This window comes from Streptomyces monashensis (assembly GCF_001866665.1).
In the GTDB taxonomy this organism is placed as follows: Bacteria; Actinomycetota; Actinomycetes; order Streptomycetales; family Streptomycetaceae; genus Streptomyces; species Streptomyces monashensis.
The window spans coordinates 113,134-155,148 of the sequence record NZ_MLYO01000034.1; the positions used below are offsets into that span (position 1 = coordinate 113,134).

Annotated in this window: 42 protein-coding genes and 2 pseudogenes (1 of these 44 only partly in view); 27 read left to right on the forward strand and 17 right to left on the reverse strand. The window is 72.7% G+C overall.

What is annotated here, in order from left to right:
- Nucleotides 1–65: the beginning of a nitroreductase gene (locus BIV23_RS20970; RefSeq protein ID WP_071382439.1), read on the reverse strand. The gene continues 601 nt to the left of window position 1, outside the view; 65 of the gene's 666 nt are visible here — the first part of the coding sequence; it begins with the start codon at nt 63–65; its stop codon lies off the left edge, out of view.
- Nucleotides 66–399: 334 nt separating this feature from the next.
- Between BIV23_RS20970 and BIV23_RS20975 the strand changes: the two genes are divergently transcribed.
- Nucleotides 400–1,824: an alkaline phosphatase family protein gene (locus BIV23_RS20975; protein WP_071382440.1), complete on the forward strand. Its 1,425-nt coding sequence runs from the start codon at nt 400–402 to the stop codon at nt 1,822–1,824.
- 154 nt (nt 1,825–1,978) lie between these two features.
- On the opposite strand, the gene BIV23_RS20980 is transcribed toward BIV23_RS20975, so the two are convergent.
- Complete coding sequence (locus tag BIV23_RS20980) at nt 1,979–2,692, reverse strand: SDR family NAD(P)-dependent oxidoreductase (RefSeq protein ID WP_071382441.1); 714 nt, start codon at nt 2,690–2,692, stop codon at nt 1,979–1,981.
- Between the two features lie 74 nt (nt 2,693–2,766).
- Here BIV23_RS20980 and BIV23_RS20985 point away from each other — a divergent pair, with 74 nt between their 5' ends.
- On the forward strand, nt 2,767–3,600 hold the full coding sequence (locus BIV23_RS20985; RefSeq protein WP_071382442.1) for a helix-turn-helix transcriptional regulator: 834 nt from the start codon (nt 2,767–2,769) through the stop codon (nt 3,598–3,600).
- A 92-nt stretch (nt 3,601–3,692) separates the two neighbouring features.
- Here BIV23_RS20985 and BIV23_RS20990 read toward each other — a convergent pair whose 3' ends face one another.
- Both BIV23_RS20990 and BIV23_RS20995 read right to left on the reverse strand, forming a co-directional pair.
- The gene (locus BIV23_RS20990; RefSeq protein ID WP_071382443.1) at nt 3,693–3,965 is read right to left on the reverse strand and encodes a hypothetical protein; all 273 of its coding nucleotides are present in this window, start codon (nt 3,963–3,965) and stop codon (nt 3,693–3,695) included.
- A 324-nt stretch (nt 3,966–4,289) separates the two neighbouring features.
- A complete protein-coding gene (locus BIV23_RS20995; protein ID WP_071382444.1) occupies nt 4,290–4,817 on the reverse strand; it encodes an NUDIX hydrolase in 528 nt (175 codons plus the stop codon).
- Between the two features lie 177 nt (nt 4,818–4,994).
- Here BIV23_RS20995 and BIV23_RS21000 point away from each other — a divergent pair, with 177 nt between their 5' ends.
- Entirely contained in the window at nt 4,995–6,092 is a 1,098-nt protein-coding gene (locus tag BIV23_RS21000; protein WP_071382445.1) for a barstar family protein, read from the forward strand.
- Between the two features lie 23 nt (nt 6,093–6,115).
- Here BIV23_RS21000 and BIV23_RS21005 read toward each other — a convergent pair whose 3' ends face one another.
- Nucleotides 6,116–7,174, reverse strand: coding sequence for an alpha/beta hydrolase (locus tag BIV23_RS21005; RefSeq protein WP_071382446.1), 1,059 nt, complete (start codon nt 7,172–7,174; stop codon nt 6,116–6,118).
- 328 nt (nt 7,175–7,502) lie between these two features.
- Here BIV23_RS21005 and BIV23_RS21010 point away from each other — a divergent pair, with 328 nt between their 5' ends.
- The 3 genes from BIV23_RS21010 to BIV23_RS21020 all read left to right on the forward strand — a co-directional run bounded on the left by BIV23_RS21010 (nt 7,503) and on the right by BIV23_RS21020 (nt 10,384).
- Nucleotides 7,503–8,495, forward strand: coding sequence for a PP2C family protein-serine/threonine phosphatase (locus tag BIV23_RS21010; RefSeq protein ID WP_079173274.1), 993 nt, complete (start codon nt 7,503–7,505; stop codon nt 8,493–8,495).
- A 688-nt stretch (nt 8,496–9,183) separates the two neighbouring features.
- A complete protein-coding gene (gene map / locus BIV23_RS21015) occupies nt 9,184–9,951 on the forward strand; it encodes a type I methionyl aminopeptidase (RefSeq protein WP_071382448.1) in 768 nt (255 codons plus the stop codon).
- Between the two features lie 190 nt (nt 9,952–10,141).
- A complete protein-coding gene (locus BIV23_RS21020; protein WP_245790591.1) occupies nt 10,142–10,384 on the forward strand; it encodes a hypothetical protein in 243 nt (80 codons plus the stop codon).
- 255 nt (nt 10,385–10,639) lie between these two features.
- On the opposite strand, the gene BIV23_RS21025 is transcribed toward BIV23_RS21020, so the two are convergent.
- The 3 genes and pseudogenes from BIV23_RS21025 to BIV23_RS21035 form a co-directional block, all read right to left on the reverse strand.
- Nucleotides 10,640–11,098 carry a DoxX family protein gene (locus BIV23_RS21025; RefSeq protein ID WP_071382450.1) on the reverse strand — a complete coding sequence of 153 codons (459 nt, stop codon included), beginning with the start codon at nt 11,096–11,098 and terminating at the stop codon, nt 10,640–10,642.
- A gap of 164 nt (nt 11,099–11,262) precedes the next feature.
- Nucleotides 11,263–12,345, reverse strand: coding sequence for a MerR family transcriptional regulator (locus BIV23_RS21030; protein ID WP_071382451.1), 1,083 nt, complete (start codon nt 12,343–12,345; stop codon nt 11,263–11,265).
- Nucleotides 12,346–12,465: 120 nt separating this feature from the next.
- Nucleotides 12,466–12,753 (reverse strand): annotated as a pseudogene (locus BIV23_RS21035) (LysR family transcriptional regulator); the annotation flags it as partial.
- A 150-nt stretch (nt 12,754–12,903) separates the two neighbouring features.
- Here BIV23_RS21035 and BIV23_RS21040 point away from each other — a divergent pair.
- Both BIV23_RS21040 and BIV23_RS21045 read left to right on the forward strand, forming a co-directional pair.
- The gene (locus BIV23_RS21040) at nt 12,904–13,239 is read left to right on the forward strand and encodes a hypothetical protein (RefSeq protein ID WP_071382452.1); all 336 of its coding nucleotides are present in this window, start codon (nt 12,904–12,906) and stop codon (nt 13,237–13,239) included.
- Between the two features lie 30 nt (nt 13,240–13,269).
- Complete coding sequence (locus BIV23_RS21045; protein ID WP_071382453.1) at nt 13,270–14,211, forward strand: hypothetical protein; 942 nt, start codon at nt 13,270–13,272, stop codon at nt 14,209–14,211.
- A gap of 13 nt (nt 14,212–14,224) precedes the next feature.
- On the opposite strand, the gene BIV23_RS21050 is transcribed toward BIV23_RS21045, so the two are convergent.
- Both BIV23_RS21050 and BIV23_RS21055 read right to left on the reverse strand, forming a co-directional pair.
- Complete coding sequence (locus tag BIV23_RS21050; RefSeq protein WP_071382454.1) at nt 14,225–16,570, reverse strand: ABC transporter permease; 2,346 nt, start codon at nt 16,568–16,570, stop codon at nt 14,225–14,227.
- The gene (locus tag BIV23_RS21055; RefSeq protein WP_071382455.1) at nt 16,567–17,310 is read right to left on the reverse strand and encodes an ABC transporter ATP-binding protein; all 744 of its coding nucleotides are present in this window, start codon (nt 17,308–17,310) and stop codon (nt 16,567–16,569) included. The genes BIV23_RS21050 and BIV23_RS21055 overlap by 4 nt, the downstream gene beginning before the upstream one ends.
- 181 nt (nt 17,311–17,491) lie before the next feature.
- Between BIV23_RS21055 and BIV23_RS21060 the strand changes: the two genes are divergently transcribed.
- The 3 genes from BIV23_RS21060 to BIV23_RS21070 all read left to right on the forward strand — a co-directional run bounded on the left by BIV23_RS21060 (nt 17,492) and on the right by BIV23_RS21070 (nt 19,980).
- Nucleotides 17,492–17,950, forward strand: a complete 459-nt coding sequence (locus tag BIV23_RS21060) for a PPOX class F420-dependent oxidoreductase (protein ID WP_071382456.1) — start codon at nt 17,492–17,494, stop codon at nt 17,948–17,950.
- A gap of 249 nt (nt 17,951–18,199) precedes the next feature.
- Nucleotides 18,200–18,547 (forward strand): hypothetical protein, encoded by a 348-nt coding sequence (locus BIV23_RS21065; protein ID WP_071382457.1) that lies wholly within the window; start codon nt 18,200–18,202, stop codon nt 18,545–18,547.
- A gap of 293 nt (nt 18,548–18,840) precedes the next feature.
- Nucleotides 18,841–19,980 (forward strand): FAD-dependent oxidoreductase, encoded by a 1,140-nt coding sequence (locus BIV23_RS21070; RefSeq protein ID WP_071382458.1) that lies wholly within the window; start codon nt 18,841–18,843, stop codon nt 19,978–19,980.
- 22 nt (nt 19,981–20,002) lie between these two features.
- On the opposite strand, the gene BIV23_RS21075 is transcribed toward BIV23_RS21070, so the two are convergent.
- Nucleotides 20,003–20,479: a MarR family winged helix-turn-helix transcriptional regulator gene (locus BIV23_RS21075; protein ID WP_071382459.1), complete on the reverse strand. Its 477-nt coding sequence runs from the start codon at nt 20,477–20,479 to the stop codon at nt 20,003–20,005.
- 62 nt (nt 20,480–20,541) lie between these two features.
- Between BIV23_RS21075 and BIV23_RS21080 the strand changes: the two genes are divergently transcribed.
- From BIV23_RS21080 to BIV23_RS21095, 4 genes are all read left to right on the forward strand, one after another.
- Nucleotides 20,542–21,468 carry an alpha/beta hydrolase gene (locus tag BIV23_RS21080; RefSeq protein WP_071382460.1) on the forward strand — a complete coding sequence of 309 codons (927 nt, stop codon included), beginning with the start codon at nt 20,542–20,544 and terminating at the stop codon, nt 21,466–21,468.
- 152 nt (nt 21,469–21,620) lie between these two features.
- Nucleotides 21,621–22,544: an alpha/beta fold hydrolase gene (locus BIV23_RS21085; protein ID WP_071382461.1), complete on the forward strand. Its 924-nt coding sequence runs from the start codon at nt 21,621–21,623 to the stop codon at nt 22,542–22,544.
- 742 nt (nt 22,545–23,286) lie between these two features.
- Nucleotides 23,287–25,053: an ABC transporter permease gene (locus tag BIV23_RS21090; RefSeq protein ID WP_071382462.1), complete on the forward strand. Its 1,767-nt coding sequence runs from the start codon at nt 23,287–23,289 to the stop codon at nt 25,051–25,053.
- Nucleotides 25,054–25,087: 34 nt separating this feature from the next.
- Nucleotides 25,088–26,518: an ABC transporter ATP-binding protein gene (locus BIV23_RS21095; RefSeq protein WP_071382463.1), complete on the forward strand. Its 1,431-nt coding sequence runs from the start codon at nt 25,088–25,090 to the stop codon at nt 26,516–26,518.
- 45 nt (nt 26,519–26,563) lie between these two features.
- On the opposite strand, the gene BIV23_RS21100 is transcribed toward BIV23_RS21095, so the two are convergent.
- Nucleotides 26,564–26,977 carry an ArsR/SmtB family transcription factor gene (locus tag BIV23_RS21100; RefSeq protein WP_071382464.1) on the reverse strand — a complete coding sequence of 138 codons (414 nt, stop codon included), beginning with the start codon at nt 26,975–26,977 and terminating at the stop codon, nt 26,564–26,566.
- A 272-nt stretch (nt 26,978–27,249) separates the two neighbouring features.
- On the opposite strand from BIV23_RS21100, the gene BIV23_RS21105 reads away from it, so the two are divergent.
- On the forward strand, nt 27,250–27,978 hold the full coding sequence (locus tag BIV23_RS21105; protein WP_071382465.1) for an MgtC/SapB family protein: 729 nt from the start codon (nt 27,250–27,252) through the stop codon (nt 27,976–27,978).
- A complete protein-coding gene (locus BIV23_RS21110) occupies nt 27,975–28,253 on the forward strand; it encodes a hypothetical protein (protein WP_071382466.1) in 279 nt (92 codons plus the stop codon). The genes BIV23_RS21105 and BIV23_RS21110 overlap by 4 nt, the downstream gene beginning before the upstream one ends.
- 274 nt (nt 28,254–28,527) lie before the next feature.
- Here the strand turns inward: BIV23_RS21110 and BIV23_RS21115 are convergent, their stop codons facing one another.
- Both BIV23_RS21115 and BIV23_RS50425 read right to left on the reverse strand, forming a co-directional pair.
- On the reverse strand, nt 28,528–30,642 hold the full coding sequence (locus BIV23_RS21115; protein ID WP_071382467.1) for a glycosyltransferase: 2,115 nt from the start codon (nt 30,640–30,642) through the stop codon (nt 28,528–28,530).
- A gap of 19 nt (nt 30,643–30,661) precedes the next feature.
- Nucleotides 30,662–30,805, reverse strand: coding sequence for a hypothetical protein (locus tag BIV23_RS50425; RefSeq protein ID WP_177239978.1), 144 nt, complete (start codon nt 30,803–30,805; stop codon nt 30,662–30,664).
- 234 nt (nt 30,806–31,039) lie between these two features.
- Between BIV23_RS50425 and BIV23_RS21120 the strand changes: the two genes are divergently transcribed.
- Together BIV23_RS21120 and BIV23_RS21125 are read left to right on the forward strand one after the other, a co-directional pair.
- A complete protein-coding gene (locus BIV23_RS21120; RefSeq protein ID WP_071382489.1) occupies nt 31,040–31,720 on the forward strand; it encodes a response regulator in 681 nt (226 codons plus the stop codon).
- On the forward strand, nt 31,717–32,835 hold the full coding sequence (locus BIV23_RS21125; RefSeq protein ID WP_071382468.1) for a sensor histidine kinase: 1,119 nt from the start codon (nt 31,717–31,719) through the stop codon (nt 32,833–32,835). The genes BIV23_RS21120 and BIV23_RS21125 overlap by 4 nt, the downstream gene beginning before the upstream one ends.
- A gap of 31 nt (nt 32,836–32,866) precedes the next feature.
- Here the strand turns inward: BIV23_RS21125 and BIV23_RS21130 are convergent, their stop codons facing one another.
- The gene (locus BIV23_RS21130) at nt 32,867–33,388 is read right to left on the reverse strand and encodes a GNAT family N-acetyltransferase (RefSeq protein ID WP_071382469.1); all 522 of its coding nucleotides are present in this window, start codon (nt 33,386–33,388) and stop codon (nt 32,867–32,869) included.
- Between BIV23_RS21130 and BIV23_RS21135 the strand changes: the two genes are divergently transcribed.
- Both BIV23_RS21135 and BIV23_RS21140 read left to right on the forward strand, forming a co-directional pair.
- Nucleotides 33,387–33,992 (forward strand): helix-turn-helix domain-containing protein, encoded by a 606-nt coding sequence (locus BIV23_RS21135; protein WP_071382470.1) that lies wholly within the window; start codon nt 33,387–33,389, stop codon nt 33,990–33,992. The genes BIV23_RS21130 and BIV23_RS21135 overlap by 2 nt on opposite strands.
- A complete protein-coding gene (locus tag BIV23_RS21140) occupies nt 33,989–35,227 on the forward strand; it encodes an MFS transporter (RefSeq protein ID WP_071382471.1) in 1,239 nt (412 codons plus the stop codon). The genes BIV23_RS21135 and BIV23_RS21140 overlap by 4 nt, the downstream gene beginning before the upstream one ends.
- Here BIV23_RS21140 and BIV23_RS21145 read toward each other — a convergent pair.
- Complete coding sequence (locus BIV23_RS21145; RefSeq protein WP_071382472.1) at nt 35,139–35,588, reverse strand: Lrp/AsnC family transcriptional regulator; 450 nt, start codon at nt 35,586–35,588, stop codon at nt 35,139–35,141. The genes BIV23_RS21140 and BIV23_RS21145 overlap by 89 nt on opposite strands.
- 120 nt (nt 35,589–35,708) lie before the next feature.
- Between BIV23_RS21145 and BIV23_RS21150 the strand changes: the two genes are divergently transcribed.
- The 4 genes and pseudogenes from BIV23_RS21150 (at nt 35,709) to BIV23_RS21165 (ending at nt 38,470) form a co-directional block, all read left to right on the forward strand.
- Nucleotides 35,709–36,401: a hypothetical protein gene (locus BIV23_RS21150; protein WP_071382473.1), complete on the forward strand. Its 693-nt coding sequence runs from the start codon at nt 35,709–35,711 to the stop codon at nt 36,399–36,401.
- A gap of 76 nt (nt 36,402–36,477) precedes the next feature.
- Nucleotides 36,478–36,849, forward strand: a pseudogene (locus tag BIV23_RS21155) (LysR family transcriptional regulator); the annotation flags it as partial.
- 107 nt (nt 36,850–36,956) lie between these two features.
- The gene (locus BIV23_RS21160) at nt 36,957–37,166 is read left to right on the forward strand and encodes a hypothetical protein (RefSeq protein ID WP_071382474.1); all 210 of its coding nucleotides are present in this window, start codon (nt 36,957–36,959) and stop codon (nt 37,164–37,166) included.
- Nucleotides 37,167–37,240: 74 nt separating this feature from the next.
- Complete coding sequence (locus BIV23_RS21165; RefSeq protein WP_071382475.1) at nt 37,241–38,470, forward strand: PucR family transcriptional regulator; 1,230 nt, start codon at nt 37,241–37,243, stop codon at nt 38,468–38,470.
- Here the strand turns inward: BIV23_RS21165 and BIV23_RS21170 are convergent.
- Entirely contained in the window at nt 38,460–40,331 is a 1,872-nt protein-coding gene (locus tag BIV23_RS21170; protein WP_071382476.1) for an alkyl/aryl-sulfatase, read from the reverse strand. The genes BIV23_RS21165 and BIV23_RS21170 overlap by 11 nt on opposite strands.
- A 197-nt stretch (nt 40,332–40,528) precedes the next feature.
- Here BIV23_RS21170 and BIV23_RS21175 point away from each other — a divergent pair, with 197 nt between their 5' ends.
- Entirely contained in the window at nt 40,529–41,665 is a 1,137-nt protein-coding gene (locus BIV23_RS21175; RefSeq protein WP_071382477.1) for an MFS transporter, read from the forward strand.
- A 111-nt stretch (nt 41,666–41,776) separates the two neighbouring features.
- The gene (locus BIV23_RS21180) at nt 41,777–41,992 is read left to right on the forward strand and encodes a hypothetical protein (protein ID WP_071382478.1); all 216 of its coding nucleotides are present in this window, start codon (nt 41,777–41,779) and stop codon (nt 41,990–41,992) included.
- Nucleotides 41,993–42,015 lie beyond the last annotated feature (23 nt).

Below are 42,015 nucleotides of genomic sequence, written 5' to 3' on the forward strand. Positions count from 1 at the left end.
GGCACCGGCTCGTCGCTGAACGCCCGCACGGCCCGTCGGCTGTCCACCGCCTCATACACGTCCACGTCTTCACGTCCTCCCACTCAACCGCAAACCGTCCCTACCGTATTCAGCGGTCACCGCCGGGCGTGCGCGCCGTCTTCGGCGCGAGCCGACCGGTCAGCCGCTCACTGATCCATGCAGCGGCCATCCTTTTCCCAACGGACGCCGACAACGGGGCAACGTGCGGGTGTGGGCGGTCACAGCTTGGTCAACCCCTTTCCGCCCGTTGGCCGCAAGTTCACCAATCACCCCTGATGTGCTCCTCTGTCCTGGGCAGAGAGTAATGGGCGGCCCTGCCCTTCGCCGGGGGCCGGGGCTGTCCCCACGGAATCCACTCTCGCTCAAGAAGGGGCATTCATGCCCGAGTTGACACGCCGTAGACTGCTCGGGGCAGCGGGCGCGCTGGGTGGCGCCGCGGCCCTCTCCCTCCTCCCGCCGAGCGTCCAGAAGGCCGTCGCCTCCGGACCCCCCGCGCACGGCTCGCTGCACGACATCGAACACGTCGTCATGTTGATGCAGGAGAACCGCTCCTTCGACCACTACTTCGGCACGCTCTCGGGTGTCCGCGGCTTCAGCGACCCGCACGCTCTCCGGCTCGGCACCGGCCGCAGCGTCTTCTACCAGCCCGACGCCAAGAACCCGAAGGGCTATCTGCTGCCCTTCCACCTCGACACCCACACGTCGAGTGCTCAGGCCATCCCGTCCACCAGCCACGCCTGGTCCGTCCAGCACGAGGCGTGGAACAACGGCAAGATGGACCGGTGGCTGCCCGCGCACCGCAAGGCCGACGGCGTCAACGGCCCCTACGTGATGGGCTACTACACGCGCGAGGACATCCCCTTCCAGTTCGCGCTCGCCGAGACCTTCACCATCTGCGACAACTACTACAGCTCGGTGTTCGGCCCCACCTGGCCCAACCGCCTGATGTGGATGACCGGCTCGATCGACCCCGACGGCACCCACGGCGGTCCGGTCATCAGCAACGACGCGCCGACGCCGTACCGCTGGAAGACGTACGCCGAACGGCTCCAGGCCGCCGGTGTCAGCTGGAAGGTGTACCAGCAGGACGACAACTACGGCTGCAACATGCTCGAGCAGTTCGCGGCCTTCCAGAACGCGCGACCCGGCTCGGAGCTGTACGAGCGCGGCGTACGCAAGCGGCCCGCGGGCACCTTCGAGGACGACGCCCGTCACGACCGGCTGCCTGCCGTGTCATGGATCATGCCCACCAGCTACCAGTCGGAGCACCCCGACTACCTCCCCGCGGCCGGCGCGGACTTCGTCGCCTCGAAGATCGAGGCGATCGCGTCGAACCCGAAGGTGTGGCGCAAGACCGCGTTCATCCTCAACTACGACGAGAACGACGGCCTGTTCGACCACGTGGCCCCGCCGACCCCGCCTCGCGGGACCTCGGACGAGTACATCCACGGCCTGCCGATCGGTGGCGGGTTCCGCGTCCCGGCCATCATCATCTCGCCCTGGACCGTGGGCGGCTGGGTCGCCTCCGAGGCCTTCGACCACACCTCCGCCTTGCGGTTCCTGGAGCGGTTCACCGGGGTGAGCGAGCCGAACATCAGCACCTGGCGACGGGCCACCTTCGGCGACCTCACCACCGCCTTCCGCTTCCGCGACGCCCGCTCCAGCCCGCCCCGACTCCCCCATGACACCGCCGAGCAGCTGCACAGGGCGAAGCAAGAGGTGGCCACGCTGCCGAAACCGAAGCTTCCCGGAGCCGCCCAGTCCTTCCCCCGCCAGGAGAAGGGCCACCGTCCGCACCTCTGAGAACGGCCCGACCACTCAGCCCCCGCCGCCGACAACGGCTGGGGCTGACCGGCGTTCCACGCCGGTGTCGACGTGCCGGTTCGGCGCGTCGGACGCGCCGACCGGGGCGCGAAAGGCGGTCGCGACCGTTGCGACAAGGGGCGCGTGCCGCCGTTCACCAGGGCACCTGCGTGCCGTCCCAGGAGAAGAAGCCGCCGGTCGGCCCGTCCTCCGGCAGCAGCGCCAGCCGTACGGCGCCGCGTGCGCCCTCCTCCGGATCGCCGCCCCGGGCCCTGGCCCGCGGATTGAGGTCGGTGGCCCGGGCTCCGGGGGCGAGCGCGTTGACCTTGAAGGGCTCGCCGAGAGTCTGGGCGTAGAAGACGGTGAGCGCGTTCAGTGCGGCCTTGGCGGAGCGGTAGGCGGCGCCGTATCCGTTGCCCGGGGTGAACTGGGGGTTGGGGCCGGTGCTCCAGGACAGCGATGCGGTACCGCTGGAGATGTTCACGATGCGCGGCCGGGCCGAGCGGCGCAGGGCGGGAAGGAAGGAGTTGGTGACGGCGACGACGCCGAAGACGTTCGTCTCGTAGGTCTGCCGGAGGTCCGTGAGGCCGGTCTCGGCGGGCGGGTCGAGTGTGACGGCGACACCGGCGTTGTTGACCAGCACGTCCAGCCGGTCGACGCGGGCCGTGGCCCGTGCGATGCCCTCCGCGTCCGTGACGTCCAGGACGAGCGGCCGGGCACCGGAGCCGATCTCCGCGGCCGCGGCCTCTCCGCGTCCCGCGTCGCGGGAGCCGACGTACACGGTGAAGCCCTCGGCGGCGAGCAGGCGGGCGATGTGGTGGCCGATGCCCTTGTTGGCACCGGTGACGAGTGCTGTGCGATCGTTCATGACAGCCACGGTTCCCCGGCCGGCACCGCCCTGCCAGGGATCACCTGTACCTGGCAGGACGAGGAGGCAGCGTCATGGCGAGGCAGGAACTGGCCCGCTACCTGCGGGAACGCCGGGCGGCGCTCAGCGCGCGGGAGATCGGTCTGCCGGAGGGCGCCCCGCGCCGTACGCCCGGACTGCGCCGGGAGGAGGTCGCGGAACTGGCGCACATGTCGGTCGACTACTACGTCCGGCTCGAACAGGCTCGCGGCCCCCGCCCCTCACCTCGCGTCCTGGACGCGCTCGCCGGCGCACTGCGGCTCGAACCGGCCGAGCGCAGTCATCTCTTCCAGCTCGCCGGTGCGGCCGCACCGCCTGCCGCACGACCCGTGCGTCATGCGCGGCCGCAGGTGGCGCGGCTGCTCGAACGGCTGCCCGGGACGGCGGCGATCGTGACCGACGCCGCCTACGGTGTGGTCGCCTGGAATCCGGCGGCCCGGGCTCTGCTCGGCGACGACCTGGCCCGGCACACGACCAATCTGGCCCGGCGGCGCTTCCTCGGCGCGGGGCGGACGTACGAGACCTCCAGCACACGGGAGTTCGGGTCCATCGCGGTGGCTCGGCTGCGCCGGGCGGCCGAGCGCTACCCGCAGGATCCACAACTCGCTCTGCTGTTGGAGGAGTTGCACGCCGGGAGCGCGGAGTTCCGCAGGATCTGGCAGACCCACCCGGTCCATGCGCCCGGTCACCGGGCCAAGACCCTGGACCATCCCGAACTGGGCAGGCTGCGGCTGAACTGCGATGTGCTGCTGGTACCGGAGGACGACCAGGAGGTGGTCCTGATCACCGGCGCCCCCGGCTCACGCTCGGCCCGCGTCCTGGAGTCCCTGGCCGTCGCCGCCACCCCGGTCGCCCGGGAGACCACGTAACACCGGCTGGTGTGACGAGAGCAGGCGCCCCTTGTGTGCCGGGGTGCCGCTCAGGAGGGTTCTTCGTCTGCGCGGCGGGCCCGGAGGGCGCGTCACGGGGCGTCCCCGGCCCAGTCGAAGCGGCGTCGGTCGCCGGGGCGCGGAGCGTATATCGCCCGGCCGCCCGCGCCGAACCGCCCCAGCTCGGTGGCGAGGGCGACGCCGGCACCCATGTCGTCCGGCGTCCGGCCGGTGATGTCCAGCAGCAGCCCGTCCAGCGGGCCGCCGACCAGTTCGACGTAACGCTGTCCCGGCCGCGGGCCCGGGTCCTCGTGGTCCCGGCCGTAGACCCGGCCGCGCAGCAGCTGTTCATCCTCGCTGTCCATACGACCAGCCTCGCAGCCACTACTGACAATGCGGGTGGCCGACGCCGTCGCCCCGCCTGTCGCCGTTGACCGCAGTGGCCTGCCCGGGCCGGCGGTCCTCCGGGAACATCCGCAGGGTGTCCGGGAGTTCGGCCGCACGGTCGTACCGTGCCCGGTGCGCCGGTCCGGCCGCCACCGCGGCCCGAGAACTCGCGGAGCACGGTGGACACGAGCTTCTCGCCGCGGCTCGGGGCACCGCCCGGGCCGGCACGGACGAACAGTTCGAGATCAGCCCGACCGTTCCGCTCGGCGGCATCACGGCACGTCGGTGGGTGGCGCGGCGGCTCACGCCGGGGCGAGGCCCTCACGGAGGCAGACGACCGTCTCCCGGGCGGCCGCGGTATGCAGGGCTCTGAGGGTTGCTGCGTGAGCGGCGGGCAGCAGCCGGTCCAGGCCGTCGAGGCCGGCGAAGGTGTGGGCGTCGTGCTCGGGGCTCAGCCGGATCGAGGTCTGCTCGTCGAGGACCCCGCCGTGGAAGTAGCAGTCGAGGACCGGTCCCGTGCCGCCGACGTCGACCCGGTGGTCGATACCGATGAGTCTCGGCACGACACCCAGTTCCACGCCCGTCTCCTCGTACATCTCCCGGTGGGCCGCCGTACGGGGATCTTCACCGTGATCGAGCATCCCGCCCGGCAGCCACCACGTACCGGCACCCGGTCCGTCCGGTCCGTAGCGGAGCAGCAGGACCCGGCCGCCGCTGTCGTGCACGAGGACGCACGAGCCGATGAGCGCCCGGGGCTGTGTCCTGACCCATTCCTCGCGCGGCAACCACGCCCCGGCGGTCGCGTCCACGGATACGTCACGTGCTGTCATCGGCACCCTCCGAGATCACCCTGCCCCGTCGCACCCACCCGCACGCCCCGACTTCCGGGTGACAAGCAGAACGCCTGTCGCACCGCCTCCGAGAACCGGTGGAAAGCAGACTCCTGCAGCGGCGTGCGCTCGGTGTCCTGGACGAAAACGGCTTCGCCGCCGAGCTTCGTCTCCGGGATGATTCGTCGCGTGAACGAGGTCGGACGCCGTCGCCAGCACGGACGGTACACGCTGAGGGACATGGAGAGTGACCACGTCTGGGGCGTGTGCGCCACGGTGGACGGGCTCTTCGGGGAACCCCTGCGCGGAACCTACGAACTGTTCGGCTGGACTCCGGAACGCGCCGAGTCGCGCGGCTGGATCGGCAGCCGGGTGTGGCTGGTGCCGGAGAACGCGGACCTCGGCCCGTGGCTGCTGGAGGACGTACTGAGCCGGGGCCGGCCCGCGAGGACGGACAGCGTCGTCCTCACCGGATCGGACGACTACGAAGGCCCGCCCGAGGGGTACACGGGCCCCGTCCGCGTGCATGACGAGCGCCGATGGCTGGGCGCCTGCCGGGAATTCGTCCGCATCCTGCCGCCCGACCGGGCGCCCCGCTCCCTGGTCCTGCGAGGGCTCGCGCAGAGCGAGCGGCTGCGGGCGGCGCTGGCGAAGGGCACCCGGCGGGCGCTCGACCTGGAACAGGCCGCGCTGGAGATCCACGACGACCTGGGCGAGCCGCTGACCGAGCTACTGCTGTGGACCTCGGTCCGGGCCTGGCACCCGTCCGCCCACGGGCCCGATCTGATCGACCTGGAACTCGACGGGGCGTTGTTCACACCCGTTCCCGAGCACGCCCGGTCCGTCTGGGAGTGCCGCCTCGCCGGACCGCCCGACGCCCCGGGCGCCTGGGCCGGTCTCGACACCCGCCGCCGTGACATCTGGCTCGATCTCGTCCGGGACCGGGCGGGCCGACGCGCTTCCGGTGACCGGCCGGCCGGTCACGCCTACACACTCGACGGCCGTCACATCACCGACGAACCGGGCCTGTACCTGGCACTCGGCGAGGCGGTGAACGGGCCGGGCGGCTACTTCGGCGGCTGCCTGGCCGCGCTGGACGACTGCCTGCGCGGCCGGTTCGGTTACACCGCACCGGCGACCCTGCTCTGGCAGGACGCCGCGACGGCCCGCGCCCACCTGTCCCGGACGCTGACACCGGACGGCGCGCACCGCGACGGCTTCGCCGACGTGCTCGATGTCCTGGCCGAGGGCGGCATGCACGTCACCCTGGCCTGAACGACAGCCCCCAGGGGGCCTGTTCAGGCCTTCGGTGCGGTGGTGTGGCGGCTCAGGAAGGTGAAGGCCGCCGGGTACAGGCGCGTCCAGGTGTTGTAGTTGTGGCCGCCGCTCGGCAGCACCATGGTCTGTGTCCGGACCATCGTCGCGGCGGCTTCCTTCACGAACTGCTGGATGTAGTGAGGCGGGCTGAGCCGGTCCTCGGCCGATGTGGCCAGGAACAGGTTCACCACGGCCTTGCTGCGCTTGACCATGTACGTGGGGCTGGTGCGTTCGCGGGAGACCGGGTCCGTGACCACGCTCGTGTCACCGGTGAGCGGGTCGGGATCCAGTGCGGCACCCGAGCCGAAGACCTTCGGGTACGCCAGCGGGAGCCGCGCGGCGCAGAAGCCTCCTGTGGAGAAGCCCATGAGGCCCCACCCCTTGGGTCCGGCGATGGTACGGAACTTCTGGCTGATCAGCTCCGGCACGTCACGCGCCATCCACGTGGCGACCTTCCGGTTGGGCTGGTCGGTGCAGTCGGTGTCGACACCGCCCGGGTCGACCACCGGCATGGCCAGGATGAAGGGATGCGCGGCGCCCGATTTGACCACGTTCTCGAAGTCCCCCGGCATACCGCCGTGCTCCAGCCAGGAGGCCGGGCTGCCCGGCACGCCGTGCAGCAGCATCACGACCGGGAAGCGCGTGTGACGGTACTGCGGCTGGTTGTACTGCGGCGGCGTCCAGACGATCACCTGCCCGGACAGCTGCGAGTGCTTGCCGCGGAAGTAGGTGTCCAGCACTCCTGTGTCCGTGTGGGTGAACTTCGCGCGGTCGGCCGGCGGGCCGGGCATGGCGACGGCGGCTCCGTTGTCGTTGCCGAGCAGATCGTCCCACGAGGCGTACAGACCGTAGTCGTTGTTGATCCAGGTGGCCATCACCGAGATCGCGGTGAGCTGACACAGACCGATCATCACCAGCCGTAGCACCCACCGCACCGTCTGGGGTCCTCTGAGCCGTGACCAGAGCGCCATGGTGCCGGCCACGCACACGGCGGTGGCCACGATCAGCAGGACGAAGAACGACGTCCCGGTCAGGCTCATGGGCAATCCCCCCAGCAGGTGAATCTCAAACGGTTGCGGCCTCGCCACGGAACCACAGGTGAGCGCCGTTGATGAAACCGTTACCAGGGCGCGGTCGGACACCGTGGACCAGCAAGAAAACCGCTTCGCGATCAACTGGTCAGACGACTGTCGGCGCCCGCGCGTTCCACCGTTGAGCCGGGTCGTGGTGCTGTCGCGTGCTTATGAGGGGCAATGGGTACGTCTGCGATGATGTGCCGTGCCGGTCGGACGTGAGGGGGAGGGGGCGGGGGACGTGTCCGTGCAGCGTCGTCGATCGAGGGTGCTGTCCGTGTTGCCCTTCGCGGTCATGGGCGCCGTGGCGCTGGCCGACATGGCGACCGGGCCGTCGCTGGGTTTCCTGCCGCTGGTGGCCGTGGGGCCCGCGTTCGCCCCGCTGGTGGGCGGCTGGCGGCGTACCGCCTGTGTCGGCGTGATCGCGCTGCTGCTGTGCTTCGCGCTGGGCTGGTACGACGGCATGACCGCGCCGCGCCGCGGGCTGATGATCGTCGGCTCTGTCATCGGCGTCACCCTCGCCGGCCTGGTGGCCGTGTTCCTGCGCCGCGAGCGGGAGGCCGAACTGGACAGTGTCCGGTCGATCGCCGAGGCCGCGCAGCGGGTGCTGCTCAAGCCCGTGCCGAAACTCGCCGGCCGGCTACGGGCGGCCGTCTCCTACACGTCGGCCGTGGCCGAGGCCCGGATCGGCGGAGACCTGTACGAGGTCGTCGCCGCACCGCAGGGTGTGCGGGTGATCGTCGGGGACGTGCAGGGCAAGGGGCTGGAGGCGGTGGAGACGGCTGCGCTGGTCCTCGGCGCGTTCCGCGAGGCGGCCCTCGACGAGGCGGACCTGGTGGAGGTCGGCGGCAGACTGGCCCGCTCCGTCGACCGGCAGCTCGACGGCGAGCGGTTCGTCACGGCCATCCTCGCGGAGGTGAGCGCCCACCAGGTCACGTTTCTGAACTTCGGCCATCCCGCCCCGATGCTGGTCCGCGACGACGGCACCCTGGACATGCCCGAACCGGACTCCTACGCGCTGCCGCTCGGCCTGGGCGCGCACGGCACCGCCGACCCGCAGCCGTACCGCACAGCCTTCCTGCCCGGCGACCAACTGCTGCTGTACACCGACGGCATCATCGAGGCCCGCGACCGCGGCGGCCATTTCTACCCGCTCGCCGAACGCGCCCATCTGCTCAAGGACCACGATCCCGAGACCGCCCTGGAGACCCTGCGCCAGGATCTGCTCCAGCACGTCAGCGGACCTCTCCAGGACGACGCCGCGATGTTGTTGCTGCGCTACCGGTGAGGGCCGGCCGTCCGGACGTACTGAACGGTCACCACGCGCGGCGGCTACGACCCGTGAGGCCCGGCGGGCACGGCAGTCGCGGTACGCCCCCGCAAGGGTCCGGCCGGCATGGCGTCCGCCGCTGAGGAGAACCGGTGGCCAGGCCCGCGTCACCCTGACGCAGGCCCGTGCGGGGCGAGGGGCGTCAGGCGCGGGCCCCGGGGATCACGTCGTATGTATCGATGGCGGCGCGGCGGCCAGGGCCGCGACGGTGAACTGCACGTGTCGCCGGACGAGTCGGCGGACGCGTGCGCGCACGACCCGGACTGGCAGGAATCGGCACTCTCGGCCCGCGACGCGGGCGCCACCACGCCCTGTGTCGCGACCGCGGCCGGCACCTCGCCTCGTTTCCCGGGTCCTGCACCATGCGGCCCACGCGGAATTCGTGCCGCCGCTCACCTGGTGGAAGGCATCCACGTCGGCGGGACCGACATGGTCGGCCGGACCATGCTGGACGCGGCTGCTTCGCCCAGGCCTGTCCCGCGCTCCGCCGCCTCCGCCAGGCTGCGGCTGCCACGCGCTCGGCGCAGCGGTGCGCCGAACCGCTCGCCACGTTCCCGTTCCCGCGGCGCCAGAGGAGTTCTCACCATGACCGTGATACTAATACCGGTATAAGTATTGGAACAACGTGCTGCGGGGAGTCACGCACATGGTGGAGATCAAGACCGATGCCGCATTGGACGCGATGCGCGAAGCCGGGCGTGTGGTGGCCCGCGCCCTGGCCGCAGCCCGATCGGCAGCCGGCGTGGGGGTGTCCCTGCAAGCACTGGACGAAGCGGCCCGGTCGGTCCTGGCCGAGGCCGGAGCCGGCTCCCCGTTCCTCGGCTACCGGCCGTCCTTCGCCCCCGTGCCCTTCCCGGCCGTGATCTGCACGTCCGTCAACGACGCCGTGTCACACGGCATCCCCACCGGCTACCGGTTGCGCGACGGCGACCTGCTGAGCATCGACTGCGGCGCCGAGCTCGACGGCTGGACGGGCGACGCGGCCATCACCTTCACCGTCGGAACGCCACGCCCCGGCGATCTCGATCTGATCGACGCCACCCGGCAAGCCCTCGACGCCGGCATCGCCGCCGCCCAGGTGGGCGCTCGCATCGGCGACATCTCCCACGCCATCGACACCGTGGCCCGCAAGGCGGGCTGCGGCATGCCGGCCGACTTCGGCGGGCACGGCATCGGCCGCCGCATGCACGAGGACCCTCATGTCCCCAACCGTGGCCGCCCCGGGCGTGGCTTCCCCCTGCGCCACGGCCTGGTCCTCGCCATCGAGCCCATGCTCATGGCCGGCGGGCAGAACACCTACCGCACCGACATCGACGGCTGGACCCTGCGCACCACCGACGGCAGCAGGGCCGCCCACATCGAGCACACGGTCGCCATCACCGACCAGGGCCCCCGCATCCTGACCCTGCCCTGACACCTCCCGGACGCTGCCGGTTCGAGGGCGCCCACGCTTCTTCGTCGGCGCCCCGGACCGGCAGGAGCCGACCCGCATCCGCTGGTCAGCCTTCGCCGCGCCGTCGGCATCGCCACCCATCGCCGACCACCCGATCGGCCGGTGCGTCCGGCGCTTCTCGCCGTGCTCGCGGCGTTTACGATCCGTGCCCGTGGCAGAGGTACCCGATGAGTTGATCAAGCTGGAACAGTGCGCCGAGGAAGAGCGTGCGAAGCTCGCCGGGCTGGGCGGTGAGGAGTACGAGGCGCAGTTGCGTCGCTGGCGCGAGGCGGCCGAGGCGGTGCATGCAGCTGTCACCGCGTTCGCCGCGGCCACCGGAACCAGCCGGTTCGAGGTGGAGAAGTCCGTGAAGGAGGCCTTGCGGCACGCCCATGAGGATCCGGCCGTCGAATAGCGGGCACGACGCCGGTCCCGGTCGGGACAGGTGGCCGACGACAGCCCGCTCGTGCCCCTGCGCCTGCCCTCAGGTTCCGAGGGGCTCCACGTCCCCGGGGCCGGGAAGGCGGTCAGGGCGGAGACCCCGAGCGTGGCGGCCGCGGTCCACCGACAGCCGGCGCGCGCATACTCAGCCGCGCCTGAGTATGCGCGCCGGTCGGCGTGCGCGTGCCGTGTCTGGGGTGGATGGCACGGCACGTTCCGGCGGGGCTGGCTACGCGGTGGGTACCGGTGCCGCGCCCTCGTCCGCTGTGGTGATCGCCTCCCTCTTCACGAGCGCGTCGAGCGCGTAGGCGCCGGGGCCGAGGCAGGCGATCAGCAGGAACGTCCAGCAGAACATGACGGCCGGCTCACCTCCGTTGGCCATCGGGAACAGCGCGTGCGGCTGATGGACGCTGAAGTAGGCGTAGGCCATGGAGCCGGAGCAGATGACGGCCGCCGCCCGGGTGAACAGGCCCAAGGACACCAGGACACCACCCACCAGCTCGATGACCGCCGCCCACCATCCGGGCCACTGGAGGGTGGGCACCGTGCCGCCGCCGTGGGAGCCGCCCAGGACCCCGAACAGGGACGCCGCGCCGTGGCAGGCGAAGAGGAACCCGGTCACCAGCCGAAACACGGCCTGCACGAGTGGGCGCGCGGTGCGTAACGTCGATGCGAGCGAGAAGTTCATGGGGGTCACTCCTCAGTTCGGGGAAACCTGACGCCGTACTCAGGATCTCTACATGGACATGACACTCCACATCTAGCGCGGCGCGCAGGTACGCACCAGCCGCGGAAAGCTCTGGATTTCCTCTGAGCGGGGCGCGACATCCCGGAAGGTGCGCGCCCGTGCCGCTACCGCCTGCGCTCCATGACGTCCGCCACCACACAGCTGACGTTGTCGGGGCCGCCGGAACCGTTGGCGAGGGCGATGAGGTCGCGAACGGCCTGGTCGGGCTCCGCCGACTCGGCGAGCACCTGGCGGATCTCGTCGGCCCGTACGACGCTGGACAGACCGTCGGAGCAGAGCAGGTAGCGGTCGTCCGGGCGGGCGTCGTGCAGGCGCATGTCCGGGGTGCCGTCGGCGCCTGGGCCCAGCGCGCGGACCAGCAGCGCCCGCTGGGGGTGACAGGCGGCCTCCTCCGGTGTGAGACGCCCTTCGTCGACCATCGACTGCACCAGGGTGTGATCCTGGGTGATCTGGAACAGCTGCCCGTCACGCAGGAGGTAGACCCGCGAGTCGCCGATGTGCACGAGCGCCATCTGCCCGCCGGTCCAGAGCATCGCGGTGAGGGTCGTCCCGCCCGCCTGTTCGACGGAAGAGGCGGTGCCGACCACGCCTTCCACGGCCTGCCGGGCCCGGTCGACGGCGTCTTCGAGGAGGTTCAGGAGGTTGCCGGCCGGGATGCCTTCGGTCTCCAAGCCCTTGAGCGCGTCGACGGCGGCCCTGCTCGCGGGCGCGCCCGTACGGCCGCAGCCGTCGGCGACGGCGAGCAGGTGTGCGTCGGCGTAGGCGGTGTCCTGGTTGCCGTCCCGGACGAGGCCGGCGTCGGAGTGTGCGGCGTACCGGATCTCCAGGGGGTTGGCGGACACGGTCATGGTGGGGTCCTTCCAGCTCAGATGGTCGATGAGGAAGGTGGCGAGGTCTCGTCGTGCGGCCGTGTCGGCCTCCACCCGGGCCCAGAACGCCCGGATCTCCCGTGCCGCCTGGTCCGCCTCCAGCGTGCAGACGTGCCGGATGCGGGCCAGGGGCATACCCAGCCGCCGCAGCCAGGCGACCAGCCGGGCGCGGTCCAACTGCTCCGGTGCGTACAGGCGGTAGCCGGTCACCGGGTCGACGCGAGCGGGTGCCAGCAGGCCGAGTTCGTCGTAGAGACGCAGTGCCTTCGGGGAGAGCCGGGACGCCTTCGCGAACGCCCCGATGGTCAGCAACTCCATGCCTCGCCCCTCCTCGTACCGGGCGCCTCGCCCGGCCCCACCGATGCTGTGGCCTCCCCCAGGGTGAAGGTCAACCGGCCCGCTCCGACCGGACCATGGCGCACGAACGCAGGGCATCGCTCAGGTCCGGTAGGCGGCCTTCGCGAGCACGACGAAGGAGTCGGCCAGCGGGTTCGAGTCGCCCTCGTTCGTCGCCACCACCACGCGGCTCGGCGGCATGCCGGCCAGCGGGACCACGGTCAGCTCCGCGGGGAGTTGGTGGCCGAGCGGGGCCATGCCGACCGTGCCGTTCCAGAGCACGGCGTGCAGGCACTCCTGGACGGCGCGCACCACCGGCCCCTGACGGGACCGGCCGCCGTTCCAGTACGTGCGCCACGCCTCGTCGGTGTCCTCCGGGAACCGGAACCAGTGGGGGGTGTCGGGGATCCGGGGCCCCCTCCTTCACCTCGTGGCGTCGGATGCCCAGGTACCTCCTCGCCGTGCTCCTCGGGGCGGAGCACGTCGTGGCGGCGCGACGCGGCGGCGCGACGCGGCGTCCGGGCTGCCGCGACCGGCAGCATGTCCAAGCCGTTCTCGCCGGCCGGGATGCGCCTCTCCCACCGGGTCACCCGTGCCCATCTCGCCATCCTGGGCACCTGGGTGTCCGGCCGCGACGGCATCCGCTACGTCCGCCCCGCCTCGGGCACCACCGCCCTGCTGCGCTACGACTCCCCCATCGGCTCCTACGAGTTCTGCACCCGCCTGCGCTGGAGCGGACCGGCGTTCTGTTCACCCCCGGCGCGGCGTTCGGCATCGAGCACACCGTGCGCATCGGCTTCGCCGACGACACCGGGACCCTGCGCACCGGGCCTGCGCCTGGTCGCCGCGTTCCTGGACCATCTCGCCCGGCCGTGAGCCGCCACGCGCACCGGCTATCGTCTCGGCATGCGACGTACGGACATCACCCGGGACGACGGCACATGGAAGGGTCTGTCCCTGGAGGTGACGGGACGCCGCCGGCCCGGCCTGTGTCTGTTCAGCGCCGGGCGGCGCCTGCTGCTCGTCCAGCAGTCGCGTCCCGTACTGCTCGCCGCCGTCGACGAACAGTACTGCGGCGTGGATTTCTGGCGCACCGACGGCTACCGCTCGCTCCTGCCGCCGTTGCGTGCCGAGACGGGGCGGGCGCTGGCCGGTGGCCCGGATCGCTGGGCGTACCGCTTCGCCGACCACTTGCTCGACGCGCCCGACAGCCCGCTCCACGACGGCCGTTGGCTCCTCTCGCCCGACAGCCCGCTCCTGCGCTGGAACCACGGCCGGCGGCCGCAGGCCGAATACTGGGCGTCCATGCTCGTCGAGGGCCATCCGGACGGGTACATCGACTGGTTCGTGCACAACGGCTCCTGGGAGATCCTGCCGCTGCGCCCGCTGCCCGAGACCGACGACAGCCGGGTCCGGGCCTACCGCAAGCAGGCGCGTGACGGCACGCTCCCGCCTGTGCTGCTGTGGTGGGTCAGCGGCCTGGACTGCCATCTGGTCCTGGACGGTCACGCCCGGCTCGCCGCCGCGATCGCCGAGTCGACCGCGCCCTCGGTGCTGCACCTGCACCGCACCGCCCCGAGCGACGAAGTGGCCGCCGGCACCGAGCGGGCGGTGCACCGCTACGAGGCCGAACTGGCCCGGTTCGCCGAGTTGCGCGCCGCCCACGGCTCCGCCGTACCCGACGGTGCCGCCCTCGCGGGACCGGAGCTGGCCCGCCGCCTCGGCGAACTGCACACGGAGCAACGGCCGAGCTGGGCCTGGCCGCTTGACGGCGGAGAGGCCCGATGGCGGTGCCTGGCGGACGAGACGGCCGGCCGCCGGTGGCCCGAGGGTTCGTCACCGGCGTGACCGCGACGCGCGCTCACTCGGTGCGCAGTACCCGGGCGATGGTCTGCCGGGCCGCCGCACGCGCCGGTATCACCGCACCCAGCGCGGCGATGGCCACCCCCGCCAGCACCAGCAGCGTCATCGTTCCGGCGTGCCACACGTCCAGCATCCGGTCCGGGAAGGTGAGTTGGGCCGCGTGCTCGGTCATCGGGACCACCACACGGTACGCCGTGACACCGAGCGGCAGCCCCAGGATCCCGCCGACCAGCCCCAGCCCGGCCATGGACACCACCATCATCACCGTGACCTGCCGTGGCGTCATCCCGATCGACTTCAGCATCCCCAGGTCACGCTGCCGCTCCCGGGCGCTGAGTACGACGGTGTTGAACACACCCATCGCGGAGACCAGCGTCAGCATCAGGGTCAGTGCCGACGCGGAGCTGATGACGGTCACGGCCCCGGCGTTCACCGTGGTCTTCTCGGTCGGATAGAGCCCGGGATCGGCGGCCCGCACGGCCTTCATGTAGGCGCTGACATCGGCTCCGCCGGTGAGCTGTACCCAGTACTGGTTGGCCTGTGTGTGCGGTGTCAGGGCGGTCACCGTCGACCAGTCCGCGCGCATCCAGTTCTGCGGCCCGGCCAGGACCTCCCCGACCAGGGTCACGCGCTCCTGGCGGCCGCCCGTCGCGCTCAGGGTGAAGGAGTCACCGAGCCGCACCCCCTGCTCGGCCAGGAACCTGCCGGACGCGACCACCTCGCCGGGCCCTCGCGTCCAGCGCCCCCTGGCGAGGTCGCCAGGGAGAGCCGACATCCCCCCGCGCACGCCTTCGATCGTCACACCCTCGCTCCGACCGGGCATCCGCACGTCCAAGAAGCCCACCGCCGCGACGTCCGCCGCGTGCGGAAGCCCGCGCAACAGTGCCTGCGCCGCGGCGTCGGCATGGTGCGGGGCGGTCTCCCCGAACCTGGTCTGCCCGCGCCAGACGATCGACTGCACCTTGCCGGAGCCTTCGACCGCGTCGCCGTACGCGACCATGGTCGCCGACAGGCCGGTGGCGAAAGTCACCGTCGCGACGCCGAGCAGGACCGAGGCGACGGTGAGCAGCGCGCGGCCGGGCCGGGCGAAGGGCAGGCCCAGCCCCAGGGTGACCGAGCGCGGGAGCCGGACGCCGGTCAGCCACCGCTGTACGGCCGGTCCCCGTCGGCCGTGCGGTGCACTGCCCGCGCTGATGGCACGTGCCGCGGAGAGCCGGTGCGCGCGCAGGGCCGGAATGAGCGCGGCCAGCACCACTGCCAGGGGCATGCCGAGCACTGTGGTCGCGTACACCCAGGGGCCGACCGTCGGGATGACGTTCACCGTGCCGAGTTGCGCGCCCTGGAAGACCTGGTGCAACAGCGGCCGTGCGACCACCCCGCCCAGGGCCGTGCCGACCACCGCGCCCACCGTGGCGGGCACGCACACCATCACCAGGTAGACGGCGACGACCTGACGGGGTGTGAATCCCAGCGACTTGAGCACGCCGATGTGCCGGAAGCCGGAGACCACCGCACCGCTCACCACATTGCCCACGATCAGAATCGCCACCAGCAGCCCGAGGATTCCGAAGGCCAGGAGGAACGGCACGAAGGCGTTGGGCTTGGCCGCGACCTGCGCCTTCAAGGTCAGGTACGACTGATGCGCGACCAGTGATCCGGACGGCAGACCGGCGCTCACCGCCTCGGTGTCCTTGCTGATCTGGCGGGCTGTCGCGGCGCGGTCGAACCGGTACAGCATCTGGTACGTCGTGGGGTGCAGGCCGGCGATCTGCTGCGGCGCGACCCACGCCTGTGCGGTCCCGCTCACGCTGGACGCGAGGCCGACGACGGTCAGCGGTGCCGTGCCGGGCAGCTGGATCCGTTTGCCGATCGGTGAGTGCGGTCCGCCGGCCATCCCGGGCGCGTCGGGCAGCGCCAGCACGATCTGGCCCGGCTCGGTGGCCCAGTGCCCGGCGAAGAGGTCCAGTCGGTCGACGGCGCCGCCGGGCTCCGCCCGCCCGACGACCGTCAGGGGGCCGGGCGCCATCCCGGGCATCTGGGACGCCGCGCTCTCCGGCATCGCGGTCACGGCTTGTGGGAACGGCCCGGCCGAGGCCCGTACGCCCGGACGGTGCGCGGTGCGGTCCAGCTGTGCCGCGGAGACCTTCGCCGCGTCGTACGTGGCGACGACGTGCGCGCCGTGCGCCTGTCCGAAGAGCCGGTCGAAGGGCCCGGAGACGACGTCGAGCAGGCCGAGCGCGACCACGAGGGCCATGCTGGAGACGAGGACCACCGCCCCGATCACGGCGGTCTGGAGGCGTCGGCGGCGAACCGCCGCGCGCGAGGCCCGCCACACCGCGCTCATGCCGTGCGCTCCAGGGTCCGCTCGCCGGTGATCCGGCCGTCCGCCATCGTCACCAGCCGGCTGGCGCACCGGGTGGCCAGGCGCTGGTCATGCGTCACCAACAGCAGTGTCTGGCCCAGTTCGTTGAGATCGAGCAGCAGGTCCATCACCTGCTCCCCCGCGTGGCTGTCCAGGGCGCCGGTCGGCTCGTCCGCCAGCAGCAGCGCGGGGCGGTTCATCAGCGCACGGGCCACGGCCACCCGCTGGCGCTCGCCGCCGCTCAGCGCGGCGGGGTACACGTTCCTGCGGTCGGCGATGCCGAGTTCGTCCAACAGCTCCAGTGCCCGGCGCCGGGCCTGACGGGCCGGGGTTCCGGTGAGCTGGGCGGCGAGGGCGACGTTGTCGATCGCGGGCAGGTCGTCGACGAGGTTGAAGAACTGGAAGATCATGCCGATCCGGCGGCGCCGGAAGAGGGCCAGCCCGGTCTCGTTGATCCGGCCCAGGTCCTCGCCGTGTACGTGCACGGAACCGGCGCTCGGCCGGTCCAGCCCGGCGATCATGTTGAGCAGGGTGGACTTGCCGCAGCCGGACGGCCCCATCACGGCGACCGCATCCCCGGCACCGATCTCCAGCGACACCCCGTTCAGGGCGGCGGTGTCGCCGTACTCCTTGCGCAGCCCGCTCACCCGGACGACTGCCTGGTCCCGCACGACGACCACCCCGTCGCCCCGGCCCGTGCCGCTGATCTCTTCGCTGGTCATGACAGGGACGGTAGGCGGCGTGGCCCGTCCCGGTCGTCAGCCCCCGGAGGTAACCCGCGACGGCGGTCATCCTGGGGATGTAGGCGCACCCCGGACGCCCCCTGGGGGGTGCGGCGCCGGTGCTCCCCATCGGACATGCATCCGGGGAATGCGTGTGCCGGTCAAGGCTGTTGATCCGTCCATGACTCAAGGCCCGGCACCCCGCGCACTGTCCGACCAAGCGCTCTCCGACCTGCTCGGCGAGCAGCAGTTCGGTACCCTTGCCACCGTCAAGCGCGGCGGCCATCCCCATCTGACGACGATGCTCTTCCACTGGGACCCCGAGGCCCGCGTCGTCCGGTTCTCCACGACCGCCGACCGCGTCAAGACCAGGCATCTACGGCACAACCCGCGTGCCGCGCTGCATGTGCAGGGGGGCGATGTGTGGTCGTTCGCCGTGGCCGAGGGCGAGGCCGAGGTCTCCGAAGCCACGACGGTTCCCGGCGACGCGGTCGGACGGGAGCTGCTCGGGATGATCCCGCCGACGGCGAAGCCGGAGGACGAGGACGCGTTCCTGCGCCAACTGGTCACCGAACGCCGGGTGGTCATCCGGCTGAAGGTGGACCGGCTCTACGGTACGGCGCTCGACATCACCGGATGAGCTGCCCGGCACACTCCGCTCCACTGTCGTGGCACCCCAGCACCGACGACCGGGCGGTCACGCCGGTACGACTGGAGCGTGCCGGACCGGCTGGTGGGCGGTGCCCAGCGGGTCGGCCTGCCCGTCCTCCACACGTTCGGCGGCACCCCGTCCTGGGCCACGCCGAACGCTTGCTGGGCCTGTACGACGACGGTTCGGGCGCGGCCCCGCCGGACGACATGGACGACTGGGTCCGCTACGTACGGGCCGTTGCCACCCGGTACGAGGTACCGCATCCCCGAGGACAGCCCGCTGGACGAGGACCAGGCGGTCGCGTACGCGACGCGCCTCTGTCTGGTCGGCATCTATCTGCGCTACGGCCACATGTACTGCTACGACTGGGGCAGTGCCAAGATCCCGCTCGTCCTCCAGGCCGACGGCGGCCCGCCGACCGCCGCGGCCCGCGCCGTGGACCGGCTCCAGCACTGGCCGGCCGCGCGCCCGCATCACGTCCTGCGGGCACGGGCAGGACGACGGGCTGCCGAGCCGCGTAGCGAGTGCAGGCACCTTCTCGCCGCGTCCCGGGGGCGTCCGTCGGTCCCGGCCGTGATCCGCTGAACCGAGTCCGGAACCGCCACCATGCCCGCCGACCGGGGCGCACGCGCCGTGAGCCACCTCGACGGCACATCGGTCCCGGCTCCGCGCACCCTGCACAGCGCCCAACAGCCCGTCCTCATCACGCTCTCCCCCTGAGGGGTGCGGATGCCCGCCCCTCGTCGGAACCGACGTGCCGTGTCGGTGACTTGTCGGAGGCTGTCGGTCCGGTGTCGGCAGTGCGTCGGTGGGGGCTGACACCTTCTGGGAGACGGCCGGCCGGAGCTCACCGGGCGGCCCGATCCCAAGGAGCGATCATGCGGACTCACGTCACGATCATCGGTGCCGGTCTCGGCGGCCTCACGCTCGCCCGCGTCCTGCACCTCCACGGCATCCCCGCGACGGTCTACGAGGCGGAGCCCTCCCCGGCGGCGCGTGCGCAGGGCGGGCTGCTCGACATCCACGACTACAACGGTCAACACGCCCTTGCGGAAGCCGGTTTGATGACCGAGTTCCGTGGTCTCATCCTGGCGGGCCGCCAGGCGATACGGATCCTCGACCGGGACGGGACCGTCCTGCTCGACAAGCCCGACGACGGCACGGGCGGACGTCCCGAGGTGCAGCGCGGCGAGCTGCGACGGATCCTGCTCGACTCGCTCCCGGCCGGCACGGTCCGGTGGGGGCACAAGGTCACCGCCACCCGTGCCCTGGGCACGGGCCGCCACGAGGTGGCCTTCGCCGACGGCACCAGTGTCGTCACCGGTCTGCTGGTCGGCGCGGACGGCGCATGGTCGCGCGTCCGCCCGCTGCTCTCCACCGCGACACCCCGGTACACCGGCAAGTCGGTCGTCGAGACCTATCTGTTCGACGCCGAGACCCGGCACCCGGCCACCGCGAAAGCGGTCGGCGGCGGGTCGATGATCGTGCCCGCGCCGGACAGGGAGATCTTCGCGCACCGGGAGAAGGGCGACACCCTGCACGCCTACCTGGGACTCGCCGAGCCGCAGGACTGGTTCGCCGCCATCGACTTCACCGATGCCGGCGCGGCCACCGCACGGATCGCGGCGGAGTTCGACGGCTGGGCACCCGAGCTCACCGCACTGATCACCGAGGCCGACACCACGCCAGTGCTGCGCCCCCTCTACGCTCTGCCGGCCGGGCACCGGTGGGACCGGGTGCCGGGGGTGACGCTGCTCGGCGACGCCGCCCACCTCGCGCCGCCGAACGGCGAAGGCGCCAACCTGGCCATGCTCGACGGCGCCGAGCTCGGCACGGCCCTCGCCGCACACCCCGACGACATCGAGGCCGCGCTCACCGAGTACGAGCGAGCCCTGTTCCCTCGCACCGCCGAGGCAACCGGCTTCCAAGGTGTCGGGGCGCACGGGACGGAGTCCGGCGACAATCCGGTCGACGACCTGATCAAGATGTTCAACACGGCCACCGAGAGGAGTCGATGAGATACGCGATCCCCGAACCGTGTCAGCCTGTCGGTATGCCGACGCCCTCACGCTCCAACGCGGTGCGCAGCAGCGAGAGGACCTGTGCGGCCGCCGACGTCTGAGGCCGGCTGAGAGCTCCTCCCAGTAGTTCTGTCAGGCGCTCGGTGAAGGTCCGCTCGGCGGCGTCGCTCAGGCGTGCGCCGTCGTCGGTGAGCGTGAGCAGCGACGAGCGGCGGTCGGCCGGATTCGGCTGCCGGGCGACCCAGCCGTGCCGTTCCAGACGGTCGATCCCCTTGCTCGTCGCCCCGATCCCGATGGCGAACTCGGCGGCGAGGTCGGCCACTCTCGATCCGGGATGCTCCCGCAGGTAGCGCAGGAGCTCGAACTGCGAGGTGACGATCCCGTGTCGCTCGCGCAGCCGGTCGTTGAGCGCGTTGTAGAGACGCGTCTCGCAGCGGACCAGGTCGGCGAAGAAGGCCCGGGGGTCGGCGGCGGAGCCGCTTGATTTACATGCCACAGCATATACTGTAGCGGCATCTACTTATGGAGTGCGGAGATCCGCCGGCGGAAGGGACTTCCATGAGCAGGGAACAGCGCGCGAAGATCGACGCGATGCTGCGCACACCACGGCCCGAGGGCCCGCGGCCGGTCGAGGAGATCCGGTCGGGGTTCGCGGCGATGATGGCCACGATGATCGTGCCGGACGGCATCCGGACCACGACGGTGACTCTCGGGTCCCGACGCACCCTGCTGGTCGAGCCCCGGGACGCGCGCCCGCGCACGGGCACGATCCTCTACTTCCACGGCGGCGGTTTCGTGTACGGCTCGCCCGAGACCGCTCTGTCGCTGACGGGTAACCTCGTCGCCAGAACCGGCTTCAGGGCCTTCTCGCCGGACTACCGGCTCGCGCCCGAGCACCCGTTCCCGGCCGCGATCGACGATGCGCTCGCCGCCTACCGCGCCCTGCTCGACGCCGGTGAGGACCCTTCGTCCCTCGTGTTCGCCGGGGACTCCGCGGGCGGCGGCCTCACCGTCACGACGTGCCTCGCTGCCCGCGCCGCGGGGCTGCCGCTGCCCGCGGCGATCGTGGCCTTCTCCCCGGGGCTCGACGGCACCCGGAGCGGCGAGAGCATGGACACCAAGGCCGGCCTGGACCCGTTCTTCACACGCGAGAGCCTGGCGCACACGGGTGCCATGCACCTCGCGGGTCAGGACCCGCACCAGGAGCTCGTCAGCCCGGCGCTCCACGCCGACCTGACCGGTTTCCCGCCGATGCTGTTCCAGGTGGGCACCAACGAGGTGCTGCTGGACGACTCCACGCGCATGGCAGCACGGGCGAGGGAGGCGGGGGTGGACGTGATCCTGGACGTCACCGCCGAAGTGCCGCATGTGTTCCAGGCGTTCGCCGGCGTACTGGACGAGGCGGACCAGGCGCTCGATCGCGCGGCGCTCTTCCTCACTCAGCATCTGGGCGCCGCGGGGACACCCGCCGCTTCGGCGTCGTGACGGCCGACACCGGGTCGCTCCTCCGACCGTAGATCCATTATGCGCCGGAGGGACCCCGGCGCGCTTCCTTCTCACGGATGATCATGTCGCCGCCGACGGACCCTACGGTGAGACGGTGCAGCACGAACCCCAGCGAAACGGAGCGCCGCACCATGCCCTTCGCGTCCCCGGACGAGCGATACGTCACCCGTGACGGAGTGGACCTGGCCGTGCACGACCACGGCGGGGACGGGCCGCCGTTGCTCCTTCTGCACGGAGCCGGACGCACCCTGGCCGACTGGGCCGCCGTAGCACCGCGGTTGACGCCGCGCCATCGAGTCATCGCCATGGACCTGCGGGCACACGGCCGTTCCGGGGGCGGCGCGTGGACGTTCCCCGCGGCGCTCGCCGACGTGGCCGCGGTGCTGGACGCTCTCGCCGCCCCGCACGCCGTTCCGGTCGGGCACTCCCTCGGCGGGATGGTCGCCGTCCGGTACGCGCTGGAGCACCCGCGGACGCCCGCCGCCGTCAACCTCGACGGCCACGGATACGGGCGGCCCGAACAGTACGCCGGACTGGACCCCGAGTACGTCGGGCGGAGACTCGACGAGGTCCGGGGCTTCGCCGCCCAGGCGGCGGGGCGGGCCCTCCCGGCGGCGGACATGGCGGCCGTGCTCGGCGGGCAGCGGGCCATGGCGGAGGGGCTTGGCATTCCCCGTGACCTGTTCGACGCGGGACTGAGCAGGTCGCTCGCCGAACGCGAGGACGGCATGCGGTGGTTGCGGCCCGATCGCGAACCGGCGCTCCAGATTCTGGCGGCCATGGACGAACTCGACCTGTTCGCCCTCTACCGTCGCGCGCGCAGCCCCCTGCTGATCTGCCGAGCGGCACGCCCCAACCCGCCCACGCCCGGCCTGCCGTGGTTCGACGAGCTCATGTCCGCCTACGCCGAGGGACTGAGCCGGGATCTGCGCGAGTTGGCGCGGACGCAGCCCCACGTCACGGTCGCGGACATCGACGCCACACATGCCATGCTCCTCGAACGGCCCGGCGACGTCGCGACACGGATCCTCTCGTTCACCGAGCGACACCGCTGACCCCGTCGACCGCGTCACCGGCCGGAACGGCAGCGGCGGTAACGGACGGTACGGGAACGGCAGTCGGCGTGTTCCAGCGGCGGCCGGCCGCCAGGGGGCGCCCTGGCCCGACGCATCCGGTCCGCTCACCGGGCGGGAAGCCGGGTCGGCGGGCAGCACACGGGACGCGCCGGGAATCTTTCCCAGGCGGCCGGCCGCCGCCCTGCCGACGTCACGGTCGGCTCGTCGGCCACGACCGTGCCGGTCGCGCTCGGCCGCTGCGCCCCGGTGATGCGCGGCCGCTGGTGTCGGCGGTGGTCGTGCCCGACGCGTCGCAGGCCGTCGGACGGCGCTCGCCCCGGCCGATTCCCTCCCGGCGGTCGGCAAGGCGTACGCCTTCCGTCCGCGCGGCGCCTTCCCTCCGACATCCGCGTCATGAACATGCCCTGCCTGCATATTTGCGCATCGATGCAACAAGGGGCACACTCATGGGGTCGGGCCCTGTGCGCGTACTGAGCGCGGCCAGGGCACAGCCACATCACGGAGCGGAGGCAGCCATGGGTGCAGACCCTCCCAGTCCGCGCTGCCTCCGGGGCATGCGCTGACTTTCTGACGTTCACCGGCCGGGGCCAGGACCGCCCCGACGGTTCCTCTTACCTACCTGTATTTCCCATGCTGCCTGGGTGACCCCTGCCCTGCCATCGGTGCGTTGGCCGCGGCCGGGCGTGCCGGCCTGCCCAGAGTGGGGGCGGAGGTCTTCGTGATGTCGATCCGTACGGACAACAAGCCCGCCGGGAGGGCGGAGCGCACACCGCTGGTGGCGCGGCTGCCCGGGCGGCTGTCCCGTCTTTCCTGGGTGGACGCGGCCGTGGCGGCGGCCGTGCTGGTGCTCCTGTACGTGGTGCTGCGCGTGGGGCACGGCACCACCGTCGCCTTCAACACCCACCGGAGCGTCCATGTCGACACCGATCCGGCACGGCTGCCGTACGACGCGGCCCGCTCGCTGCTGCGGATGTTCGCCGCGCTCGCGGTGTCGATCGTGTTCACCTTCGGCTACGCCTGTGCCGCCGCCAAGAGCAGGCGGCTGGAACGGATCCTCGTCCCGGCCCTGGACATCCTCCAGTCGGTGCCGGTGCTGGGCTTCCTGACCGTGGCCGTCACCGGGTTCATCGCCCTGTTCCCCGGCTCGATGCTGGGCCTGGAGTGCGCGTCGATCTTCGCGATCTTCACCTCGCAGGCGTGGAACATGACATTCGGCTTCTACTCCTCCCTCACCTCCCTCCCACGCGAACTCGACGAGCTGTCACGGTCGTTCGGATTCACCCGCTGGATGCGGTTCTGGAAGGTGGAGGTGCCGGCCGGGATGATCGGCCTGGTCTGGAACGGCATGATGAGCTTCGGCGGCGGCTGGTTCTTCCTGGTGGCCTCGGAGGCGATCAGCGTCGACAACCAGCAGTACGCGCTGCCCGGCGTCGGCTCCTACGCCGGTGCCGCGATCACCGACGGCGATCTCGGCAAGGTCGGCTGGGCGATCCTCACCATGGCCGTGATGGTGATCGGCGTGAACTTCCTGTTCTGGCGGCCGCTGACCGCGTGGGCGGAGAAGTTCAAGAACGAACAGTCCGAGGCGAGCGAGGTCCAGCGGTCCGTCGTACTGGACCTGCTGCGCCGCTCGCACTGGCCGCGGCTGCTCGGCCGGGCGCTGCGCCCGGTGGGGCGCGCGCTGGGCACGGCGGGCCGCGTCCTCGGCCGCGACGACCGGTCGCTCGTCGTCGACCGTACCCGTCGGCGCACCGGCGACGTCGTGTTCACGCTCGTCGCCGGCGGGCTGATCCTGTGGGGTCTGCTCGACCTCGGCCACTACCTCCACGACCGCACCGGCCTCGGTGTGTTCGGCGAGCCGCTGCTGCTCGGCCTCGCCACCCTCGCCCGCGTCGTGGTGCTGGTCGCGCTCGCCACCGTCGTCTGGGTGCCGGTCGGCGTGAAGATCGGGTTCTCGCCCCGGCTGACCCGGATCGCCCAGCCGATCGTGCAGATCCTGGCGTCCTTCCCGGCCAACTTCCTCTTCCCGCTGGCCGTTTGGTTCTTCCTGCGGACCGGCCTGTCCATCAACATCGGCGGCACGCTGCTGATGGCGCTCGGCGCCCAGTGGTACATCCTGTTCAACACCATCGCCGGCGCCATGGCCATCCCGAGCGATCTGCGCGAGGCCATGGACGACCTGGGCGTCACCGGCCTGCAGCGCTGGCGGCGACTGATCGTCCCGGGGATCTTCCCGTCCTACGTCACCGGCGGCATCACCGCGTCCGGCGGCGCCTGGAACGCCTCGATCGTCTCCGAGGTCGTCACCTTCGGCGGCACCACCCTCACGGCGACGGGCCTCGGCGCGTACATCGCGAAGGCCACGGGGAGCGGCGACTATCCGCATCTGCTCGCCGGTGTCGCGGTGATGAGCCTGTACGTCGTCGCACTGAACCGACTGGTGTGGCGCCGCCTGTACCGGCTGGCCGAGACCCGCTACTCCCTCTGAGCTTCCCTTCCTCCCCGAGATTTTGGAGCACGTCATGGTGCTGAACGTCCTGCGCGACCTCCGTGCCGGCCGCCGGGCCCGGGCCGGCCTCGCCCATCTGACCGCCGACAGGCCCCGCCGGCCCGCCGACGGCGAACTGCTGCTGGAGAGCGCCGGCCTGACCAAGTCGTACGCCGGTGCCGACGGCGAACTGCCCGTGCTGTCCGGCATCGACCTCCAGGTCCGCGCGGGCGAGATCGTCGCTCTCCTCGGCAAGTCGGGATCCGGCAAGTCCACGCTGCTGCGCTGCCTGGCCGGGCTCGTGCCCGCCAGTTCCGGCACGGTCACCTACCGGGGCACCCCGCTCACCGGCGCCAACCCGGGTACGGCCATGGTGTTCCAGACCTTCGCGCTGCTGCCCTGGCTGACGGTCCAGCAGAACGTGGAACTGGGTCTGGAGGCCAAGGGAGTTCCGGCTGCCGAGCGCGCCGACGCCGCCCGGCAGGCCATCGATCTGATCGGCCTGGACGGCTTCGAGTCGGCGTACCCCAAGGAGCTGTCCGGCGGTATGCGGCAGCGCGTCGGCTTCGCGCGCGCCCTCGTCGTGGAGCCGGACGTGCTGATGATGGACGAGCCATTCTCCGCCCTCGACGTGCTGACCGCGGAGAACCTGCGCGGCGAGCTGATGGAACTGTGGGAGTCCGGCCAGTTCCCCACCCGCGCCATCGTGCTGGTCACCCACAACATCGAGGAGGCCGTGCTGATGGCCGACCGGATCGTCGTCCTGGGCGCCCGCCCCTACGGCACGATCCGCGAGGTCTTCGACGTCGGCCTGGAGCGGCCCCGGGACCGTAACTCGGCCGCTTTCGACGGCCTGATCGACCGTGTCTACCGGACCATGACCGGACGCCAGAAGGAGGGCCGGGTCCCCGGCCGGCACGAGGCCGTGGAGCTGGAGAAGCGCACGCCCGCGAACACCCCGCTGCCGCCGGCCAGTGTCGACGGGCTGTCCGGGCTGGCGGAACTGGTGCTCGACCGCGCCGGCCGCTGCGACCTGGCCGACCTCGCCGACGAACTCGGCCTGGCGGTGGACGACCTGCTGCCCCAGGTGGACGCGCTCGACCTGCTCGGCTTCACCACGCTCAGCGGGGACGACCTGCTGCTGACCGACTCCGGTACGGCGTTCGCGGGCGCCGACGTGCAGGAGTCGAAGAAGATCTTCGCCGAGGCCGTGCAGCGCGCCCCGCTGGTCAGGCTGATCACGCAGAGCCTGCGGAACAACCCGGGCGGCACCCTGCGCGCCGGCTTCTTCCGCGATCTGCTCGCCCACCACTTCACCGCCGAGCAGGTCACCCGCCAGCTGGAGACGGCCACGGACTGGGGCCGCTACGCCGAGCTGTACTCCTACGACGCCGAGCCGCAGGAGTACCACCTCGACGAGAGCGACGACACACGCCTGGCCGCGACCGCGACGCGGCGGGACTGACCACGCGCCGCGACCGGCGGCACCGGTGTTCCGTGTGGCAGTGCGTCAGTGTTCCGTGGCCGTACGCCGGACCCCGGCCACCCGTGCGGGGGCAGCGCGCTCCTGCGCGACGACCGCCTGCACGGCGCCGGACGGCTCGGGCTCCCCCGCGGTCCGGTTCTCGTCCGCGGCCAGCACCGCACTCTCCAGCAGTGCCCGCACCTGCGGACCCGCGGCGCGGTAGAAGATGCGCGTGCCCTCGCGCCGCGAGGTCACCAGTCCGGCCGAGCGCAGTTTCGCCAGGTGCTGGGAGGTGGCCGCGACATGCGCCTCGATCAGCTCGGCGAGCCTGCTGACCGGCAGTTCCCGCTCGCTCAGCGCCCACAGCAGCCGGTAGCGCGAGGGGTCGGCCACCGCCTTGAGCACGGCCACCGATCGCTCGGCCCGTTCCTCGTCCCACGACGCTACTTGCGCTTCCATGCAAGTATGGTAGCCGGTCACGCGCACGACGTCCGGCGGCATTTCCGGGCCGACGCTAATTGCGTATGTGTGCAAGTATGGAGAGGCGTCGAGGAGGAGAGGAGGAGGTGAGCGGCATGGATCCCAGCAGCAGTCCGGGCCCCGACCGGCCCCCCAGTCCCATGTCCCCCGACTCCTCGGGCATCCGGTAGCCCTCCTCCGGCAGAACGGCCGGGCGAACGGCCGCCATGCCCTCGACCTGTCCCGCCGCGGCGGGGCGAGGGGAGGTTCCCATGGCGAACCTGACCACTTTCGACTTCGTTCTCCGGCTCTCCGCCGGCGTCGCCTGCGGTGCCCTGATCGGCGTGGAGCGCCAGTGGCGCGCCCGGATGGCCGGGCTGCGCACCAACGCCCTGGTGGCCGTCGGCGCCACGCTGTTCGTCCTCTACAGCGAGGTCGTCGGCGACCCCGGCAGCCCCACCCGGGTCGCCTCCTACGTCGTCTCCGGCATCGGATTCCTCGGCGGTGGCGTCATCCTGCGCGAGGGCGGCGGCGTGCGCGGTCTCAACACCGCGGCCACGCTGTGGTGTTCGGCGGCGGTCGGCGTGCTCGCCGCCTCCGGCCGGCTGACCCTGTGCGCGATCGCGACGGCCACCGTCCTCGGTGTGCACGCGTTCCTGCGCCCCGCGGGCCGGCTGATCGACCGCGTGCCGCAGCGCGACCCCGACAACGAGGGCGTGCGCGCCACCGTCCACCTGGTCTGTGAGCGCGCCGACGAGACACATGTGCGCGCGCTGCTGTCGCAGGCCCTCGCGAGCGACGGCCTCGCGCCCACCGGACTGCGGGTACGACGTGACGACGAGGGCGGCACCAGCCTGCGGGCGGCCGTCGCCCTGAACGGCGACCCCGCCCGGGCGCTGGAACAGCTCATCGCCCGGCTGTCCCTGGAACCAGGCGTACGTGACCTGCACTGGCACCTGGACGACACCTCCCTCGACGCGGAGCGGGAGCCGGTGGCATGAGTGACCTCGACGCCCGGCGCGCCCGCCACGCCGTCCGCCGGGCGGCCCGCCAACTCGCCGAGGACGCACCGCGGTTGACCGCCGGATCCGCGAGCGCCCTGCGGGCCGGCCTCGCCGCCCGCACCGCCCGTCTGCGCCGGGCCGCCCTCACCGCGTGGCTGACGGGCGTACCCGAGCACGTGATCGCCGCCGACGGACACCTGCCCGTGACGGTCGTGCACGCATGGGTGGCGGCGGGACACGCTCCGCGACACACCGACGGCGGACGGGGGTGACCGAGGACGACGCCGGAGGGGACATGGACGACGTGACGGCGGGGCCTGGCATGCGCGGGCGCAGGCGGTGCCGCTGCGGCGCGACGACGTGGAGCGGGCGGGAGTCGTGAGTCGGCGAAGAAGTCGCTCAGCACCCGTGCGGTCACCAGTCCCGCACATCTGCCGCCGACGACAACGGCTCCGTCCCAGGGACGGTCTGCCCTCACGTCGCTCACCTCGTCTCCCGGCCACGAGGCTCGGGTAGCACCCGGGGAGCGCGGGACGGGCGCACGGCCTACTCCGGTACGGAACGTCCCCCCGACGCGAGGGAACTGACGAGGGCGAGGTCGTGGTCCGCAGTGAGACAGGGCGTGACGGTCACGCGGCCTTCGGATCCCTCGTACGAGGCCGTCGGGAACGTGGTGACGTCGCGGCGGTCCGCGAGGTCACCGGTCAGCATGCCCAGCCGGACCTCGGGGCCGCCGTACGCGCTCAGGCGCAGGTCCCACCGTGCCCGACCGCCGGGTTGGTGCTCGGCCACGGCGGCGAGGGGGATGCCGATCTCGAAGTCGCCGTACGGATCGACGTAGCACGGTCCGTCGAAGGCCCATTCGTGCCGCCCGCGGAGCCGGGCCCGGAATCGGTAGTGGTGGGCGCGGGCGGCGCTGCCGTGGAGCGAGCCGGTCAGCCGGATCGCCGTGTCGCCGACGGCGATGGACGACACCTCCGCATGGGCCGGTCTGTGCCAGGCGCGCAGGGCCAGGCCGCCGTCCGGTGCCGGGTACGGGATCCACGCGCTGCATCCCGCGTCGGCCGGGCGGCGCGCGGCGGGGTCCAGGAGCCGTGCCGTCTCGACCGGGCCCGCGAGGACCGGGCGGGACCTGTGGCCGCTGACGTGCTGGACGAAGACGGCCCAGTGTCCTTCGGCGAGGGCCCACGATCCCTTGTCCAGCCTCGCCTGCAAGGACGTCCCTGTGCCCGGCTCCCGGAGCTCCAGCCGCAGTCTCACCATCTCGCCCGCCGCCGCTGTGTCCCGCAGCAGCAGGACGAGATGCCAGGCGTCCGGTGCGAGGGCCGGGTCGGCGGTGCGGAAGGCGAGCGAGCCGTCGGGCAGGACCCGGCAGCCGACCCGGACCGGCGAGCCGAGTCCGGCCAGGCCGGCGCGTTCCAGCGCACGGCGCCACAGCGGGAGGCCATCGCCGGTGTCACGACGTGCCGCGCGCGGCAGTCGGCTGTGCCCCGCGCGGGCGGCGAGTTCGGGTTCGAGGTCGAGGAAGAGGGCGTCGTACTGCGCGGCGATGTGCCGGGGGCGGAAGCGTACGGAGGTCCGGCGTGCCGCGACGGCCATCCGCCGGCGCTCGGTGTCGTTCTCGATCAGGCGGCACAACGCGTCGGCCAGGGCGTCCTCGACGGCTCCCTCCGCCGGGACGAGCAGGCCGTCCTCGCCGTGCGTGATGATCTCGCGGGGCGCGTGGTCGCAGTCGGTGCTCACCACGGGCACCCCGCAGCTCATCGCCTCCAGCAGGGTCGTGCCGGAGGGTTCGGTGCGGTGCGGCACGACGGCGATGGCGCCCTTGGCCCACTCCGGGTCCATGGGCGTGGGCGCGCCCATCAGCAGGACGTTGTCGTGCAGGGCGAGCTCGTCGATACGGCGGCGCAGGCGGCCGCGCTCGCGACCGTGGCCGTAGACGCGCAGGGTCCAGTCCGGGTGTACGGCCACGACCTTGACGAAGGCGTCGAGCAGCCGGTCGTACTGTGCGGCCGGCGTGAGCCGTCCCGCCGTCACCACGGTCCGCGACGTCCCGGCCGAGGGTTCGGCACAGGGCTCGGGGGTGCAGACGGGGATGGCGGTGACGCGCGTCGGCGCGGAGTGCAGGGCCCGGCGGTAGGCGCGCGCGTCCGCGGCGGACGCGGTCACGTACGCGTCGAGCAGCGGCACGGCCACGTCGAGGGCGTCCCTGAGCGCGTCCGGGTGGTGGGCGCGGGCGGCGTGTTCCTGGCCGATGCGCAGCTGGTCCGGGCGGCCGTGCTCGGCCAGGAAGCAGGTCAGGTACGGCCGGGTCGCGATCACCACGTCGGCGTCGGTGTCCTTCAGGTGGGCCGCGAGCCTCGCCTCACCGAGTGCGCTGGGCGGCGTCGGGCCCTGGTGCACCGGGTCGTGCGGGCACACGGTGCCGGGGGTCCGCTGCTGGGCGGCGGTGCCCGCGTAGTGCCGGGAGGACGGCCGCAGGTCCACCAGGGCGCGCGTCCGCACGCGGGGCGCCGGTGCCGGGCGGGGGTGGTCGGTGGTGCGGTAGTTGGAGACGATCTCCACGTCGTGCCGGTCGGCGAGGGCGCCGGCGAGGGCGAGGGTGGCCCGGACCGTGCCGCTGGAGCCGTAGGCGTCGTGGAGCAGGAACGTGATCTTCATGGTTCTCTTCGTGGCACGCTCAGCCGAACATTCCGGCGATCGCTGTCGCGGCGCCGTGGGCGAGGGCGCCGTACAGGTCGGGCCGGAGCACCGCCAGGACGGCGGCCGACGCCACGATGATCAGGAAGACGGCCTCCCTGCCGCCGCCGAGCTGTCCCCTCACCGGGCGTCCGCCTCCGGCGCCTTCGTCGCCTCTGTGCTGTGCGTCATGCGTCCAGGCTGGTACCGGACCCGTTCGGCGCGGTATCCGCCGCCCGGCCGGGCCGCCCCCGCCGGGCGGCGGGAGGACACCCCCCCGATCGGCTGGTCCGCGCACCGGGGCAACCCTGGCGGCGGCCGGGCCCTCTTAAGGTCGTAGGCGTACGGACAGGTCGGACGGGAGCGGGACGGGGTGCATGTGATCCGGGTCGTGGTGGTGGACGACGAGGCCCTCGTCCGCTCCGGCTTCCAGCTCATCCTGAACGCCGCCGACGACATCGAGGTGGTGGCGACGGTCAGCGGCGCCGACGCCGTGGCGCGGGTCCGCGACGAGCGTCCGGACGTCGTCCTGCTGGACATCCGCATGCCGGACGTCGACGGGCTCACCGTGCTGCGCGAGGTGCGCGGGCTCCCCGACGGGCCCGTGGTGGCGATGCTGACGACGTTCGACACCGACGAGTACGTGCTGGCGGCGCTGCGCCACGGGGCGGCCGGTTTCCTGCTCAAGGACACCGAGCCGGAACAGCTGGCCCAGATGGTGCGCACGCTCGCCGCGGGCGGCATCGTCATGTCCCCGAAGGCCTCCCGCGCCCTGCTGCTCGGCCACCCCGGTGCCGGGGCGGTGAATGCCGAGGAGGCCGAGGAGTCAGCCCGGGTGGAGCGGCTGACCGCACGCGAACGCGATGTGCTGATGCTGGTCACGGAGGGGCTGTCGAACGCAGACATAGGGACGCGTCTGCATCTGAGCGCCGGCACGGTGAAGGATCACGTGAGCGCGATCTTCACCAAGCTCCGCGTGACCAGCCGTATCCAGGCCGCGCTCATCGCCCAGCGGGCCCGTCTGCTGGAAGAACGGCGCCGGCCGAAGGCCGACCGGTGACCGGCGGCCGGACCGGCTGGGCACGGGTTCCGGCGCCCGTGCGGGACGCCGGGCTCGTCGCCGTGGCGGTCGGGGACGCCTGGCTCGCGGTCTCGGACAGCTCATGGCCCGAGGCGGGCCTCGCCGCTCTGGCCTGTGCCGCCCTGGCGCTGCGCCGCTACGTCCCGCTCGTCGTCGTCCTGCTCACGGTGCCGGCCACGGTGGTCGCGGACCTCGTCGTCGCCCCGCTCGCGGCCCTGTTCGCGCTCGCCGAACGTCGGCACGACCGCCGCCTGTTGGGAGCGTGCGCGGTCCTGATGGCGGCGGCGTCCGCCGCGCCCTGGCCCTGGCACGACCCGGACTCGCGCGACCGTACCTGGACGCTGATCCAGTTCGCCTACACCCTCGCGGGCACCGCCGCGCCCGTACTGTTCGGTCAACTGGTGCAGGCGCGGCGGGACTTGTCCCGGCGCCTGGCCGAGATCGAGGAGGCCAGGGAGCACGAGCGGGCCCTGCACGCCCAGGCCGTGCTCGCCCGGGAACGCGCCCAGCTGGCCCGGGAGATGCACGACGTCGTCTCGCACCAGGTCAGCCTGATCGCGGTCCAGGCCGGCGCGCTGCAGGTCGGGGCCAAGGACACGGACGCCCGGGAGGCCGCCCGCACCATCCGTTCGCTGAGCGTCGCCACGCTGGACGAACTGAGGAACATGGTCACGCTGCTGCGCGCCTCCGGTGGCCGCGCCACCGAGCTGACGCCGCAGCCCACGCTGGCCGACATACGCAAGCTGGTCGCGACGAGCGGCATCGACGCCGAGCTGACCGGTGTACTGCCGGACACGGTCAGCACACCCGCCCAGCGGGCGATCTACCGCACCGTGCAGGAGGCCCTGACGAACGTGCGCAAGCACGCTCCGGGAGCGGGCGCGACCGTGGAGCTGTGGTGCGAGGGCGACGACGTCGGTGTCACCGTCACCAACGGCCGCCCCACCCGTCCGTCCCTGCCGCTGCCCGGGTCCCGGCAGGGCCTGGTCGGGCTGCGGGAACGCGCCGAGATCCTGCACGGCACGTTCTCCTGCGGCCCGACCCCCGACGGCGGCTACGGGGTCAGTGTCAGGATCCCGGCCCAGCCCGCGTGACCTCGTCGTCGGCGCCTCGCGTTCAACGGGCTCAGGCCAGGGGCAGGCGCATGAGCGTCAGGTCGAGCCAGCGGCCGAACTTGGTGCCGACCTCCGGGAGCGTGCCGGCGACCTGGAACCCGAAGCGTTCGTGCAGCCGGATCGAGGGGGTGTTCCCGGCTTCGATACCGGCGATCATCACGTGGTGGCCGGCCTCGCGCGCGGCCGTGACGAGGGCGGTCAGGAGAGCGGAACCGATGCCGAGCCCGTGCCGGTCCTCGCGGACGTAGACCGAGTTCTCCACCGTGTGCCGGTAGCCGTCCAGCTCCCGCCAGGGGCCGTAGGCCGCGAACCCGGCGACCTCGGCGTCGACCTCGGCGACGAACGCCGAGCCGCGCTCCAGATGGGCGGCGAGCCAGGTGACCGCCTGGTCCGGGGTCTGCAGGGTCCGGGTCCACAGAGCCGTCGAGTGCTCGATCGCGTGGTTGCGGATCGCGCGGATCGCGGCCACGTCGCCGGGCCGGGCGGGGCGGACCGTCACGGCGGCCGTACTTCTTGCGTATATTGAAGCCATGTCCAACATAGTAGATCCTCTGGTGGGGCGGATCGCGGCCCGCGTCCGCACCGAGCGGGAACGCCGCCGCTGGACGCTGGCCCAGCTCGCCGACGCCTCCGGCGTGTCCCAGGCGATGATCAGCCGGATCGAGCGCGCCGAGAGCAGCCCCACGGCGGTCGTCCTGGGCAAGCTGTCCGCGGCCTTCCAGCTCAGCGTCGCCTCCCTGCTCGCCCTCGCCGAGGGGGCGCCGGAGGACACCGCGCGCGAGACCGCCGCGGGCGAGGCGGGTGTGCGCAGGCCGGCGGACACGGCCGAGTGGCGCGACCCCGCGACCGGTTACCGGCGCCGCCAGATCACCGGTCCGCGCTTCCCCGCGGAGATCGCCGAGATCCGGCTGCCGGCCGGCGCGCGCGTGCCGTATCCGGCCGCCGCCTTCGCCTTCGTGCGCCAGGTGGTCTGGGTCCTCGACGGCCGGCTGACCTTCCATGACGGCGACACGGTCCACGAGCTGGAGGCGGGCGACACCATCGAGCTGGGCGAGCCCGCCGAGCGGGTCTTCGCCAACATCTCGGGCTCCGAGTGCCGTTACGCCGTCGTCCTGACCCGCGGCACCACGCCGTGACCCGGCCACTCCCGCGCGGCGGCACGCTTCTGCTGGCCTCCATAGCCGGTACGGCGATCGCGAACAACTACGCCATCCAGACCGAACTCACCACCGTGGCAGCCGACTTGGGCGTGCCGCTCGCGGTGATCGGACTGGTGCCGACCGCCGCGCTCACCGGCTGCATGACCGGGTTCGCCCTCCTGCTGCCCCTGACCGACCGCCTCGCCCCCAACCGCCTGGTCGGCATCCAGCTGACCGCGCTGGCCGCCGCCCTCGCCCTGGCCGCGGCGGCACCCGGCGCGGGCGTGCTCCTCGCCGCCTATCTGCTCATCGGTGCGGCCGCGAGCGTCGCGGCCCAGGCCAGCAGCATCGCCGGGCGGCACGCGCCAACAGGGCGCCGGGGCACGGGAGTTGCCACCGTCGCGGCGGGCATGTCGGCCGGCATCCTGCTCAGCCGGCTGGCGGGCGGGGCGCTCAGCGGCGCCGTCGGATGGCGGCGGATGCTCCTCGTCTTCGCCGCGCTCGCGCTGCTCGGCGCCATCGCCGCCGCCGCGCTCCTGCCCCGGCGGCGGCCGCACACCGAGCGCGGCTACCGGGCCGCGCTCGCCTCGCTCCCGCCCCTGCTGCACCGGTTCCCGGAACTGCGCCGTGCGGTGGCCACCGGCGGGCTGTGGTACTTCGCCTTCAACCTGATCTGGGTCACGCTCGCCCTCGCGCTCGCCCAGCCGCCCCACTCCCTCGGCCCGGGCGCCATCGGCCTGTACAGCCTGGCCGGACTGCTCGGCTTCGCGGCGCTCCCGCTGACCGGCCGCCTCACCGACCGGTACGCCCCGGCCACGGTGATCGTCGCGAGCATGATGGCCGCTGCGGCGGGCACCGCGCTGCTCGCCACCGGACTCGGCAGCCCGCTGGTCACCGCCCTCGGGCTCGCGGTCTTCGACGCGGGCTGCTTCGCCGCGCAGGCCGCCAACCAGAGCCGGATCATCGCCCTCGCCCCCGACCGGGCGGGCAGCCTCAGCAGCGTCTACCTCGTGCTGTACTTCACCAGCGGCGCCGTCGGCACCGCCGTCGCCGCGCCGCTGCTCGGCGCCCTCGGCTGGCACGGGATCAGCCTCACCGCCCTCGCCGCGCTGCTCCTCGCGGCCGCCGTCGGCAGCCGGTCCCTCAGGGTTCCAGCACGCGGTCCGGCCCCAGCGGGACCTCGTGCAGCAGGAGCCGGCTCCTCAACTCCCGTACGCCGAAGTCGGCTTTGAGCCGGTCGATGACCGTCTCGAACTCGCGGGCGTCGGTGCAGGCCACGCGCAGCTGGTAGTCGTAGTCCCCGGTCAGCCGCATCGCGCCGACGACCTGCGGCACGTGGGGCAGCTGTTCCTCGAAGGCCGTGCGGTCCACGCCCTCGCGCAGCCGGATGTCGCTGAGCAGTTCCATCCCGCGCCCGAAGGCCGCCAGGTTCAGCTCGGCGCGGTATCCGCGCACGACACCGGCCGCCTGGAGCCGACGTACGCGGTCGGCGACGGTGTTGGCCGACAGCCGGACCTGACGCCCCAACTCCTGGTAGGTGGCGCGGCCGTCGGTGAGGAGGATCGTGAGGATCTGCCGATCGATGCGGTCCATGGCGCCATGCTACAAATACTCGGCGACACCTCACTATGGTCGAGTTATCCGCGGCAGTGTCCCGCGTTCCGCCGCGAAGTCCGAGCCAAAGTCGGCGCCTCCGGTGCCAGGCTCGCGGGCATGGAGATACTGCTGCTCCGCACCGCCCTCGCCCCCTCCCTCGTCCTCCTCGTCTCCGTCGTCGCCCGGCGTTCGGGCCCACGCCGCGGCGGGCTGCTGCTCGGCGCGCCGACGACGTCCGGGCCGTTCCTGCTGCTCGTATGGCTGAGCGGCGGAAGCGCGGCGGCCGCGCACGCGGCGCGCGGCAACGTCGCAGCGCAGCTCGTCGTCGCGGCCTTCTGCGTCGCCTACGGCCGGCTCGCCCCCGTCCTGCGCCCGGCGCGCACCCTGACGGCGGCTCTGGCCTGCGCGGCCGGAGCCTGCCTGATCGCCGCGCTGTGCACCGACGTCTGGCTGACGGCGGCATCGGCCCTTGCCCTGGCCTTCGCCGGGCTGCGGGCCTGGCCCGCCCCGGCGCCGACGCGTCGGCCCCAACGCGCCGCCCGGAGCTGGGAGATACCGGTACGGATGGCGGTCTCCGCCTCGACCGTCCTGCTCGCCGTGCACACCGCGGCCGCGCTCGGCTCCTTCGCCGGCGGCATCCTCGCCGCACTGCCCGTGCTGCTGGCCGTGATGGCCCCGTCGACCCACCGCGCGACCGGTGCACAAGCCTCGGCCGCGATGATGCGTGCCGCCCTGACCGTCACACCGGTCACCCTCGCCTTCCCGCTGACGGCCTACACGGCGTTCGCCGCCTCCGTGACGACGCGGTAGAGGATGTCGGTGCCGCACGGAACGCCGCACAGAACCCGGACGGAACGTCGCCGGGAACGAGGAGCACACGACACACATGGACATCGGGCGGCTGGCGTACTTCCTGGCGATCGTCGACCCCGGGGCTTCACCGTGCGGCCTCGGCGCTACGTGTCGCAGCCCTCGCTGTCCCAGGCCGTGCGCACGCTGGAGCGTGATCTCGGCTCCCAGCTCTTCCACCGCCGCATCGGGCAGCCGGGCGGTCCTGACCGAGGCGGGTCAGGACCTGATCGAGCCCGCCCGGGAGGCCGTGCGCAGCCTGGAGACGGCGCGCACGAGCGTCGCGGCCGTGCACGAGCTGCGGGAGGGACGCCTGGACGTGGCCTCGATGCCGTCCCAGGCGGTGGAACCGCTCACCACCCTGGTGCGCGACTTCACCCGGCGGTATCCCGGTGTGTCGGTAGCGGTGAGCCCAGTTCCTGACTTTCCACCGCCGTTCGGTCCGTGAACGGGCCGTCGCCCGGTACCACCAGCACGAAGCGCTGACTCCCCAGCGCGTGCGCGACGACGGCGTCCGTGCCCGGACAGCGACTGATCGTCGGTCAGCCGCGGACCGCCATCCGGTCGGCGGCCATGATGCTCGACCGTCTCGGCCACCCCGCCGCGGCCGGGCACGTCACGGACGCGTTCGCCTCGCTCTGGCCAGGACCGACGTCCGCACCCGCGACCTGGGGGGGCACGGCGATCACCGCCGAGTTCACCGAGCGGCTGCTCCGACTCCTCTGAACCCGCCAGGCCCCGGCAGCACGGTCGTACGCCCCGGTTACCGTGACGGACCGGCATCGGCAGCGAGGTGATCCATGGCGCACGGACAGGACGGGGAGCGGTGGAGCGGCGGTCGGCCGCGGGAGCTGTCCGCTGCCGCGGCGGCTCTCGCCGCCCGGTGCGAGCCACGGGTTAACGAGCTGGCCCGGCACATGGCCCGCGAGGTGTTCGGGCAGCTGCGCGGCTACCCCGAACTGCCCGCCGAGGTGAAGGACGTGGAGATCGCCGCGACGGCCCGGCACGGCATGCGGCTGTTCCTGCGCGGGGCCGCCGGCCGGCCCGGACCGGACGCGCTGGAGTACTTCCAGGAGCGCGCCGCCCAGCGCGCCGAGGAGGAGATGCCGCTGCACCTGCTGCTGCGCACGTACACGCTGGGCGGGCAGGAGCTGTTCCGGGCGCTGCGGGAGACCGCGCGGCCCGCCGAGCGGGACGCCCTGGCCGAACTCGCCGAGGCGCTGTTCACCTCGATCGACCGGGTCGTGGGCGCCGTCGCCGAGAGCTATCTCGACGAGCGCACCGCCCTCGCCGCCGAACGCCACGAGCAGCGTCGCGCACGGGCCCGCGCCCTGCTGGAGGGCCGCCCGCCCGCCGACGGGTCCACGCCGGACGGGCCCGCGCTGGTGTTGTGCCTGCGCTTCGCCGATTCGGCACCCGCCGGCGGGAGTCCGGGCTCCCCGGTGACGGTACGGCGGCTGGTGCGGCGGGTTCAGGCGGCGCTGGACCGGGTCTTCGGCACGGACGTACCCGCCCTGCTCGGCGCCGAGGGCGGCCACGCGGTCGTACCGGGAGGGGCCGAACCGCCCAGCCGGACAACGGAGTTGCTGCGTGAGGCGGCGGGAGCGGGGGTGCGGCTGGCCGCGGCCGGCGCCGCCCGGGCCGCTGACATCCCGCGTGCGGCGCGGCTGGCCGCGGAGGTGCTGCGGGTCGCGGCGGCGTGCGGGCGGCCACCCGGGCTGCACCGACTCGACGACGTCCTGCTGGAGTACCACCTGTCCCGTCCGAGCGAGGGCAGCGACCGGATCGCCGCCCTGCTCGACCCGCTGGCCGGCCGGCCCGAACTGACCGAGACGCTGCGCACGCATCTGGAGGAGCGCCAGGACCGCCGCGCCACAGCCCGCCGGCTGAACCTGCACCCGAACTCCGTCGACCATCGGCTGGCCCGCGTCCAAGAGCTGACCGGGGTCCGTCTCACCGACCCGCGGGACACCGCGCTGCTCCTCGCGGCCCTGCTGCTGCGCGGGACGGGCCCCGGCGTCACGGCGTGACGATCGCGAAGTCCGGGTCCGGCGCCTCCAGCAGCGATCCGAGGGTGATCAGGGCCCCGGCATCGCCGTCGAGGTCCACCGCCCCGCCCGCGATCTCGTCGGCGAAGGTCGTCGCCCCGGCCAGCACGGCGTCGAGGGTGGTGCGGGCCAGCCGCAGTACGGCGGTGGGCCGCTCACCCTGCGGGGCGTCGCCGGGCATCGGAGTGAGCGCGCCGCGGGACAGCAGGAGCGTCCACTGCTCGCCGGTGTCGGTGAACTCCCAGCGCAGCAGCAGCCGTCCGGCCTCGGCGGCGCGGGGGCCGTTGACGCGTACGGCCATGGAGCGGAAGACCTGCTCGGCCGTCAGGGCGGCCAGGATGTCCGGGGCGGCGCGGGTCGGTGTGCCGAGGACGCCGCCGCGCAGTTCGGCCGCGCCCATCAGGCAGAAGTTGCGCCAGGGTGCGCACTCCGCGCCCTGGCCGAGCCGCTCGAACGTGTCGGCCTGCAGGGCACGGGCCCGCGTGTGCCCGGGGTCGGCGAACAGGACATGGCTCAGCACCTCCGCGACCCATCGCAGATCGCCGGCTTCGTACGACGTCCTCGCCTTGGCGACCACGCTGTCCGCGCCGCCCATGAACTCCACGTACCGGCGCGCGGCCTCGGTGGGCGGATGCTGCCACAGGTGCGCGGGGTTGCCGTCGAACCAGCCCATGTAACGCTGGTACACCGCTTTGGCGTTGTGGCTGAGCGAGCCGTAGTAGCCGCGGACGTGCCAGGCCCGTTCGAGGGCGGGCGGGAAGCGCAGCTGCTCGGCTGTCTCCGCGCCGGTGTACCCGGCGTTGATCATCCGCACGCACTGGTCGTGCAGATAGGCGTACGCGTCCCGCTGCTCCTCCAGGAAGCGTACGACGCGGTCCCGCCCCCAGGTCGGCCAGTGGTGGGAGGCGAAGACGACGTCCGTGTCCGCGGCGAACAGCCGTATGGTCTCGGTCAGATACCCGGCCCAGGCCCTGGGGTCGCGGACGAGGGCCCCGCGCAGGGTCAGCACGTTGTGCAGGGTATGGCAGGCGTTCTCGGCGGCGCACAGCACCCGCAGGTCCGGGAAGTGGAAGTTCATCTCGGCGGGGGCTTCGGTGCCGGGCGTGAGCTGGAAGACGATCCGCACCCCGTCGACGGTCTCGGTCTGCCCGGTGGAGGTGACGTCGACCGTGGGCGCGATCAGGCCGACGCTGCCGGTCGATGTCGTCAGCCCGAGCCCGCAACCGATCTGCCCCGCCGGTCCCTTGGGCAGTGCGGCCCCGTACATGTAGGCCGCCCGGCGGGCCATCGCCGTACCCGTGAGGACGTTCTCGCCGGCCGCGTGCTCCAGGAACCCGGCGGGTGCGATGACGGGCACCCGGCCGGCGGCCACGTCGGCCGGATCGACGACCCCGCGCACGCCGCCGAAGTGGTCGACGTGGGAATGGGTGTAGATCACGCCGGTCACGGGGCGCTCCCCGCGGTGGGCGCGGTACAGGGCGAGCGCGGCGGCGGCGACCTCGGCGCTGATCAGCGGGTCGATCACGACGACTCCGCGCTCGCCCTCCACGAAGGTGACGTTCGACAGGTCCAGGCCGCGCACCTGGTAGATGCCGGGCACGACCTCGTACAGCCCCTGGCGGGCCGCGAGCCGGCTCTGCCGCCACAGCCCGGGGTGCGCGGTCGGCGGGCAGTCGGCCGCCAGGAAGCCGTAGGCGTCCGCGTCCCACACCACCCCGCCCCGCGCGTCCCGCACCACACAGGGCTCCAGCCGGGCGATCAGCCCCCGGTCCGCGTCGGCGAAGTCCTGCTCGTCGTCCCGGCCCGGCGTGGTGTACCCGGGCTGCTGCTCGCTGCCTGTCATGGTGGTCGATCCTGCCGGTCCCCGGCCGCCGACGCCCGATGACGGGTCACAGAGCGGTCGGTGACCCGTCACAGCGGCAATCCAAGGGGCACGTGGTTTTGTCCATGGACGCGGGTCCCGCCGGTGGGTGAGGGTCGCCGCATGACCGGTACGGGCCGCACGGCCGGACGGGGCCGGATGCCGGGCGGCTCGTCGCGCTGGCGCTCGGTGGTTTCGGCATCGGGCTCACCGAGTTCCTGGTCGCCGGGCTGCTGCCGCAGATCGCGTCCAGCTTCGCGGTGTCCGAGGCGACGGCGGGCCGGCTGATCTCCGGGTACGCGCTGAGTGTCGCGGTCGGCGCGATCGCGCTCACCGCGGCGACGGCCCGGCTGCCCCGCAAGAGCGTCCTCGTCGGCCTGGTGGCGTTGTTCGTCATCGGCAACCTGCTGTCCGCCGTCGCGCCGGACTATCCGGTGATGCTGCTCGGGCGGATCGTCGCGGCGCTGTGCCACGGTTCGTTCTTCGGTATCGGCTCGCTGGTCGCGCGCGGTCTGGTCGCGCCGGAGAGGAAGTCCCGCGCGGTGGCGGTCATGTTCGCGGGGCTGACCGTCGCGAACGTCCTGGGCGTGCCGTTCGGCGCGCTGGTCGGCGAACGGTGGGGCTGGCGGGCCGCCTTCTGGGCGGTCACCGCGATCGGCGTTCCGGCGCTGGCGGGCATCGTCGTGCTCGTGCCCGCCCGGTCCGGCCACCCGGGCCCGGAATCGCCGGACGGTCTGCGGGCCCAGATCCGCGCCTTCCGCTCCCGGCAGGTCGGGCTGACCCTCGCGGCCACCGCGCTCGGCTACGGCGCGATGTTCGGCGCGTTGAGCTATCTCGCCTACACCTTCACCGAGGTCGGCGGCTTCTCCCCGACGGACGTCGCCTGGCTGCTCATGGTGTACGGCGTCGGTCTGGTCGTCGGCAACCTGATCGGCGGGCGAGCCGCCGACCACGACCGCGACCGTGCCCTGCTCCTCGCCCTGCTCGCTCTCACCCTCACCCTGACCGCGTTCGGACTGCCGGCCGGCAGCGCCCCCGCCTCGGTGGTCCTCGTGTTCCTGCTGGGGGTGTCCGGGTTCGCCGGCGTCCCCGGCATGACCACGCGCGTGACCGACGTCGCCCACGGCGCGGCGCTGGCCGCCGGCGCCAACGTCTCCGCGTCCAACGTCGGCAACGCCCTCGGCGCCTGGCTCGGCGGCCTGGCCGTCACCGCGGGCCTCGGCTACGCCGCGCCGCTCTACGTCGGCGCCGGCATCGCCCTGGCCTCCGTCGTCGTCATGGCCGTTGCCGCACGCGACGCCAGGTCCTCGCGGTGAGCGGCGGGGCCATCAGGGTGCAACCAGGTGGTGTCGGGAGGCGGGCGTGGGCCCGCTTGGCCATGCTGGGCCGAAAGTGGCACTCTCCCTCCCCGCGACAAGGAGCACGGTATGGCCTCGGACTCGGTCGAACGCTTCATGGCGGCCCTGAACCCGGAGCACCGGGACACGGTCGGCGCCAGGCCCCGCCAGGAACAGGAGCAGCTGGCGGCGGCCTGGGAACGGGAACTGGAAGCGGACGACGAGCTGGACACCCTCGACGAGCTGTCCCCGCCGGCGGCGGAGGCCGAGGCCGCCCGCCGCGTGCTGGAGCGGGAAGCCGGCTAGGCCGTGTTTTAGGAAGCGCGGGC

Coding starts and splice junctions, on each gene's coding strand:
- BIV23_RS20975 (WP_071382440.1), top strand. CDS start 400: ATGCCCGAGTTGACACGCCGTAGACTGCTCGGGGCAGCGGGCGCGCTG.
- BIV23_RS20980 (WP_071382441.1), bottom strand. CDS start 2,692: ATGAACGATCGCACAGCACTCGTCACCGGTGCCAACAAGGGCATCGGC.
- BIV23_RS20985 (WP_071382442.1), top strand. CDS start 2,767: ATGGCGAGGCAGGAACTGGCCCGCTACCTGCGGGAACGCCGGGCGGCG.
- BIV23_RS20990 (WP_071382443.1), bottom strand. CDS start 3,965: ATGGACAGCGAGGATGAACAGCTGCTGCGCGGCCGGGTCTACGGCCGG.
- BIV23_RS20995 (WP_071382444.1), bottom strand. CDS start 4,817: ATGACAGCACGTGACGTATCCGTGGACGCGACCGCCGGGGCGTGGTTG.
- BIV23_RS21000 (WP_071382445.1), top strand. CDS start 4,995: ATGATTCGTCGCGTGAACGAGGTCGGACGCCGTCGCCAGCACGGACGG.
- BIV23_RS21005 (WP_071382446.1), bottom strand. CDS start 7,174: ATGAGCCTGACCGGGACGTCGTTCTTCGTCCTGCTGATCGTGGCCACC.
- BIV23_RS21010 (WP_079173274.1), top strand. CDS start 7,503: ATGGGCGCCGTGGCGCTGGCCGACATGGCGACCGGGCCGTCGCTGGGT.
- map (WP_071382448.1), top strand. CDS start 9,184: ATGGTGGAGATCAAGACCGATGCCGCATTGGACGCGATGCGCGAAGCC.
- BIV23_RS21025 (WP_071382450.1), bottom strand. CDS start 11,098: ATGAACTTCTCGCTCGCATCGACGTTACGCACCGCGCGCCCACTCGTG.
- BIV23_RS21030 (WP_071382451.1), bottom strand. CDS start 12,345: ATGGAGTTGCTGACCATCGGGGCGTTCGCGAAGGCGTCCCGGCTCTCC.
- BIV23_RS21040 (WP_071382452.1), top strand. CDS start 12,904: ATGTCCAAGCCGTTCTCGCCGGCCGGGATGCGCCTCTCCCACCGGGTC.
- BIV23_RS21045 (WP_071382453.1), top strand. CDS start 13,270: ATGCGACGTACGGACATCACCCGGGACGACGGCACATGGAAGGGTCTG.
- BIV23_RS21050 (WP_071382454.1), bottom strand. CDS start 16,570: ATGAGCGCGGTGTGGCGGGCCTCGCGCGCGGCGGTTCGCCGCCGACGC.
- BIV23_RS21055 (WP_071382455.1), bottom strand. CDS start 17,310: ATGACCAGCGAAGAGATCAGCGGCACGGGCCGGGGCGACGGGGTGGTC.
- BIV23_RS21060 (WP_071382456.1), top strand. CDS start 17,492: ATGACTCAAGGCCCGGCACCCCGCGCACTGTCCGACCAAGCGCTCTCC.
- BIV23_RS21070 (WP_071382458.1), top strand. CDS start 18,841: ATGCGGACTCACGTCACGATCATCGGTGCCGGTCTCGGCGGCCTCACG.
- BIV23_RS21080 (WP_071382460.1), top strand. CDS start 20,542: ATGAGCAGGGAACAGCGCGCGAAGATCGACGCGATGCTGCGCACACCA.
- BIV23_RS21085 (WP_071382461.1), top strand. CDS start 21,621: ATGCCCTTCGCGTCCCCGGACGAGCGATACGTCACCCGTGACGGAGTG.
- BIV23_RS21090 (WP_071382462.1), top strand. CDS start 23,287: ATGTCGATCCGTACGGACAACAAGCCCGCCGGGAGGGCGGAGCGCACA.
- BIV23_RS21095 (WP_071382463.1), top strand. CDS start 25,088: ATGGTGCTGAACGTCCTGCGCGACCTCCGTGCCGGCCGCCGGGCCCGG.
- BIV23_RS21100 (WP_071382464.1), bottom strand. CDS start 26,977: ATGGAAGCGCAAGTAGCGTCGTGGGACGAGGAACGGGCCGAGCGATCG.
- BIV23_RS21105 (WP_071382465.1), top strand. CDS start 27,250: ATGGCGAACCTGACCACTTTCGACTTCGTTCTCCGGCTCTCCGCCGGC.
- BIV23_RS21110 (WP_071382466.1), top strand. CDS start 27,975: ATGAGTGACCTCGACGCCCGGCGCGCCCGCCACGCCGTCCGCCGGGCG.
- BIV23_RS21115 (WP_071382467.1), bottom strand. CDS start 30,642: ATGAAGATCACGTTCCTGCTCCACGACGCCTACGGCTCCAGCGGCACG.
- BIV23_RS21135 (WP_071382470.1), top strand. CDS start 33,387: ATGTCCAACATAGTAGATCCTCTGGTGGGGCGGATCGCGGCCCGCGTC.
- BIV23_RS21130 (WP_071382469.1), bottom strand. CDS start 33,388: ATGGCTTCAATATACGCAAGAAGTACGGCCGCCGTGACGGTCCGCCCC.
- BIV23_RS21145 (WP_071382472.1), bottom strand. CDS start 35,588: ATGGACCGCATCGATCGGCAGATCCTCACGATCCTCCTCACCGACGGC.
- BIV23_RS21150 (WP_071382473.1), top strand. CDS start 35,709: ATGGAGATACTGCTGCTCCGCACCGCCCTCGCCCCCTCCCTCGTCCTC.
- BIV23_RS21165 (WP_071382475.1), top strand. CDS start 37,241: ATGGCGCACGGACAGGACGGGGAGCGGTGGAGCGGCGGTCGGCCGCGG.
- BIV23_RS21170 (WP_071382476.1), bottom strand. CDS start 40,331: ATGACAGGCAGCGAGCAGCAGCCCGGGTACACCACGCCGGGCCGGGAC.
- BIV23_RS21180 (WP_071382478.1), top strand. CDS start 41,777: ATGGCCTCGGACTCGGTCGAACGCTTCATGGCGGCCCTGAACCCGGAG.